The organism is Clostridium sp. Cult1, from assembly GCF_021655095.1.
GTDB lineage: Bacteria > Bacillota > Clostridia > Tissierellales > Tepidimicrobiaceae > Schnuerera.
The window spans coordinates 805333-863003 of the sequence record NZ_PPXW01000001.1 but is presented as its reverse complement, the minus strand read 5'-3'; the positions used below and the strand labels follow the sequence as shown (position 1 = coordinate 863003).

Sequence of the window (57671 nt, the reverse complement as noted above, 5' to 3'; positions counted from 1 at the left end):
ACATTGGATTGTTTTTTTTATAAAGGTTTATTTCATAATGCACCAGAAAGGTTGTCTGGTTTAACTACTATTATCAAGGAAATAGTAAATAGTTTCAATGAAGAATTAGAAGATTTTGACATAAAAATTATAAGCTCTATTCCACCAGAACGAGGAATGGGCTCTAGTGCTGCAGTAGCAGTTGCAACAGTTCGGGCTTTATATGATTTTTTTGATAAGCCATTAATAGACCAGGATTTGCTAAAATGGTCAAATATCTCTGAAAAAATAGTCCATGGAAATCCAAGCGGTATAGACACTGCAATCATTATAGGGGAAACTCCCCTCTATTACATTAAGGGGAAGGCCTTTGTTCCATTTCCCTTTAAATTGGATGCTTATTTAATAGTTGCAGATACTGGAGAACTTGGTCAAACCCAAGCTGCTGTTGCTAGCGTTAAAAAATTAATAGAATTTAATCCTAAAGAAGGAGAAAATATAATAAAACAACTAGGTATTTTAACTGATAATGCAAAAACTTCAATTAAAATAAATGATATAGTATCTCTTGGTAAAACTATGAGTAAAGCCCATACTCTATTGGATAAATTAGATGTCAGTAATGAAACACTAAATTATTTAGTTTCTGTAGCCGTAGAGAATGGGGCTTTAGGCGCTAAATTAACTGGTGGTGGTCGTGGTGGTTGTATGATAGCTTTAGCTGCTACCCAACAGCAGGCTAGATTTATTTCTAGTAAATTACTATGCAACGGGGCTAAAGACACCTGGATATATAATATGGGAGTTGATTTGCTGTGATAGTCAAGGGAAAAGCCAGGGCTCATGCGAATATTGCTTTAATCAAATACTGGGGAAAGAGAGATGATGAGTTGGTACTACCAATGAATAGCAGCCTTTCCCTAACTTTGGATTGTTTTTATACAGAAACAGAGGTAAATTTTAATGATGAAATTGAAAAAGATTATTTTTATTTGAACGATAAGATCCAAGATGAAGCTGGCACCAAAAAAATAAGTGATTTTTTAGATTTGTTCCGTAATTCTACAGGAATTAAGTCGCCAGCAGTGGTGAAAAGTACTAATTATGTACCTACTGCTGCTGGACTGGCTTCATCTGCTTCTGGATTTGCTGCATTAGCAGCTGCTGCAAATGTGGCCAGTGGATTGAATCTAGATAATAAGGAATTGTCAATATATGCAAGACAAGGTTCTGGTAGTGCAACAAGGAGTATTTATGGTGGTCTCGTGGAATGGAGAAGAGGAATATCAGAGAAAGATTCCTATGCTGTTCCTATAGATGATGCTAAATGGGATATTGGAATGGTTGTTGTAATAGTAAATGCAAAGGAAAAATTGATTTCCAGTCGTGAAGGGATGAAACTGACAGTTGAAACTTCACCTTTTTATACTAGTTGGGTGGAAAGCGCAGAAGAAGATTTAAAACAGATTAAAATTGCAATTAGTAAACGAGATTTTGAACAAATGGGGTTGATTGCTGAAAGGAATAGCCTAAAAATGCATGCTACCATGTTAGGGGCCAATCCACCATTATCCTATTGGGAACCAGATAGTGTTACAGTAATGCAAATAGTACGTGAATTAAGAGAAGAAGGTATTCTCTGTTATTTTACTATGGATGCAGGACCTAATGTTAAAATACTTTGTAAGCTATCGGAAAGTCATATAATAAGGGAAAGATTAAAACAAGTATTTGAAAGCGAACAAATAATTGTGACTGGACCAGGCCCAGGAGTTACTATTCTTTAGAAGGAGATGTACAAATATGATTAGAACTTATGCACCAGGCAAATTATTTATTGCTGGCGAATATGCGGTAGTTGAACCAGGTTATCCAGCAATTTTAGTAGCAGTTGATAGGGGAATTGTGGTTTTATTAGAAGAAATGTTGGAACGGGGGAGTATTAGTTCCTATGGCAATTTACCCAGATTCTGGTCAAGGGAAAATGGTAAACTGATCTTAGATAAAACTGATAGCCGTTTCTCTTATATAATATCTGCTATTAATATTGTTGAAACCTATGCCAAAGAGCAAGGTAAAGAATTAGACTATTATCGTTTAGAAGTAGCTAGTCAATTAGAAACTAATGAAGGAAAAAAATATGGATTGGGTTCTAGTGCTGCCATTATTGTGGCTACAATAAGGGCTTTATCTAAGCATTATGAACTTGGAGTATCAGATAAGGAGCTATTTAAACTATCTGCCTTAGCTAATTTAGCTATAAATAGCAATGGTTCCTGTGGTGATATTGCAGCCAGTGTTTACGGGGGCTGGATTGCTTACACTACCTTTGATAGAAATTGGGTATTAGAACAACTTAAGGATAGTACAATTACTCAATTATTAAACAAACCATGGCCAAGCCTTTCCATTGAACCCTTGACACCTCCAGAAGGATTAAAATTAACGATTGGTTGGACAGGTGCTCCAGCTAGTACTTCTAATTTGGTAGCTCAAGCTAATGATAAACGAACTGAAAATAGTATCTCCTATGAAAAATTTCTGCATGAAAGTAAAAAATGTGTAAATGAAATGATTATTGCTTTTAAAGAAAATAATGTTAAGCAAATTCAAAAACAAATACAGGTCAATCGACAACTCCTAGTTAATATGGGTAATAATTTAGGTATCGTTATAGAAACACCTTTATTAACGAAATTATGCAATATAGCATTAAAATTCAAGGGTTATGCAAAATCATCTGGTGCTGGTGGAGGAGATTGTGGTATCGCTGTTTTTCAAAATGATAAGTATTTGCTCCCATTGATAGATGAGTGGAAAAAAGCAGGAATAACTTATTTACCATTGGAGGTATATGATGGAGATAGAAGTTTTAAACCTAGATAGTAGAGAAATTTAATTTTGCAAATATCAACGATGAATTTAGCTCTTGGTAAGGAGGTTCTAATGAGAGAATTAAATGAAAAATTGTTAAAGATAAAATCTGACATGAGAGAAAAAGAAAGACTTCTTAGAATGCTAGATAATGCAGAGGGACAAAGAAGAGTTTTAGAAAGAAAAAAAGCTGAGCTTTATGAACAGTTAAAAAAAGAAGAACTAGACGTTGAAAAGCTTGAAAAAATATCTATTACTAATTTTATTAATACCATTACTGGGAGAAAGCTTGAAAAGCTAGAAAAAGAAAAGAAAGAAGCCGTTGCAGCAAAGCTAAAGCTTGATACTGTAAATGAAGAACTTAAGAATTTAATAAATGATATTGAAAGGATAGAAGGGAATATACGGAGGTTAGGTAATTTAGAAAGTGAATATAGAACTATAATAAATAAAAAAGAGAAACTTCTCATATCAACAGATGCTGAAATAGAAAACAGATTGGACAGAATAATAGAAGAAGAATCTTTTTTTATAGATAAGAAAAAGGAGATTGAAGAAGCAATTGCAGCTGGAAGAAAGCTTTTGATTTCACTTAGGCAAATTAGTAAAAGCCTACAGTCTGCAAGCAACTGGGGAACATGGGATATAATTGGTGGAGGCATAATTGCAACAATGGCTAAGCACTCAAGGATAGATCAGGCTAAAGCAGAAATATCTAGAACTCAGTCATTGCTTTCAAGGTTTCATAGAGAATTAGAAGATGTTGGTGGAAAAGTGGAGGTTAATATTGAAATAGGCTCATTTTTAACTTTTGCAGATTTTTTCTTTGATGGAATATTTGCAGACTTAACAGTTCAGTCTAAAATAAGAGATGCAGAAGATAGGATAATGAATACAACAAATAAAGTCAATAGCATAATGAGAAGATTGGAAGCAGAACTTGATGAGACCATCAGTACAATCGAAGATTTAAATAACGAAAGATTAAATATTATAGAGCAGGCTTAAAGTATGGAGAAATGATGATATATACATGTTTACTTTGAGCAAGGAAGGAAACTAAAAATCTGTAAGCAAAACATCGACTGGTTGGGGCTGTTTCATAACTAATTAATTAGTTATGAAACAGCCCCATTATATTTATGAAGCAAAGACATATGACAATCAAAATTTGTATATTGACATGGTAGGTAAGTTTATCTATACTGTAATTAGTAGTTTACTAAACTACTAATCATATAGATGGAGGTAATAAGATGAAAATACCAACTACTTTAAAACATAAGCCAGTCATTGTTTCTGAGAATTATGAAAATGTCGATGGAAGAAAGTCTTATAATACAGATGCTAAGGGACTATCACTAGGCCTTGCCCAATGGAATGATAGAGGAAAAGTAGATATTTCAGCAAAAGTATGGAGACATACTGGGGATAAATGGTCTCGTCAATCAGAGGAGTTGCCTATGCACCGTGTTCTTGATCTTGCTATTTTGATTTGTAGAACAACTCTATATTTTCAAGAAGCATATCGTTTTCCAAAGTTATACGATCCTGACAATACATTGATCGACCGTATTGGCTTGCAAGGAGATGCCATGAGTGTATCGGTATGTGAAGAAAATGCTATGATTGATGAAGATATCAAGTTGTTTTCTCAGGTTCTTAGCACGGACGGAGAAATTATTGGAGAACGACTTCGTGTATTGTCTCGTTTATTAAAAGAAATGGGGTATTAATTTATGAATAGAAGGAAAGAACTTAAGACTTTATATAAAAATATGAAGTAAGATATGGGAATATTTATAATAAAATCTAATTTTAGCAATAAATGCTACATTAAAGGAACCCAAGATTTGAAGGGTGCCATAAAGAGCACAAAGTTTCAGCTGGATTTTGGAAATTACTCTAACAAAGAGCTTCAGAAAGAATGGAAAAAGCATGGAAGAAAAATTGTCTAAGAAAGATATGGAGTTTTATTAATACCATTTAATTAAAATAGAAGTAGAGGAGTTGCTAGTTTTATAGCGGAGAAGAGACGCATCTTATAAGCAATATAATAAATAGATTAAATAACAAATTTAGTACTAATCTTTCAGAATCTGAAAAATTAGCAGTAGAACAAATTAGAAATAATCTTAGAAAGGATAAAAACCTAAAGTTAAAGGCAAAGGTAAACTCATATGAAATGTTCAAACATGCATTTGAACCAACTTTTGATGATAGGGTCATAGAGGAATATAGCAAAAACAAGGAACTTTATGGTAGAGTATTATAGGATGAAAGCTTTAGAAACAAACAATGGAAATGCTTATATTTGATATATATAATTCATTTAAACAAGAAATGAGGCATGATTATGACAAAGTGGATTAGCGATTAGTGTTTGCTTTTAAGTAGGATTAAGCGAAAAAACAGCCTGAGAATTGGGCTGACATGGAAACCAGATATTAAGATGAATATCAGACAATAACAGTAGGGCCGGTTTTTATGCCGGCCCATATATATGTGCATTCTTTACATAGAATGCATGCAGGGAACAGCCCTGTGTTGTTTTTGAGTTATTATTATAAATTCGTAATAGCTTCCTTCAATGTATGCCAGGCTAATACCGCACATTTTACCCTAGCAGGCATATTGGAAATATTCTGGAGGACAATGGCATCTTCCAATGTCTCTAATTTCGCTTCATCAGTGACTTCTTTTTTTATCATTCCTATGAAGGTTTCTACTAGATTTAATGCTTCTTCTATGGTAATACCCTTTATTAAATCTATCATCATAGAAGTAGATGCTTGTGATATAGCACAGCCTACACCTGTAAAGGAGGCATCTTCTATTATATTTCCATTAAGTTTTAATTCTAAAGTAATATCATCTCCACAACTAGGGTTATGACCTTTTTCTGTAATATCAGGATTTTGGAGATGCTTTTTATTATGCCCACTTCTATTATGTTCCATAATAAGCTGAGTATATATCGAATTAAGATCCATAGCCAAACCACTTCCTTACGTTTTTTATTCCTTCAATAAATTGATCTATATCTTCCTTTGTATTATATATATAAAAGCTAACTCTAGAAGTAGCAGGGATGCCTAAATACCTCATAAGGGGTTGGGCACAGTGATGGCCTGCTCTAATTGCTACTCCATAGGAGTCTAGTATAGTTGCTATATCATGAGGGTGGATGTTATCTATAGTGAAGGATATTATTCCACCTCTCATGTTTAAATCCTTAGGTCCTTGTATATTTATATAGGGAAGTCTTAGCATTTTATCTAGGGCATATTCTGTTAGTATTTTCTCATGTGCTTCAATTTTGTCTATTCCAATTTTTTCTAAATATTCAATAGCTGCCTTAAGGCCTACAGCCCCTTCTACATTTTGGGTTCCAGCTTCAAATTTGTAAGGTAGGGGAGCGAAGGTAGCTTCTTGTTCATAAACGTATTCTATCATATCTCCTCCCATCATAAAAGGAGGCATTTTTTCTAATAATTCTTTTTTCCCATATAATACACCAATTCCCATAGGACCAAGCATTTTATGAGCAGAAAAAACAAAAAAATCTGCATCGATTTTTTGAACATCTACTTTCATATGGGGAGTACTTTGAGCTCCATCTACTACAACTACAGCTCCCATTTTATGGGCATAATTTATTATTTCTTCAATTGGATAGATAGTCCCTAGAGCGTTAGACATATGGGCGATACTTACTATTTTTGTTTTTGTTGTAATTTTATTTTTTATTTCATCTAAAGTAAGTCTACTTTCTTCATTTAAATACATATATTTTAATATGGCTTTTTTCTCTTTTGCTATCCTTTGCCATGGAAGTATATTGCTATGGTGTTCTGATATAGACAATACAACTTCATCTCCCTCATTGATAAATTCCTTTCCATAGGAATAGGCAATCAAATTTAATGATTCAGTAGTATTTTTTGTAAAGATAATTTCATCTATATATTTAGCATTTATAAATTTTTTAACCTTTTTCTTAGCTAAATCATAGGCTTCTGTTGCTGATATGCTTAGCTTATGGGCGCCTCTATGAGGATTACCATGAGATAGATTATTATATTCATCCATAGCTTTAATAACTTGAAGGGGCTTTTGTGTAGTAGCCCCATTATCCAAATATACTAGTCTATTACCATGAATTTTTTGGTTAAATATTGGGAAATCATTTTTGATTTCTTCTGGATTAATTTTCACCATCCATAAGTCTCCTCTCAATTTCATCAACTACTATATTTCGATAATTTTTATAAGGAATTCTATCAATTATTGGTCTAAAGGAGGCCTCAACAATTAATTTTTTTGCTTCTTTTTCTTTTAAGCCTCTACTCATAAGATAAAAAAGTTTATTTTCATTAATTTGTCCAGCACTTGCAGCGTGTTCTCCCTCTACGTCATCTTCATGGCATAATAGAGCTGGAATTGAGTTGGATTTCACAGTCGGGTCCAATAGTATTACATATTCTTCTTCTACCCCTTTAGAGAGTCTAGCTCCTTTTTTAAAATCTAGATTTCCTTTGAAGACCTTTCTAGCATGATCCATAAGGACACCTTTAGTTTCAATATTACTGATACTTCTAGCACCTTTATGGATCATGGAATATTCTAGATCTATTTTTCTCTTTCCATCTCCTAAATATATAGAGTAAAGGTTGGCTTCACTAGCCTCAGCTTCTAAAAAATTTGAATAATTTGAACTGCTAATGCCACTACCCAATTCGATAGAAATCCAATTTACCCGTCCTTGTCCCTTTACAATAGCAATATTTGAATCAAAATTATGGGATATATCATTCATTCTTTGGATTTTTATTATATTGATTATTGAGCTCTCTTTTGCGTAAATTTTAGTAAGGCCATTGTGGAAAGCCTCTACTTTTTCAGAAGAAGTATAATCCATAATAATGGTCCCTTCACTTCCTTTTTCAGCCACTATAATATTTTGATTTATAACAACAGGGTTTTCTTCATCCATATTAAACTCAATTTTAATAGGACTTTCCACTTTAACATTCTTAGGAATATAGAATATAATTCCACTATTATAGGATTCTTCTGTAAGGGATGTAAATTTTTCTCCTACTCCATTAAATTCTTTAGTATTTAGATAGTCAAATATAATTTCATTAATACCTTTGGTGATCTTTTCTAGAACTACTCCTTTAGGGAGTTTAGTTTTCAATTTTAGATAATCTTTTTTATAATCTATTATATTAGGAAATATATAGTTTTCTTTATCTATTATTTTCATTTTATCCCACCTATCCAATAGAGCCTTCTAGCTCGATATTTATTAAGTTATTCAACTCAACAGCATATTCTAATGGAAGTTCTTTGGTTATAGGTTCTACAAAACCTCTAACTATCATAGCTTTTGCTTCTTCTTCATTTATTCCTCTACTCATAAGATAAAATATAGCTTCATCGCTAATTCTGCCTATTTTAGCTTCGTGGCCTATATCTATATTATCATTATCCAATTTTATTACCGGTACTGTATCGGAAGCTGATTCATTATCCAACATCAAGGATTCACAGGAAACTGTAGACTTACAACCATAAGCATCTGGAGTTACTTTAAGTAGACCCCTATAAAAGGCATGCCCACCATTTTTAGAAATGGACTTTGAATTTATGGAGGAAGTAGTATGAGGGGCTGCATGAACAACTTTGGTTCCAGTATCTAGATATTGTCCAGTAGATGCAAAGGTTACTCCAGTAAACTCTGATTTTGCTCCTTCTCCTTTTAATATACTCATAGGGTATAACATGGTAACTTTAGATCCAAAAGAACCGGAAATCCACTCGATAGTTCCGTTTTTATCTACTATAGCTCTTTTAGTGTTTAAATTATACATATTTCTAGACCAGTTTTCTATAGTACTATATCTTAACCTGGCATTTTCCCGTACATATAGCTCTACACAACCGGCATGGAGATTTGTAACTCTGTATTGAGGTGCAGAACATCCTTCTATAAAATGAAGATTTGCTCCTTTTTCTACAATTATTAAAGTATGCTCAAATTGTCCGGCGCCTGGTGCATTTAACCTAAAATAGGATTGAAGGGGAATGTCTACATTTACACCTTCAGGAACATAAACGAAAGAACCTCCAGACCAAACAGCTCCATGTAAAGCAGCAAATTTATGATCATTAGGAGGAATTAATTGCATGAAATGCTCTCTAACTATATCTTCATATTGGTGAAGAGCAGTTTCCATATCTGTATATATAACTCCTTGGTCTACTAACTCCTGTTTAATATTGTGATATACAATCTCTGAATCATATTGAGCACCTACTCCTGCTAAGGATTCCCTTTCTGCTTGAGGAATTCCAAGCAGTTCAAAGGTTTTCTTTATATCTTCTGGCACATCATCCCAGCTATGTCCCATATCTGCATCAGGTCTAACATAGGTAATTATATTATCCATATCTAGGCCAGATAAATCAGCACCCCATGTTGGAACTGGTTTACTACTATATATTTCTAAGGATTTAAGCCTAAAATCGGTCATCCATTTTGGTTCATCTTTTTCTTTAGAAATTTCGATTATTATCTCTGGAGTTAATCCTTTATCCGATTTGTATCTGTAGGTAAATTTATTTTTAATATCATAAATACCTCTATCTACGTCTTCAATATAAGTTTTTCTTCTTTCCAAATTACTCACCTCTATTAATTAGAATGTTTTGTCCTTATATTTTCATATCCTCTTTCATCGATTTCTTTTGCTAGTTCTATTCCACCGGTTTTAACAATTTTTCCATCTAAGAGAATATGAACAAAATCAGGTTTAAGATAATCTAATAACTTGTTATAATGGGTTATTACTAAAATAGATTTTTTATCATCTTGAACTCTATTAACTCCTTCAGCTACTATCCTTATAGCATCAACATCAAGGCCTGAATCTGTTTCGTCTAATATAGCCAGTTTAGGCTCAAGTATTGACATTTGAAGAATTTCATTTTTCTTCTTTTCGCCACCAGAGAATCCCTGATTTAAATATCTAGAAGCATATTCTTCACCCATTTCCAATAGTTCCATTTTTTCTGTTAATAATTTTTTGAAGGCTATAACTCCATGAAACTTTCCAGTTACCGAAGTTTTAGCAGTTCTTAAAAATTCCTCTACGGTAACTCCAGGGATTTCTTCTGGGTATTGGAAAGATAGAAATATTCCTTTTTTAGCTCTTTCATCTGCCCTAAGGTCATTAATCAATTCACCATTGAAGATTATGTCTCCTTCTGCAATTTCATATTTAGGATGTCCCATTAGGGTATAGGCTAAAGTGGATTTTCCACTTCCATTAGGACCCATGATAATATGGATTTCTCCTTCATTAATTTGAAGATTAAGGCCTTTTAGTATTTCCTTGTCTTCTATATTTGTCTTTAAATTCTTTATATTTAATAGATTTTTTGCCATAGATACTCTCCTTTACAAATAATAATCTTTACTAATTGATAACTATTCTCATTACAGTATACCATAATTCTTGGAAAAAACATACCGTTTTACTAGGATATAATAAAAAATTTCCTAATAGGATGAAATCAGAGAATTATAACGAAAGAATAAAATATAGTTTTTTAAAAAAGAATGATATAATATATTTAGAAAGGAAAAAGTATTAGAATAGGAGTTGTTTATGGATTTAAAACGATATATTATAGATAAATCAAAAGAATTAAATATCGATATGATAGGGTTTACAGACTGTGAACTTTTAAACAATAAAAAAGATTATCTTATTGTCAGACAAAAGAAAAATCGACAAACGGAATTTGAGGAAAGGGATATAGATAAAAGAATTAACCCAAGGCTAACTTTTTCCCAATGTAAAACTATAATTGTAATTGGATTATCTTATAATAATAGATTAAATGAAAGGGTAGACTATAAGCTGAAAGGTTTGATTTCAAAATCATCCTGGGGCATAGATTACCATATAGTCCTAAAAAGTAGAATGGAGGATTTGATTAAAGAAATAAGGAAGATAACGAATTTTACCTATAAGTATTTTGTTGATACAGGACCTTTGATAGATAGAGAATTAGCTAATAAGTCGGGTATAGGATATTATGGAAAGAATTGTTCTATTATAAATGATGAATACGGATCATTCATATTTATAGGCTACATACTAACTGATTTAGATATAAATTTTATCCCTGTATCTATTGGCAGTCGATGTAGAGATTGTAATATATGCATTGATCATTGTCCTACTGGAGCTTTGGAAGGACCTTTTAAGTTTAATCCTAAAAAATGTATATCCTATTTAACACAAACTAAGGAAAAAATACCTTATGAACTAAGGGACAAGATGGGAATAAAGATTTATGGTTGTGACACATGTCAACTTGTATGTCCTAAGAATAAGGATATACAAGAATCAAACCATGAAGAGTTTATCCCAAAGGTTACCAAAGGATATATGGATATAGAAGAACTTTTTTCTATATCCAATAGGCAATTTAAGGAGAAATATGGGAAAATGGCTGGTAGCTGGAGGGGGAAAAATATCTTAAAAAGAAATGGAATAATTGCCCTAGGAAATGCAAGAGATAGGGAAAACACTAAATTATTAGAATCCTTATTAAATGATCCTAATCCTATGATTAGAGAGTATGCTGCATGGGCTATTCTAAAAATAGATTTGGAATATGGAAAGGAGATGATAGAGAAAAGGATAGAAACAGAAAAAGATGTAAACACAAGGGAAGAAATGAAAAATCTTATTAAATATTTTATTCACAAAGGTTGCCAACAAGAATAAAATTTATGTTATACTATATTTGTGTTAAAAAACCTAAAATCATAATATAGGAGGGGAACACCTTGGCTAATGTCCATGAGTTAAATTATTTAAAAGAAAAGATTGAAGAACTTAAGAAAGAAGGAGTATATAGAAAGCTACCAATATTAGAAGGAGCAAATGAAGCTGAAATAATTTTAAATGGGAAAAAGGTAATTAATCTATCATCAAACAATTACCTTGGGTTTGCAAATCATCCAAGGTTGAAAAAAGCAGCTATAGAAGCAGTAGAAAAATATGGAGCAGGTGCAGGAGCAGTAAGGACAATTGTTGGTAATATGTCTATTCATGAAGAACTAGAAGAATTATTATCTAAATTTAAACGAGAAGAAGCTGCATTTATCTATCAATCAGGATTTAATTGTAATGCTGGAACAATCCAAGCTATAACAGAAGCTGGAGATTTAATAATATCTGATGAATTAAACCATGCTTCTATAATAGATGGTACTAGATTAAGTAAAGCAGACAGAAAAATATTTAAGCATTCCGATTTAGATAATTTAGAACAAGTACTTAAAGAAAATAGAGATAAATATAGAAATGTTCTAATAATCACTGACGGAGTATTTAGTATGGATGGAGATATTGCTAAATTACCAGAAATAGTTGAATTGGCTGAAAAATATGAAGCTATGACCTATGTAGATGATGCTCACGGTTCAGGAGTTTTAGGAGAAAGTGGTAGGGGAACAGTTGACCACTTTGGATTACATGGTAGAGTAGATTTTTCAATAGGTACTCTTTCAAAAGCTATTGGAGTAGTAGGAGGATATGTGGCAGGATCAAAGACTATGTATGAATGGTTAAATCATAGAGCTAGACCAGTGCTATTTAGTACTTCATTACCACCTGCAGCAGTAGGAGCTATAATGGAAGCAATAAAAATGTTAATGGAGTCTACAGAATATACAGATAAACTATGGGATAATGCTAAATACTTTAAACAAAAACTTGGAACTCTTGGATTCAATACTGGTCATAGCGAAACACCAATTACACCAGTTATAATTGGAGACGAAGCTGAAACTATGGAGTTCAGTAAAAAGTTATTGGAAAATGGTGTATTTGTTTCAGCAATAGTATTCCCAACTGTACCAAGAGGAACAGGAAGGGTTAGATGTATGGTAACAGCAGGACACACTAAGGAACAATTAGATAGAGCTGTAGATATATTTGAAAAGGTTGGAAAAGAGATGAAGGTATTAAAATAAGAAAAGAGGATTTTATCCTCTTTTTTTATAATCATAGAAGCTCTTATTTGTCTTTTAAGGTTGAAATCATTAGTGTATAATTATAAAATATATTCAATGTTATTTTGCATCGAGGTGAATCTATGATAGTTGGAATTTGTTCGATAAAATTAATGTTATATGAATCAAACTCCCTTAAAGACAAAAGACATATAATAAAGAGTGTAATGGGTCGAATCCAATCGAGGTTTAATGTATCTATAGCTGAAGTAGGATTAAATGATAGTTGGAAAACTTCAATAATTGGATTTTCATGTGTTACAAATGATACTGGTCATGCAAATAAAACTATCTCTAAAATACTAAAATTTATTGATGGAGATAGTAGGGTAGAAATAATAGACTATAATATTGAAATTTTGTAGGTGATTATATGAAAAAGGTACTAACTAAAGAGGAGATAAAAAAAGTAATAGATATTTTAATGGAATTATATCCAGATGCAAAGGCAGAGTTAAATTATTCAAACCCATTTGAATTACTGATAGCAACAATTCTTTCTGCCCAATGTACAGATGTACAAGTTAATAAAACAACAGCTAAACTCTTTAAAGAATTAAAAACTCCTGAAGATTATCTTAAATTAACTGAAGAAGAATTGGGGGAAAAGATCCGATCTTGTGGATTTTATAAAACGAAGAGTAAAAATATCTTAGGTACTTGTAAACTGCTAATTGAAGAATTTAATGGAGAGGTACCTAGTTCGTTAGAGGAGTTGATAACCCTACCCGGAGTTGGTAGAAAGACTGCTAATGTAGTTTTAAGCAATGCTTTTTCAACACCTGCTATAGCAGTAGATACCCATGTTTTTAGGGTATCTAATAGGATAGGATTAGCAGATAGCAATAATGTTTTAGACACTGAAAAGGATCTGATGGATAGTATAGATAGGGATATGTGGTCTAAAGCTCATCATTTATTGATATTTCATGGTCGTAGGGTTTGTAAAGCAAGGAGACCCCTATGTGGTAAATGTCCATTAAAAGATTATTGCTTCTATTATAAAGAAGAAATTAATAAAGAATGAAAGGGCTGTTAGCATGAAACAGTGGGAAAATTCAAAAGAAAATTTGATTTTTTCTTTAGATATAGGGACTAGAACTATAATTGGAATTGTAGGAAAGTATACAGAAGACCAGAAATTAAATGTACTAGCATATTCAATCAGGGAACATAGCAAAAGATATATGTATGATGGGCAGATTCATGATATCGATGGAGTTACTGAAATCGTTAAAGAGATAAAAGAAGAATTAGAAGAAAAACTAGGGACAAGCTTAAAGAAGGTTTTTATTGCTGCTGCTGGTAGATCATTACGGACTTGTAGAGTAAAAGTAGATAAAGATATAAGAGATAATTCTGAAATTACAAGAAATATAGTAGAGGTTCTAGAATTAGAAGCTGTACAAAAAGCCCAAGAAATTATTAATAATAATGAAGAGGAAAACAGACTAAAGTATTACAATATTGGGTATACGGTTATTAATTACTATTTGGATGGCAATATAATGAATAAGTTGGAAGGCCATAGAGGATCTAGAATAGGAGTAAACCTGTTAGCCACATTTTTACCCCAGATGGTTATAGAAGGTCTATATTCAGTTATATCAAAGGCAGGTCTTGAAGTTGGTAATATTACTTTAGAACCAATAGCAGCTATAAATGTGGCTATTAAAGAAGAGTTAAGACTATTGAATTTAGCATTAATAGATATAGGAGCGGGCACATCAGATATTGCAATAACTAAAGATGGCAAAATAATGGCTTATGCTATGACATCCCAAGCAGGGGATGAAATAACAGAAGCCCTATCCCAAAAATATCTATTAGATTTTAACGGTGGTGAAAAATTAAAAATACAACTTAGCTCTAAAGAGGTCCATGAATTTATTGACGTTGTTGGTGTACAACATAAATTAACTACAAAAGAAATAATAAAAAGTATCTATGAAACAATAGAGAGTATAGCTAATGAAATAGTAGAGAAGATAATTGAGTTTAATGAAAAAGCCCCAAGTGCCGTTTTTCTAATTGGGGGTAGTAGCCAAATGCCTGGATTGAAAGATTGTATTGCTGAAAAATTGGGTTTGCCTAAAGAAAGAGTCTCTATTCGAGATTCGAGTTTTATCGAAAATTTAGAAGGGTTAAGTTCTAATATTAATGGACCAGATATAATAACTCCAATTGGAATAGCAATAGAAGGAGCTGCCCAAAGATATAGAAACTTTCTGCAAATTAAGTTCAATGATGAAGAGATTCGTATATTCAACACGGAAAAAGTAAAAGTTTCTGATATACTTGTGTTAACTGGCTATAATCCAAGAAATTTGATACCCAAATTGGGCAATGATTTTACTTATTATGTAAATGGTGAAAGAAGAATAATTTTAGGGGAAGAAGGAAAACCTGCTATAATATATGTAAATAATGATATTGGGAACTTAAATACTCATTTAAAAGACGGAGATATATTGAAGGTTATTAAGGCGACTCAAGGGAAGAATAGAAAGCCTTATTTATCCGAGTGCATTTCTAAGGTAAAAATGGTAAGTTATAATAACCGAAAATACAATCTAATAAAGGAAATCAAGATAAATGGAAATAAAGTAGAAGATAATCCTATAATAAATGAAGGGGATAGAATAGATATTGTTCAGATCAATACTCTAGGAGATTTTTTGGAATTTTTAAATGTAGATGTATCTGCTTCTAATATTTTAATAAATGGGAGAGAAGCTAAATACGATACTCCGTTAAAAGAAGAAGACGTTATTACCGTAATTAAAAGGAAAACTTTAGAGTTAATTATTAATGGAGAATATAAAATAATAGAATATAACAAAGATGAATTTGTATTTGTAGATATATTCGACTATATAGATTTCGATTTATCGGAGCTAAGGGGAAATTTGATACTAAAAATAAATGGAAAAGAGGCTGAATACATGGCCCCCTTAAAAAATGGAGATGAATTACAAATATTTTGGAGCAAGTAGTATTCTAATAGAAATAATACATATATTTAATAATATATAAAATTATATAAGTGGAGGCCAAGTATGGAAGGGATTAATAAAAAAGCAAGAATAATATTGATAATAATGTTTGTTTTCCTTGCTATTATTTTAGGGTTAGGTTTTTATGGCTATTTTAAAGTATTAAGTACAGAATTAATATATGAGGGTGTAAAGGTTGAAGAATATGACCTTTCATTTATGACCAAGGAAGAGGCTTTAAAATTAATAAAGGACAAAAAGAGAGAAGAGATAAATAAGAAAATAATGACTCTCATATATGTAGATGAAGAATATAGATATAGATTAGATGAATTAGGATTTAATTTAAATTATGAAAAGGCTGTTGATCAAGCCTATGCAGTGGGAAGAAATGGGAATATATTTAAAAGGATTAAAGAAATAATCCGTACTAAAAGAAATGGGGTAGAGATTTCCCTAGACTCAAATCTGAATATGGAAATGATAGACCATATTGTTGAAACTATTAGCCACGATATAGATAAAGAAGCAAAAAGTGCAGAATTCCATTTTAATAATGGAAATATAAGTATTACAGATGAGATAGTAGGTAAAATTGTAGATAGAGAAAAATTGCGTCAAATAATTCAAAATAATATAGATACATTAGATATTGTTCAGATACCTGTGGAAGATATAATTCCTAAAGTGACAAAAAGCTTATTAAGTAGAATTAATGGAGTTATAGGAGAGTATTCTACTTCTTTTAAAGGAAGTAGTCAAAATAGAATCGAAAACATTAGGTTATCTGCAAATTCAATTAGAGGTAAAATTTTAATGCCAGGTGAGTCCATGTCATTTAATGAAACTACTGGACCAAGGGCCAAAAAGTATGGTTACAAAGAAGCCAGTGTAATAATAGCTGGAGAATATACTCCTGATGTAGGGGGAGGGGTATGTCAAACATCTACGACTCTTTACAATGCTTTGTTATTAGCAGATGTTACAATTTTGGAAAGGTCACCCCATTCAATACCTGCCAAATATGTGAAATTTGGGCAAGATGCAGCAGTTGCCTTTGGATTTTTAGATTTGAAATTTAGAAATGATTTCGACTACCCTATATATTTTGACTCAAAAATAGTGGGAGATCGTATTTATTTCTATGTTTATGGAGATAGACAATCAAAAGATTATACTGTAAAAATTGACTCTGAAATAGTGGAGACTATTCATGCTAAAGAAGAAACTGTATTAGATAAAACCTTGGAGCCGGGTAGCAAGGTTTTAGTACAAGAAGGCAGAACAGGTTATAAGGTAAATACCTATAAGTCTATAATAAAAAATGGCAAGACTGTAAGCAGAGATTTAATTAGCAAGGATTTTTATAGACCAAGAAACTTTATTTATAGGATAGGTGAAGAAATTACTACTACCACATCTACCACTGATAAAGATGGTTGGCTAGATGATTTGGTAGAAGATGGTGAAATAGATGATACAACTGAAGATGAAAATGTGGGAGATTAATGCAAGGAGGAATTTTTTTTGACAGAAATAGATGAATTATATGACAAAACGATAGAATGTCCTATTTGCAATATAGAATTTACGTCTAAAAAAGTAAGAGCTTCAAAATTAAGATTAATTAAAAGGGATGAAGATTTTTTATCATATTATGAAGGAGAAAACCCATTAAAATATAATGTGTTTATTTGCCCTAATTGTGGATATGCAGCAACAGAAGGGAAATTTCTTTCAATTAGCAGAAAGGATAAGGAAATTATTTTAAATGAGATTACTTCTAAGTGGAACAAAAGAAGTTATGGTAATAAAAGAACTATAGATGAAGCAATAATTACCTACAAGTTAGCTCTTTATATTGGTCAATTATTAGACTATAAAAAAATCGATTTAGGTTCCTTATGTTTAAATTTAGCTTGGTTATATAGGCTTAAGGGACAGGAAGATGAAGAAATAAGGTTTTTAGGTTTTACAAAGGATTTTTATAAAGAAGGGTTCTATAAAGAATCTTTAGTAGACACTAATATGGATGAACTGAAACTAGGTTATCTATTGGGAGAAATCAATAGAAGACTTGGGAACAAAGATGAAGCTGTAAAATGGTTTAATGGCATTTTATCAAATCCCAATATAAATTCTAATCCTATGTTAGAGAAAATGGTCAGAGAACAGTGGAGATTAACAAGGGAAGGATAAAGTTATGGATATTAAATATTATGAATTTGATACACCCATAGGACAAATGATTATATTTTTTTCGATTAAAGGTATAGTTTATCTTTATCTATTAGACGATAGCAAGGAAGATATAATAGGGCATGTAAATCGAAAATATGGACAAACTAGAAAGGTCGATAAAAATAACTATGACTATCATATGCAAATAATAGAATATTTAGAAGGAAAGTTAAAGAAATTTTCTCTACCTCTAGATCTAAGAGGAACTGATTTTCAGAAGAAGGTATGGATAGAGCTTCTAAAAATCCCCTATGGAGAAACCATATCCTATAAGGAAATGGCAATAAACATTGGAACACCTAAAGGGTATAGGGCAGTAGGTGGTGCACTAAATAAAAATCCTGTTCTCATAGTAGTACCTTGCCATAGGGTAATTGGTTCCAATGGTAACTTAGTTGGTTTTGGTGGTGGATTAAAATTGAAAGAGAGGTTATTGGCTTTAGAAAGTAATAATCGGATTATTAACTAGAGGATTTATATTGTATTAAAGTCAATAAAAAACTCTTTTTTTGTCAAAAAAAGAGTTTTTTATTGACTATTTATAATTTTATGGTATATTAAATTTGGCAAATGAAGAGGAGGAAAATAGATGAGATACAAACTAATAGCTATAGATATGGATGGAACACTGTTAAACAGCAATAATAAGGTTTCTGATAGAACTAGAGAAGTTTTACTCAGGGCTATTGATGAAGATATATATATTGTTTTATCAACTGGAAGAATATTAAGATCTGCTTTGTACTTTAGCAAAGACATAGGATTAAATTATCCTATTATTGCTTGTAACGGTGCTCTGATTTCTACTAGTAATGGAAAAGATATAATATATGAAAACCCTATGAACTTAGAATCAGCTAAGAAAATAGTTGAATTAGCAGAAGATAATGGTATCTATTACCATTTTTACGATACTAATACCTTTTATGCTAAAGAAACTGGTTATGGAGACTTGGAACACTATGAATCCTACAAAAATAATTTGATAAAACAACAGATAAATCTTAACATATTTCAAAATTCCATGGAGATTCTAAATAATAAGAAGCCAGTGATCTATAAATTTGTTTTTATTGAAGATGATATTGATAAGCTTTTAGATTTTAGAGAAAAGTTGAAAGATATTAAGGGGACAAATGTATCTAGTTCATGGCATAACAATATTGAAGTGATGAATGAAGGAGTATCAAAAGGTACGGGATTAAACTATTTAATCGATAAATTAAATATAGACAAATCAGAAGTAGTGGCAATAGGTGATAATGAAAATGATATATCCATGTTTAAAGTGGCAGGATTAGCGGTTGGCATGAGGAATGGTGATGAAAGTATTAAAAATCATGTACATGTATTTACGGATACTAATGACGAAGATGGAGTAGCCAAGGCAATAGAGAATTATGTACTCAATAAATAAAAAGGAGCGTTGTTAATGGGGCTAAATATCGTACTTGTAGAACCTGAAATACCTCAAAATACTGGTAATATAGCTAGAACATGCTCTCTCACCAATACAAATCTTCATTTAGTTAAACCTCTGGGTTTTTCCGTAGAAGATAAATATTTGAAAAGAGCAGGGTTAGATTATTGGAATTTGGTGAAGATTTATTATTATGAAAATTTTAATGAGTTGATGGAAAAATATAATGACAAAAGTTTTTTCTATGCTACTACTAAGGGGAATCAATATTATACAGATGTAAGATATATGGAAGATTCTTTTATTGTATTTGGAAAAGAAACAAAAGGTCTTCCAGATGAAGTATTAAATAAAAATTGGAGTAAAACAATAAAGATTCCAATGAAACAAGGCATAAAAAGGTCATTGAACCTAGCGAATTCTGTAAATATTATATTATTTGAAGCTTTAAGGCAGTTAAACTTCCCACAATTAGAGTAATGTTTTACAAAACTTTAATAAATCAAACTCCAAAATTGTATTAATATAGAATTAGACTCATGCAAAAGAAAAACCAGAAAAAATTTAATTTTGGTCAGGAGGGTGCAAATGGACATTGCGTTACCAGTATTAGGTGGTCTAGGACTTTTCTTATATGGTATGAATTTAATGGGCACAGGTTTACAAAAAGCTGCAGGAGAAAAGTTAAAGAAATTAATAGAAATATTAACAAACAATAGACTTATGGGAGTGGTAGTTGGGGCTTTGGTTACAATGGTAATACAAAGTAGTAGTGCTACTACAGTTATGGTAATAGGATTTGTAAATGCTGGTCTTATGACTTTATACCAAGCTGTAGGGGTCATAATGGGCGCTAATATAGGAACCACTATAACAGCTCAACTAATTGCATTCAAGTTAACGGATCTTGCTCCATTGGCTGTTGCAATTGGAGTAGGGGTTTGGATTGCCACATCCAGAAAAAGGGCTAAAAATTTAGCGGAAATAATGATAGGTTTTGGTATACTTTTTATTGGTATGGATATGATGGGTAACGGACTAAAACCTTTAGCTGGGAATCCTATTTTTTCGAATATTATGGTGAGCCTAAAGGATCCTTTTCTAGGTATATTAGTTGGACTAGGATTGACTACAATATTACAAAGTAGTAGTGCTTCCATTGGTTTATTACAAGCTTTAGCTTCCCAAGGACTTATTGGTCTAGATATTGCATTCCCAATACTATTTGGTGATAATATTGGTACAACAACAACTGCTTTAATATCCAGTGTGGGTACTAATAAAACAGCAAAAAGAGCTGCAGTTATACACTTTTTATTTAATTTAATAGGTACTATTATCTTTATGACTTTACTTAGGAAGCCAATAGAAAGTATTGTATTAAGGGTATCTCCTAACGACATACAAAGGCAAATAGCTAATGCCCATACATTATTTAACATATTAAATGTGGCTATACAACTTCCTTTTGCTAGACTTTTAGTAAAAGCAGCTATGAAATTAGTTCCTGGTGATGTAGAAGAAGCTACTGAAGCCGGATTAAAATTTCTGGATCTGAGAATTATAGAAACTCCATCCATTGCTTTAGGTCAAGTAACAAAAGAAATACTTAGAATGGGAAAAATTGTAGAGGATAATTTAGTTGTTGCAGCAAAAGCGTTTAAAAATAAAGACGAAAAAATGACTCAAGAAGTATTTTCTCAAGAAAAAGTAATCAATAGATTAGAAAGTGATATTGTAAGGTATTTAGTAGAACTCTCCAACGCACCTTTGACAGATGAACAACATACTCAGGTAAATATTCTAATAAACGTGGTAAATGATATAGAAAGAGTTGGAGATCATGCAGATAATATTGCAGAATTAGCCCAATTAGGAATAGATGAAAGACTCCAATTTAGTGAGGAAGCTATTGAAGAATTCGATAATATATTTTCAAAGAGTTTAGAAGTATTTAAAAAGACCTTAGAGGCTTTAAGGGATGTGGATTTTGACAAGGCAAGAGAAGTACTTAGACTGGAAGAAGAAATAGACTCTTTAGAAAAAGAATACAGAACGACACATATAGAAAGGCTGAACAAACTACTATGTCAACCAAATTCGGGGGCTATATTTCTAGACTTGTTGAGTAATTTAGAGAGGGTTTCTGACCATTCCTCTAATATATCTCTTTATGTGTTGGATCAACTTAAAGATTAAAAATAAAAATATTTTTTAAAAAAAGGGCTTGTTTTAATTAAATTTATATATTATAATGTCAATGAAGTGTGAAAAAAATATCAAACAACTATATAATATCGGATGAAAAGTGCGGGAGAGACCAAATATATTTTGGCGCCGAAGGAATAAGTCATAAAGTTTGCCACTTTATGATGATGATCTCAGGCAAAAGAACCGTACTTTGACGAAACTCTGAAAAGCATAGGCACCGAAGGAGCAATCCATTTACGTGGGGAAACTCTCAGGTTATAGAACAGAGTGGAAGGCAAGTAATAGTTCCTTCTATTCTGTTTTTTTAATGTTTTAAATAAGATATTTTCTGGGTAAACTATTTATGTATGAGTTTTTTATAACGAAACTTGTTTTATTATCAAATTTCTATTATTATAATGGTATAAGATGATTATCTTAATACCATAACCTATCTACAGAATAGAGGAAAACATTACATAAAAATGTGGGAATCTAACTTTCATCAAAACTGTGTTATGCATTACTATTGATAAGAGAATATTATTGAATTGTTTATGGTAAATTAAAGTAATGAAAGCAACACAATAATCTTTTCAAAGGAGGAAAAAATATGGTCTATGATGTTGTCATTATAGGAGCAGGTCCTGCAGGATTAGCAGCTGGACTATACGCTTCAAGAGCTAGACTAAAAACCCTTATATTAGAAAAAGAAAAAGCTGGAGGACAAATAGTTTCAACAGCTGAAGTAGCAAATTATCCTGGTTCTATAGAAAACGCTACTGGTCCAACTTTGGTAGCAAGAATGGTAGAACAGGCAGAGGAATTTGGAGCAGAAAAAGTTCTTGACACAATCAAGGAAGTTGAATTAGATGGCAAAATAAAAGTACTTAAAGGAGAAAAAGACGAGTATCAAGCAAAAACTGTTATTATTGCAACTGGCGCCAATCCAAGACCAATAGGTTGTCCAGGCGAGAAAGAGCTAACTGGAAGAGGAGTTTCCTATTGTGCTACATGTGATGCAGCTTTCTTTGAAGACATGGAAGTATTTGTAGTAGGTGGTGGAGACACTGCTGTAGAAGAAGGTATGTACCTAACTAAGTTTGCTAGAAAGGTTACAATAATCCACAGAAGAGATGAATTAAGAGCTGCTAAATCCATTCAAGAGAAAGCATTTAAGAATGAAAAAATGGATTTCATGTGGGATTCAGTAGTAGAAGAAATAAAAGGCGATGGAATTGTTGAATCCATGGTAGTTAAAAATGTTAAAACAGGAGAATTAACAGAGATATTTGCAGATGAAGATGATGGAACCTTTGGAATCTTCCCATTTATTGGATTTATTCCAGCTACTGAATTGTTTACTGATAAAGTTAACTTGAACAATGGTTATATTGAAACTGATGAAGATATGAAAACTAATATCCCAGGAGTGTTTGCTGCTGGTGATGTTAGGGTAAAATCTTTAAGGCAAGTTGTTACAGCAACTGCTGATGGAGCAATAGCAGCTGTTCAAGCTGAAAAATACATCAATGAAGTATTTGATGTTTAAAAAATAATTATAGGAGGGATACTTATGGTAGAGTTAGATAAAAATAATTTTGAAGAAGAAGTTCAAAAAGCAGAAGGATATGTATTAGTTGATTACTGGGGACCAACTTGTGAACCATGTAAGGCATTAATGCCTCATGTTCATGAATTGGCAGAAAAATATGGTGACAAAGTTAAATTCTGTTCACTAGACATTACTAAAGCTAGAAGATTGGCAATAAAGCAAAAGGTAATGGGATTACCTGCAATTATCATCTATAAAGATGGTGAAGAAGTAGAAAGATTAGCAGAATCCGAAGCAACAGCATCTGCTGTAGAAGAATTAGTTAAAAAGTATGCTTAATTGATTTTAATTCTGGGCTTCGGCCCGGAGTTAAGATATATGTTCCAAAATAAGGGGAGGTGAACTATATGCGTCTTGAATTAGGCCATGTGCTTATTAATGACGTTCAATTTGGTGAAGAAACCAAAATTGATAATGGGGTGCTTTATGTTAACAAAGAAGAATTAATAACTTTAATTAAAGAAGATGAGCACCTAAAAGAAGTAGACGTAGAAATTGCAAAACCTGGTGAAAGCATAAGGATTACTCCTGTTAAAGATGTAATAGAACCTAGAGTTAAGGTAGAGGGACCAGGAGGAATTTTCCCAGGAGTATTGTCAAAGGTTGATGTTGTAGGTAGTGGAAAGACTAATGTACTAAAGGGTTGTGCAGTAGTTACTACAGGTAAAATTGTAGGATTCCAAGAAGGGATCATCGACATGACAGGTCCAGGAGCAGATTATACTCCGTTTTCAAAATTAAACAATATAGTTTTAACTTGTGAACCTGTAGATAATCTAAAACAACACGATCATGAAAGAGCAGTTAGATTTGCAGGGTTTAAGGCTGCTAAATATTTAGCAGAAGCAGCTAAAGAGTTAACACCTGATAAGGTTGAAGTATATGAGACATTACCATTACTTGAAAGTATAGAAAAATATCCAAACTTACCAAAAGTAGCATATGTTCAAATGCTTCAATCACAAGGATTACTTCATGACACCTATGTTTATGGAGTAGACGCAAAACAAATAGTTCCAACTTTAATGTATCCAACAGAGATAATGGATGGAGCTATAATAAGCGGTAACTGTGTATCCGCTTGTGATAAGAATACGACTTATCATCATTTAAATAATCCAGTAGTTCAAGATTTGTATGCAAAACACGGCAAGGAGATAAATTTCCTTGGAGTAATAATAACTAATGAAAACGTGTATTTAGCAGACAAAGAAAGATCTTCAAACTGGACTGCTAAACTTGCAGAATACCTTGGATTAGATGGAGTTGTAATATCACAAGAGGGTTTTGGAAACCCAGATACAGACTTAATTATGAACTGTAAGAAAATAGAACAAAAAGGCATAAAAACAGTTATTATTACTGATGAATATGCTGGTAGGGATGGAGCAAGCCAATCCTTGGCTGATGCAGATCCACTAGCTAATGCAGTTGTAACTGGTGGAAATGCCAATGAGGTTATAGAATTACCTCCAATGGATAAGGTAATAGGCCATACAGAATTTATTGATATTATAGCTGGTGGTTTTGATGGTAGCCTTAAAGAAGATGGCTCTATAGTAGTAGAACTTCAAGCTATAACAGGTGCTACAAATGAATTAGGATTTAATAAAATGTCTGCTAAAGGATTCTAAAGGCAGAGAATATATAGGATTTTAAAACCAATATTAAGAAAGGATGTGTTATGATGTCGTTATTTGATGCTAACAAAAAAGTTATCATAATTGGCGATAGAGATGGTATACCAGGACCAGCCATGGAAGAATGTGTTAAGACAACAGACGCTGAAGTAGTATTTTCATCTACTGAATGTTTTGTCTGAACGGCTGCAGGAGCAATGGACTTAGAAAATCAAAAGAGGGTTAAAGATTTAACTGAAAAATACGGTGCAGAAAACATGATCGTATTAATTGGTGGAGCAGAAGCTGAAGCAGCTGGATTAGCAGCTGAAACAGTAACAGCTGGAGACCCAACTTTTGCAGGTCCATTGGCAGGAGTCCAGTTAGGACTTAGAGTTTATCACGCAGTTGAACCAGAATTCAAAGAATCTGTAGATGCAGACGTTTATGATGAACAAATTGGTATGATGGAAATGGTTCTAGATGTTGATGAAATAATTGAAGAAGTTAAAGGTATAAGAGAAGAATACGGAAAATTTAACGATTAATTCCCAACAAAAAAAGGAGAGGGGGGAAACTAATGGGGAAAATTAAAGTTGTCCATTATATAAATCAATTCTTCGCTGGTATAGGTGGAGAAGAAAAGGCGCATATAAAGCCAGAAGTTAGAGAAGAAATTATAGGACCAGGTATGGCTATAAATGCAGGATTTAAAGGTGAAGCTGAAATAGTTGCTACTATTATCTGTGGTGATAGCTATTTTGGTGAAAATATTGAAGAAGCAAAAGCTGAAATATTAGAAATGGTAAAGAAATACAATCCAGACCTATTCATTGCAGGACCAGCATTTAACGCAGGTAGATATGGAGTTGCTTGCGGTACAATTACAGATGCAGTACAAAATGAATTAGGAATTCCATCCTTAACTGGAATGTATGAAGAAAACCCTGGAGCAGATATGTTTAAGAAAAGCGTATATATAGTATCTACAAAAAATTCTGCTGCAGGTATGAGGGATGCAGTTAAGAAGATGGCACCATTAGCATTGAAAATTGCAAAAGGTGAAGAGATAGGTTCCCCAGAGGAAGAACATTATATACCAAGAGGAGTTAGAAAGAACTTCTTTGCTGATAAGAGAGGTTCAGAAAGAGCAGTGGATATGCTTGTTAAAAAGCTTAATGGTGAAGAATTCGTTACCGAATTCCCAATGCCAGATTTCGACAGAGTAGATCCACAACCAGCAGTTAAAGATCTTTCAAAGGCTACAGTAGCTTTAGTAACTTCAGGTGGTATTGTTCCAAAAGGAAATCCAGACCATATTGAATCTTCATCTGCATCAAAATATGGTAAGTATGATATTGAAGGATTTGAAAACTTAACAAGTGCTGACCATGAAACAGCTCATGGTGGATATGACCCAGTATACGCTAATGAAGATGCAGACAGAGTTTTACCAGTAGATGTATTAAGAGAAATGGAAAAAGAAGGTAAAATAGGCAAACTTCATAGATACTTCTATACTACTGTAGGTAACGGTACAGCAGTAGCTAGTGCTAAGAAATTTGCTGAAGAAATAGGAAAAGAATTAGTGGCTGATGGAGTAGATGCAGTTATATTAACTTCTACCTGAGGCACCTGTACACGTTGCGGTGCAACAATGGTAAAAGAAATAGAACGTGCAGGTTTACCTGTAGTTCATATGTGTACTGTAGTACCAATTTCATTAACTGTAGGAGCAAATAGAATCGTTCCAACAATTGCTATACCACACCCACTAGGAAACCCAAGCTTAGATCCTAAAGATGAAAAGGCTCTAAGAAGAAACTTAGTTGAAAAAGCTTTAAAAGCATTAACAACAGAAGTTGAAGGTCAAACAGTATTTGAAGAATAATATATAAAACTTAAAATGGGTGATTTATATCACCCATTTTAAGACTAAATATGAATTAATAGATATAATCAACGGAGGTGTAATTATGAATTATCCAGTAGTAAAAGGAGCTGGCTATATTTTAGTCCATGCTGAAGATATGGTTATCCACAATGGAACAACCCAGTCAACCGAAAGAGTTATAAATCCTGATTCAGAGTACCTAAAAAAGTTACCAAACCATTTACGTAGCTTTGATGAAGCAGTGAATTATTTACCAAATCAAGTTTATATTGGAAACTATAAGCCAGAAGATTTGAAGAAACAAGAACAGCCTTGGTATAAAAACCCATTGAAAGATGCTAGTAGATTTGGTAAATATGGCGAAATGATGCCAGAAGATGAATTCATTGGACTTATCAAAATTGTAGATGTATTTGATTTAGTAAAATTAACTAAAGAATTTACTGAAGGTGTAAAAACTAAACTAGAAGCTCATCCATTGTTTAAAGAAAGAGAAGATTTAGTTTCAAGGCTTAAATCTGGAGATGATGAATCTGAGATAAAAAGGTTAATAGAGGAACAAGGTGCTGAACCTTTAAATACAGGTGGTAATGTAGTAGGATGTATTAAGAGAGCTCATGATGTTGATGAAAATTTAAGTGCTCATGTAATTATGGAAAACCTTGTATCTAAAGCATCTGGAGTTTTAGCAGGTTTAAATCTTATTGCTAAAAATGACATAAATCCTAATGATGTAGATTATGTAATAGAATGTTCTGAAGAAGCGTGTGGAGATATGAATCAAAGAGGTGGAGGAAACTTTGCTAAAGCTATTGCAGAGATGGTTGGATTTAAAAATGCAACTGGCTCCGATACAAGAGGATTCTGTGCAGCACCAACCCATGCTTTAATAGTAGCTTCTTCATTAGTACAAGCGGGAACCTTCAAAAATGTTGTAGTTATAGCTGGGGGTTCAACAGCTAAATTAGGTATGAATGGTAAAAATCACGTTGAAAAAGATATGCCAATCCTTGAGGATGTAATTGGCGGATTTGCAGTTCTTATATCCGAGAATGATGGTGTTAACCCAGTGTTAAGGACTGATTTAGTAGGTAGACATACAGTTGGAACTGGATCCTCACCACAAGCAGTAATGAGTGCTTTAGTAACAGCACCATTAGATAAAGGAAACTTAAAGATTACAGATATAGATAAATATTCAGTAGAAATGCAAAACCCAGATGTAACAAAACCAGCTGGAGCAGGAGATGTGCCAACAGCAAATTATAAGATGATTGGTGCATTAGGTGTAATGAGAAAAGACCTCGAAAGATCCCAAATCAACGATTTCATTCAAGAACATGGTATGGATGGATGGGCACCAACTCAAGGGCATATCCCATCAGGAGTTCCTTATTTAGGTTTTGCTAGAGATGATATGTTAGAAGGCAAAGTAAATAGAGCCATGATAGTTGGTAAGGGTAGTCTATTCTTAGGAAGAATGACAAACTTATTTGATGGAGTATCTATTGTAGTAGAAAAGAATCCAGGAAAAGCAGATGAGGAAAAAGGTGTATCTGAAGAAGAAGTTAGAAAACTTGTAGCTGAAGCTATGAGAGATTTTGCTTCTCATCTACTTCAGGATTAGAGGTGATAAAATGGCGGAAAATAATATTAAAAATATGATTGGCAAAGTTTTTACAGATATTGCTGATGCAATTGAAACTGGTCAATTTGGAGAAAAGGTAAGAGTTGGTATAACCACTTTAGGTAGTGAACATGGTGTTGAGAATTTGGTTAAAGGAGCTGAAATGGCTCAAGAAAGGGATTCTTCCATAGAAGTAGTATTAATCGGACCAAAGGTTGATTCAAAGCTAACCCAAGTAATAGTTGAATCAGAAGAAGAAGGCTATAAGAAGATGGAAGAAATGCTAGATAATGGAGAAATAGGTGCTTGTGTTACAATGCATTATAGTTTTCCTATAGGAGTATCAACTGTAGGAAGAGTGGTAACACCAGGAAAAGGTAGAGAAATGATTATAGCCACAACTACTGGTACTTCCTCCCCCCATAGAGTAGAAGCCATGGTTAAGAATGGCATAAATGGTATAATAACAGCTAAAGCTATGGGAATTGAGAATCCAACGGTAGGGATATTAAACGTTGATGGAGCAAGACAAGTAGAAAGAGCTTTTAATGAATTGAATAGTAACGGATATAAAATTAACCTTACAGAATCCATGAGGGCAGACGGCGGTAGTGTTATGAGAGGTAATGATTTACTTGCAGGAGTGCCTGATGTAATGGTTACGGATACATTGACAGGAAATATACTAATGAAAGTCTTTTCTTCCTTCACAACAGGGGGAAGTTATGAATCTTTAGGTTATGGATACGGTCCTGGAATTGGTGAAGACTATGAAAGAGTTATATTGATCCTTTCAAGAGCTTCTGGAATGCCAGTGGTTGCAAATGCAATAAGTTATGCTGCAAGTTTAATTAAAGGTAATGTGAAAGAAATAACAAAAAAAGAATTTGATAAGGCAAATAAAGCAGGACTTAAAGATATACTAAAAGGATTAACAAAGGATACTAAAAAAGCTGAAGATGATGAAGAAGAAGTAGTAGCACCACCAGCTGAAACGGTAACTGGAACTATTTCTGGCATAGATATAATGGACTTAGAAGATGCAGTAAAAGTCTTATGGAAAGAAGGTATCTATGCAGAATCTGGAATGGGATGTACAGGACCTATTGTTATGGTAAATGAAGAAAAATTAGCAAAGTCTATAGATATATTATCTAAGGCAGGTTATGTAGCCGGTGGATCAGATCCTTGTTAAAACACTCCAAGACTCCAAGGAAGCTTGGAGTGTTTTTTTATCTTAATCAATTGTATACTTTATACATTGATAAAAGGCTTATTGTATTATATAATATTTATGTTAATACTTACTAAGTCCAAATATATATAGGTTATGTAGAGTAACTTGTATATATGGATATTAAATATTTAGTTATATAAAAAGGGGGAGTTTAAATTGAAGAAAAGATTATTAGCGTTATTGCTAATAGGTATTTTAGTGTTTGCTGTTGTTGGCTGTTCAAAATCTGAAACGCCAGCTGATACAGATGAGCCAACTGAGGTAGACGAGTCAGGTGAAGCTGAAGAGACACCAACAGAAGAACCATTAAAGATTGCAATGGTTACTGATGAAGGTGGAGTACATGACCAATCCTTTAACCAGTCAGCATGGGAAGGTTTACAAGAAGCTGAAAAGGATTTAGGAGTTAAAGTAGACTATGTAGAATCTCAACAAGATGCAGACTTTGCACCAAACTTTGAAACATTATTAGATGCAGAAAATGATCTGATTTGGGGTATAGGATTTAAACTATCTGACGCTGTTAAGGATGCAGCAGAAGCAAATCCAGATCAAAAATATGCAATAATTGACTTCTCATATGGAGACGAAACTCCAGATAATGTAGTAGGGGTTGTATTTAAGGCAGAACAGCCATCTTTCCTAGTAGGTTATATTGCAGGTAAAATGACTGAAACCAATACTGTTGGATTTATTGGTGGTATTGCAGGAGACGTTATATGGGGATTTGACTATGGATTCCAAGCTGGGGTTCAATATGCAGCTAAAGAATTAGGCAAAGAAATTAAAGTTTTAAACCAATATGCTGAGTCTTTCTCCGATGTTGCAAAAGGTAAAGCTATTGCAACCCAAATGTATCAACAGGGAGCAGACATAGTATTCCATGCTGCTGGAGACGTAGGTACAGGAGTTATAGAAGCTGCTAAAGAACAGGACAAATGGGCAATAGGTGTAGATAGGGACCAAAACTATCTGGCTCCAGACCATGTATTAACATCAGCTATGAAACGTGTGGATGTTGGTATCTATAATATAGTAAAGGACTTAACAGATGGTAAATTCCCAGGTGGAGAGACCATCGTTTATGGTCTAGCAGATGGTGGGGCAGTAGATATTGCACCAACATCAGACAAACATGTACCACAAGATATACTAGATGAAGTAGAAAATCTAAAACAAATGATAATAGATGAAGAAATTAATGTACCATTTAATGAAGAAACTTATGGTGAATATCTAAAAACATTAGAATAAAAAAACTAAGCAGCTCAGGCAAAAGTCTGAGCTGCTTAAAACTAGAATAGATAGGAGGGGCCCTGTTGAACAATATTGACTTTGATACCAAAGTTATAGAGATGAAGAATATTACTAAAAAGTTCGGGGATTTTGTGGCAAATGACAACATAGATCTAATAGTCCATAAGGGAGAAATCCATGCGTTATTAGGAGAAAATGGGGCTGGAAAAACAACATTGATGAATGTTTTATATGGATTATATGAACCTACTGCTGGAGAAATTTTCATAAATGGTAAAAGGGTAAAAGTAACAAATCCAAACGTAGCTATTAAAAATGGTATAGGCATGGTACATCAACATTTTATGTTGGTGGACAACTTTACAGTAGTTGAAAATATTGTATTAGGTATGGAAACCACTAAAAAGTTTGGAGTTATAGATATAAAGAAGGCTACAGAAGAAGTAGAAGAATTATCTAAAAAATATGGTCTCTTTGTAGATCCTAATGCTAAAATTGAAGATATTTCAGTAGGAATGCAGCAGAGGGTGGAAATTCTTAAAGCTCTTTATAGGGGAGCAGATATACTTATACTAGATGAACCTACGGCAGTATTAACTCCCCATGAAATAGAAGAGATAATACAGATTATGAAAAATTTAACTGAGCAAGGTAAGACTATAATTATAATTACTCACAAATTAAAAGAAATAAAACAATCAGCAGATTATTGTACCATTATTAGAAGGGGAAAGAAGATTGATACAGTTAAAGTAGATGATGTGACAGAAGAAGAATTAGCATCCATGATGGTAGGAAGGGAAATAAGTTTTAAAGTAGATAAAAAAGATGCAGAAATTGGAGGGGTTATACTAGAAATAGATAACTTAACTGTAAAGGATAATAGGGATTTAAATACGGTGAAAGGGTTTTCTTTAAAGTTACATAAGGGGGAAATATTAGGAATAGCAGGAGTAGATGGTAATGGCCAGTCAGAACTAGTAGAAGCATTAACAGGATTAAGAGATATAGAAAATGGAAAAGTTTTATTAAATGGAAAAGATATTACTAATTTATCGCCAAAAGAGATTATGGAAAGTGGTATGAGTCACATTCCTGAGGACAGACAAAAAAGAGGTTTAGTCTTAGACTTTACAGTAGCCGAAAATATGATATTAGAAAATTACCATAAAGAGCCTTTTTCAAAAAAAGGCAGGTTAAATCATAAAAATATTACTAAATTTGCTGTGGAACTAATAGATAAATTTGACGTGAGACCAAGAAACGATAAACAAATTGCAGGAGCTTTATCCGGTGGAAATCAGCAAAAAGTAATTTTAGCAAGAGAGATTACTAATGATCCAGAGGTATTGTTAGCAGTTCAACCAACAAGAGGATTAGATGTTGGTGCTATAGAATACGTTCATAGATATTTAGTAGATCAAAGAGATAGAGGAAAGGCTGTTCTTTTAGTATCCTTTGAACTAGATGAGATAATGAATCTGTCAGACAGAATAGCAGTAATATATGATGGTAAAATTGTAGACATAATGGATGGAAAAGATGCAGATGAAAAAACTATTGGATACCTAATGGCTGGAGGAGGTGCTAGAGATGAAACAAAATAAATTTATAATAACTATTATATCCATATTGCTAGGTTTAATAGTAGGAGGAATAGCTCTTTTAATTGCAGGATTTGATCCAATAGAAGCCTATGGGATAATGTTTAAGGGAGTATTTAGCAATCCTAAATATATTTCTTGGACCATAATAAGATCTACACCTCTTATATTAACAGGTATATCTGTTGCTTTTGCATTTAAAACCGGTCTTTTTAATATTGGTGCGGAAGGACAATTTATAATTGGTAGTTTAGTGGCTACCTTAGTAGGATATTTCTTCCATCTACCGCCAATTATCCATCCAATAGTAGCAATATTGGCAGGTGCTTTAGCTGCAGCTATTTGGGGTGGAATAGCAGGACTTTTGAAATCCAAATTTGGTATAAATGAAGTAATTACAACAATAATGTTAAATTGGACAGCCTTGTATTTTAGTAATTTTGTAGTATTTTGGGAACCTTTTAAAAGATTAAATCGAGATGCCTCAGAAAGGATATTGGATACAGCTAGTATTCAAATTCTTAATCAATGGAAAACTTCTGAAGCAGGTAAGGCTTTTCTAAAAAGCAATAGTTTTCTTAAAGATCTTTTAAATCCTCCTGTTAATTTTGGATTCATAATTGCCATATTAGTTGCTGTTTTAATCTGGTATGTATTAAAAAATACAACTTTAGGTTATCAGCTAAGGGCAGTAGGCTATAACAGAGATGCAGCAGAATATGGTGGTATAAATATAAATAGAAATATAATTTTATCTATGATGATAGCAGGAGCCATATCAGGTTTAGCAGGAGCTACTCAAGTTTTAGGTGTATCTAAAGAAACGGCAATATTAGCAACAATGGAAGGTTACGGATTTGATGGTATGGCAGTTGCTTTAATAGCATCTAGTAATCCTTTAGCTTGTATTCCTGCAGCTTTATTATTTGGAGGATTAAAATATGGAGGAAGCAAATTACAGCCAACCATAGGAGCGCCAATAGAGGTTATTAATATAACTATCGGGGTTATAATATTATTTGTTGCAATGCCAAAACTAATTGAATTGATTACTTCCATGAAAGGAAGAAAGAGAGGTGTTAAAGTTGAAGATTCTAAGTGATTTAGGAGTGATTGTAGGAATAACTTTAATGTATTCAGCGCCTTTAATCTACACCTCTTTAGGTGGAGTTTTATCTGAGAATGCAGGAGTTGTAAATATAGGCTTAGAGGGTATGATGACTATTGGTGCCTTTGCAGGGGCAACTGTAGCTTATTTTACTCAAAATCCTTGGCTGGGTTTTCTAGCAGCAGGATTAGCTGGTGGATTATTAGCTCTTTTACATGCTATTGCTTGCGTAACTTTTACAGCTGATCATGTGGTTTCAGGAATTGCAATTAACTTTATAGGGCCTGGACTTTCTATATTTTTAACTAAAATATTTTTTGATGGGGCTGCTATGACTTTGCCTTTAGATTTAGATCATAAAATTCCTAGACCACTAAATGGATTATTTTCATCAATTTCAGTTTCAAATCCTATATTAAGAGGGATTGTGGACTTTTTGGATTCCATATTTAATCAATATTCAACTGTATATATAGCCTTTATATTGGTTTTAGCAGTTTGGTTTTTCCTTTATAAGACTAGAATTGGATTAAGAATTCGTTCTGTAGGAGAGCACCCAAGAGCTGCTGAAACACTTGGTGTAAATGTATATAAAATAAAATATTTAGCAGTAATTCTATCAGGTATATTAGCAGGTTTTGGAGGAGCAGCTATGAGTATAGCTGTAATATCCAACTACAGAGCTGCTTTAATTTCAGGACAAGGTTTTATTGCATTAGCAGCAATGATCTTTGGTAAATGGAAGCCTCAAGGTGCCATGTGGGGTTGTCTACTATTTGGTGCTGCTCAAGGCCTTGTAGTATATTTAGGGGGTACTAATATAGAAATATCTTCACAATTATTAGCTATGTTACCATATATAATAACATTAGTAATATTAATGGGATTTGTTGGTGAAGCTAGAGGACCAGCAGCTAATGGTGTACCCTATGAAAAAGATTAGATATATATTTAAAATTAGCCTCATTTGAGGTTAATTTTTTTGTCGAATATCAAATGATTTTGTACTTCATCAAAGATTTTGGTATAATAATATTAATAGAATAATAAGTATTTATTAATATTATTTATAATAGTGGGAGTGAGCTTAATGAAATTGGGTTATAATCTAGCTCTTGAACAAGTCCAAAAATTAATTATGACGCCAGAACTTAGACAAGCCATACAATTACTTCAATTTAACAGTCTAGAACTTAATGAGTACTTAAAACATCAAATTGAAGAAAACCCTTTATTGGACCCTGTTAACACGGTGGAAGAATATGAGAATATTGATGACTATAGCAATGAAAGAGAAGAGATTGATTGGAAGGAATACATTGGAAAATATGATGATGTAAGTTATAAGCCCCAAAGGGATAAAAATCTTAAGGAATATAGCTATGAAAACTTTGTTAGTTATTCACCTACTTTAAAGGATAATCTACTATTCCAATTAAATGTATCTGAGTTAAATGATCGAGATAAAAAAATAGGGGAGATTTTAATAGAAAATATTGATGAAAATGGTTATTTGACTACGGATATAAACCAAATAGCAATGGATATGGGCATTAAGGTTGATCGGATTGAAAACGTTTTATTTACTATACAAACCTTTGATCCTTTAGGAGTAGGAGCTAGAAATTTAAAGGAATGTCTATTAATACAGGTAAGAGGAGACATATTAAAAAACCCATATATAGAATCGATAATAAAAGATTATCTAGAAGATATAGCTCATAACAGATTGTTGAAGATAGCAAAGGATCTGGATTTAGACTTAAAAGAAGTCCAAAGGATATGTGATTATATAAAGACCTTAGAGCCAAAGCCAGGGAGATGTTTTAGCCATAATACTGATCAAGTAAAATATATTATACCTGATGTAACTATTGAATACATTGATGGAGAATATATAATAATTTTAAATGATGTAACTGGACCTAGGTTAAATATCAATAATTTCTATAAGGAAATGATTAGAAAGGGAAATGATCCTAAAGCTACTGAATTTTTATCAGAAAAGTTGAATTCAGCTATGTGGATTATCAGAAGTATTGAGCAGAGACGGGCTACAATTTATAATGTAGTAGAATCTATATTAAAATTCCAAAGGGATTTTTTTGAAAAAGGAGAGAAAGGTTTAAAACCTCTAACTTTAAAAGAAGTAGCCGAGGATATCGATATGCATGAATCTACTGTTAGTAGAGCAACTAATGGTAAGTATGTGCAGACTCCAAGAGGCTTATTTGAACTAAAATATTTTTTCACAAGCGGACTTTCCACTAATAAAGGAGAAGTATCTTCTACCAGCATTAAAGCAATTATTAAAGATATTATAGAAGGAGAAAATCCAAAAAAACCCTATAGTGATCAAAAGATATCCGATATTTTAAAAGATAAAGGTATTAACATTTCAAGAAGAACTGTTGCAAAATATAGAGATGAATTAGAAATTCCTTCGTCATCAATAAGAAAGAGATATTAAAAAATAAAATTTTCTTTGCAAATAAGTATATCTATTATATAATAGATATAAGACAACAGAATATTTAGTAAATTGTCACTTGCTTATTCAGATGTATAACATCGTCATAAACAAGGTCATTGGGAATCATGTATTTGTCTCTGTGGTCTTGTTTTTTGTTTTTAATTTTCTTATATTTTTAATTATATTGAAATTAATATTTAGTTCATTAATAAAATTCTCTAGTTCATATTTTATATAGAGAGTAATTAAAAGTTCATAATAACATTTAATAGAGAATTTGGTATATCTTCTATAAAATGTTATAAAAAATATAAAAGAAGGGGGAGTTTTATGATTACCAGTGGCTTTACTTATTTATCTTTTTTAATTTTCCTTGCAGGTTTTATTGTTTGGGTGGAAAAAAGGTATCAGGATAGCAAATTCTTTAAATATGTACCAGCAGCAGTACTACTTTATTTAACCGCTATGTTATTATCTACATTTGGATTGTGGCAAAAAACAGATGAAGTTAATATGTACTATAGTATGTACAAAAATAACTTATTACCTGCAATGATTTTCCTAATGTTACTGAGGTGTGATATGAGGAAAATTATTAAACTAGGGCCTAAAATGCTAATAGGTTTCTTTTCTGCATCAATAAGTGTGGGAGTAGGGTTTATCATAACATATGCAATATTTAAAAGATTTTACGAACCAGATACATGGCAAGCATTTGCAGCATTATGTGGAAGCTGGATGGGTGGAACAGGCAATATGGTAGCTATTCAAGGAGCATTAGATATACCAGATGCTAAATTAGGATATGCATTATTAATGGATTCTGTAAATTATGCAGTTTGGGTAATGATTTTGTTAGGATTAATTCCATTTGCTAATAAATTTAACAAATGGACAAAGGCAGACACGAGAGCAATTGATGAAGTAGGAGCTGAGCTTGCAAGTGCTCAAGAAAAGTCAAGAACAAATATCGAATTTTCAGATTTGATTATTTTAACAGGTACAAGTTTATTTATTGCAGCAATTTCAATATTTTTAGGTGGCAAGATACCAGAGACAGATTTCTTATCTGCAACAACTTGGACAGTAATAATAGCTACTGTAGCTGGGATTGTAGGAGCAATGACACCTTTAGCAAAACTACCAGGAACTTCTCAATTGTCTAATTTGATGTTATATACAATAATAGGATTAATTGCTTCAAGAGCAAATTTTGCAGAGCTTGCACAAGCACCCCTATATATCCTTTCAGGATTTGTTATTCTAGGTATTCATGCTTTAATATTGGCATTAATAGCTAAACTATTTAAGCTTGATCTTTTTACATGTGGTGTTGCAAGTCTAGCAAATATAGGAGGAACTGCATCGGCACCTATTCTTGCAGGTGCATATAATGAAGCTCTAATACCAGTGGGGATACTTATGGCTTTAATGGGATATGTGGTAGGTACAGGAGGCGGTTTAATAGTTGGCAGGATAATGTCCGTTTTATAAAATTGATATGGGTGATTAAAATGTATGATAAAAATTCTGTATATATAATTGGTCATGGTAAAACTGCTAAAGATAATGCCATTACAGAACAATTTAAAATATTTTTTATAGGCTTTGTAATCAATACGAAAACAGATGAAGTTATTGACCTTTCATGTTCTGCAACAATTCCGACTACGGAGAAATTTATTTCTAGTATATTTATTGGAAGAAAATTTGATAAATATTATAAAGATATAGAGGAAGAAATAATGAAGAGATATTTTGGCTCTTCTCAGAAAGCAATAATAATAGCTTATAAAGATAGTTTAAAGAGATATGTTGAAGTAAAATCAAAGTATTATTATACATTCTAATTTTAAATTTGGTAAAGTTTATAACTATTATTGACATTAATGTGGAGGTGTATATAATAAGATGAAAATTACAGATATAAAACTTGGGCATATATCTGTGCCATTAAAGAAACCATTTAAAACAGCATTGAGAACTGTTGAAAGTGTAGAAGATATTATAGTAAGAATTGAAACAGATACTGGACATATTGGATATGGGGAAGCACCGCCTACGGGAGTAATAACAGGGGATACAACCGGTGCAATAATAGGTGCTATAGAAGATCACATAAGGAAATATTTAATTGGAATGAATATAGAAAATATGGAAGAAATAATGTTAAAATTAGAAAAATCTATTGTAAATAATACAAGTGCTAAAGCTGCAGTTGATATAGCAATTTATGATTTATATGGTCAATTATATAATGCCCCGGTCTATAAATTATTAGGTGGTTATAGAAAAGAAATAATTACTGATATTACTATAAGTGTTAATGATCCAGATGAAATGGCTCAAGATAGTATTGAAGCAGTAAAACAAGGGTATAAGACTTTAAAAATAAAAGTAGGTAAAAATGCACAATTAGATATTAAACGTATGCAAGCTATTAGAGATGCTGTAGGATATGATGTAGATTTAAGAATAGATGCAAACCAAGGATGGACTGCTAAGGAAGCGATATATACCCTAGGAAAGATGGAAGATGCAGGTTTGGATATAGAACTTGTTGAGCAACCTGTACCTGCTCATGATTTAAAGAGTTTAAAATTAGTAACAAACAATGTTAATATTCCTGTATTAGCTGACGAAAGTGTATTTTCACCAAGGGATGCAATAACCATTATGGAAATGGGTGCTGCAGATTTAATAAATATAAAACTAATGAAAACTGGTGGCATACATAATGCACTAAAGATATGCTCTATGGCTGAAGTATATGGAGTAGAATGTATGTTAGGATGTATGCTTGAAGCTAAAATAAGTGTTACAGCTGCTGTTCATTTGGCTGCTGCAAAGAGTATAATAACTAAAATAGATCTGGATGGGCCTGTATTGTGTAGCGAAGATCCTGTTGATGGTGGAGCTATATTTGAGGATTATAAAATTACATTAACTGATGATCCTGGATTTGGTTTCAAAGATATTCAGGACGTAGCCTACTTATAAAACTAATATAGTAATAAAAAACCTCTTATTTAAATGGAAATAAATAAGAGGTATTTTTTTATTTTTCCTTGAAAATTAAAGACAGTTGAACTATAATAATATTGTATAGGGTAGTTCTATATTTTTTTAAAGATGGCGGGACAAAAATTACATATGAGGGACGAAAAATGACCCTATTGGTTAAATATAATCGTTTTTCACATACTAATTAATGATTAGCTTACAAGAGGTGTTTACATGGATTTAATTAAATTACAAAAAAAAATAGTCCCAGAAATATTTGATATATTAGAGATTAGGTATAATATATTACGAAATATCTATTACAATCAACCTATTGGTAGAAGAGGACTTTCACAAAAACTAAATATGGGAGAAAGAACTATTAGAACTGAGGTAAATATTCTTAAAGAGCAAGGATTATTGAATATTGAAAGTATGGGTATGTATATAACAGAAGATGGAAAAAAGATAATTGGAAACCTGAAGGATGTAATGAGGGAGCTTAAAGGAATCTCCAATTTAGAAGAAAGGTTACAACAGGTATTGAAGGTGGAAAATATTATTATAGTTCCAGGGGATTCTGATGACAATAATCTAGTTTTAAAAGATATGGGAAAAACCACCTCTATTTATTTGAAAAAACTAATTAAAAACGGTTCTATAATTGGAATTACTGGTGGAACAACTATGGCACAGATTGCGGAAGAAATTCCTTCAGGAAAAGTGGCAGACAATATCCTAGTAACTCCCGCAAGAGGAGGCTTAGGGAAAGATGTAGAAACTCAATCTAATAGCATTGCAGCTAAGTTGGCAAAAAAACTAGAAGCTAGTTATAGACTTCTCCATATACCTGATAATATTGATAAAACAACTTTAGAGGCTGTAATAAAAATTCCAGAAGTAAAGGAAGTTATAGAATTAATAGATAATATGAACATATTAATTTTCGGTATAGGTAGAGCGGATACCATGGCCAGAAGAAGGCAATTGCCTGCAGCTCAAATTGAAAACTTAATAGAAAATGGAGCTGTAGGAGAAGCTTTTGGTCATTATTTCGATATCGAGGGTAATGATATATGGGAATCCTTAACTGTAGGTTTATCTTTAGAAGGATTCCAGAAGATTGACAAGGTAATAGGTGTAGCTGGTGGAGAAGATAAGGCAGAGGCCATTATTTCAGTTGCTTCATTAAGAAGGAATATGACAATAATAACCGATGAAGGAGCAGCTAAAAAAATATTAAAAATAGCTAATAAAGCTACAATGTAGCTAAAAATATAAAATATTAAATTTAAGGAGGAATACTTATGACAATGAAAGTTGGACTAAGTGGATTTGGTAGAATAGGAAGAGATTTTTTAAGAATCTATGCAGAAGAAAAAGTAAATGACTTTGAAATAGTAGCATTAAATGCATCAGGAGACTTAAATACTTTAGCTCATCTATTTAAATACGATTCCCTTTATGGTAAATTTAATGGGACAATAGAAGTAGTAGAAGATGGGTTTATTATCAATGGTAAAAAGATAAAAGTGGTAGCCCATAGAGATCCTGCAGAAATCCCATGGAAAGATCTAGGAGTAGAATTAGTGGTAGACTCTACTGGAGCATTTAGAGATAGAGAAGGGTTGCAAAAGCATATTGATGCAGGAGCTAAAAAAGTAATTGTTACTGCTCCAGCTAAGAATGAAGACGTTACTATAGTAATGGGGGTTAATGAGAAGGATTATGATCCAGAAAATCACCATATTATTTCAAATGCATCCTGTACAACTAACTGCCTTGCACCTGCTGCAAAAGTTATACTAGATAATTTTGGAGTTAAAAAAGGTTTAATGACTACAATTCATGCTTATACTAATGACCAACAAATATTAGATAAAAGACATAAAGACTTAAGAAGAGCAAGAGCAGCAGCAGAATCTATGATCCCAACAACAACTGGTGCGGCAAAAGCCGTAGCTTTAGTATTACCAGAATTAAAGGGCAAATTAAATGGATTTGCAATAAGAGTACCTGTACCTACAGTTTCAATAGTAGATGTAACATTTGAAGTAGAAAAAGCTACAACTGTCGAAGAAGTAAATGCTGCATTAAAGAAAGCAGCTGAAGGAGAAATGAAAGGAGTACTTGGGTATTCGGAAGAGCCTTTAGTATCTAGAGATTATCAAGGAGATCCACATTCATCAACAATTGACGCACTTTCAACTATGGTAATAGATAATATGGTTAAAGTAGTTGCATGGTATGATAATGAATGGGGATATTCAGCAAGAGTTGTTGATCTTGTTAAGTTAGTAGCAAATAAATAATATAATTTATATAGGCGTTCAGAGTGATAGTTTCCTTAAGCTTTTATCATTCTGAACGCAAATAAATATATGACAGTTGTTAATATATGAATATAATAAACTTTTCCATGAGGTGATACTATGTTAGATAAAAAAACTTTGGAAGATCTACAAGTACAAGGAAAACGAGTTTTAGTTAGGTGTGATTTCAATGTTCCTATGGATGATAATAGGAATATTACAGATGATAGAAGAATAAGGAGTTCTTTACCAACCATTAAATATTTAATCGAAAACAAGGCCAAAGTTATACTAATGTCCCATTTGGGTAGGCCAAAAGGGGAGCCTAATCCCAAGTTTAGCTTAGAACCAGTGTCCAAAAGATTATCAGAATTACTAAATACAGATGTGGTATTTGCACAAGATGATAAAGTAGTAAGTGAAAACGTACAAGAAATTGTATCAAAAATGGCAGATGGAGATGTAGTTCTTCTAGAAAACACAAGATTTAGAAGAGAAGAAGAAAAGAATGAAGAAAATTTTGCTAAAGAATTAGCTTCTCTTGGAGACCTATATATAAATGATGCTTTTGGCACATCTCATAGAGCTCATACTTCAAATGTAGGGCTTTCAAATCAATTACCCTCAGCAGTAGGATATCTAGTAGAAAAAGAGATATCTGTAATGGGTAAAGCATTGGAGAATCCTGAGAGACCTTTCGTAGCTATTTTAGGAGGGGCCAAAGTATCAGATAAAATTGGAGTAATAGAAAATTTACTTAATAAAGTAGATTCAATATTGATTGGTGGAGGTATGGCTTATACTTTCTTAAAGGCTCAAGGTTATGAAATAGGAAACTCTATATTAGAAGAAGATAAAGTTGATTTGGCCAATGATTTGTTAAAAAAAGCAGAGGATAAAAATGTTAAACTATTGTTGCCAGTAGATGTAATAGTAGCAAAAGAATTCAATAATGATACAGAATTTAAAACTGTAAATATAGAAAGTATTCCAGAAGATATGATGGGAATGGATATAGGAGAAGAAACTATAAATCTATTCTCAAAAGAAATTAAGGATGCTAAGACAGTAATTTGGAATGGACCTATGGGAGTATTTGAAATGGAAAACTTTAAAAAAGGTACCGATGCTATAGCAAAGGCGATGGCAGAATCCAATGGCATTACAATAGTAGGCGGTGGAGATAGTGCTTCAGCTGTTGAAAAAGCTGGATATGCAGATAAGATGACCCATATTTCAACTGGTGGAGGAGCTTCTTTAGAATTTTTAGAAGGAAAGACATTACCAGGAATAGGGGCTATTGACGATAAATAAGGAGGTAAAACAATGCGGATACCAATAATTGCAGGGAATTGGAAGATGAACAATACCATTTCAGAAGCCCTTGCATTAATTGATGGTATAAAAAAAAATAAGTTAAATAAAGAAGTTGAGAAGGTAGTCGCAGTTCCTTTTACTAGTTTAAGCGAAGTAAAAAAAGCTTTAGAAGGAACGGATATTAAGCTAGCAGCCCAAAATATGCACTGGGAAGATAATGGAGCATATACAGGAGAAGTCTCACCTTTGATGTTAAAAGAGATTGGCATAGATTATTGTATAATTGGCCACTCAGAGAGAAGACAATATTTTAACGAATTAGATGAAACTGTAAATAAAAAAATCAAATCAGCTTTAAAATATGATATTAAACCTATAGTCTGTGTTGGAGAAACTTTGGAAGAAAGGGAAAGTGGTAAGGAAGAAATAGTTGTTAAAGAACAAGTACTGAAGGCCTTAGAAGGTATCAATAAGGAAAATATAGAAGATATTGTTATTGCTTATGAACCAATTTGGGCTATAGGAACTGGCAAAACAGCTTCTTCTGACGATGCCAATAATATGTGTAGATTTATTAGAAAAATTATTGGAGATAAATACGGAGAAGATAGCAAAAAAAGTATAAGGATTCAATATGGAGGAAGCGTTAAGCCAAATACAATAAAAGAACTAATGTCAAAAAAAGAAATAGATGGAGTATTAGTGGGTGGAGCTAGTTTAGTAGCAGAAGATTTTGTGAAATTGGTAAACTATTAAATGGAGGATATAATTATGACTAAAAAGCCAGTAATGTTAATTGTATTAGATGGCTGGGGTATAGGAAAAGAGTATGAAGGAAACGCTATACATTTAGCAAATACACCGAACTTTGATAGACTGTTGAAGGAATACCCTAATACAAGATTAGAGGCTAGTGGATTGGCTGTAGGATTACCTGAAGGACAGATGGGTAACTCAGAGGTAGGACATTTAAATATTGGTTCTGGTAGAATAGTATATCAAGAACTAACTAAGATTACTAAATCTATTGAAGATGGAGATTTTTATAAGAAAGAAGAATTTTTAAAGGCTATAGAAAACGCAAAGAAAACCAAATCGAAACTTCATATTATGGGGCTAGTATCCGATGGAGGAGTTCATAGTCATAATACTCATCTATATGCACTATTAGAATTATGTGCCAAAGAAGATTTTCATAATGTATACATTCATGCCTTTTTAGATGGCAGAGATGTACCTCCTACAATCGGAAAACAACATTTATTAGAGCTTCAAGATAAAATAGAAGAAATAGGGATAGGGAAAATTGCCACTGTTTCTGGAAGATATTATGCTATGGATAGAGATAAAAGATGGGAAAGAACTAAATTAGCCTATGATGCTATGGTATTAGGAGAAGGTAAAAAGGATATTTGTCCAATAGATGCAGTAACAAAATCCTATAAGGAAGGTATAAATGATGAATTTGTAGTGCCTACGGTAATTACAGAAAATGGAATGCCCATCGCTACTATTGATAACGGAGACTCAATTATCTTTTTCAACTTTAGGCCAGATAGAGCAAGACAGATAACTAGAGCTATTGTTGATGAAGATTTTGATGGATTCCAGAGAGGTAAGAAAGTCTATACTTTCTTTGTGACTATGACTGAATATGATAAAACCATAAGAAATGTAAATGTTGCTTATAAAACCGAAAAACCAAAAAATACTTTAGGTGAATATGTAAGTAGTCTAGGTCTTAATCAATTAAGGATTGCTGAAACAGAAAAATATGCACATGTAACCTTTTTCTTTAATGGTGGTAGGGAAGAGCCTTATGAAAATGAGGATAGGGTTTTAATTCCTTCACCAAAGGTGGCAACATATGATTTAAAACCAGAAATGAGCGCCTTAGAAGTAAAAGATGAAGTATTAAATAGATTAAATATGGCTAAATATGATTTAATCATATTGAACTTTGCTAACCCTGATATGGTAGGACATACTGGAGTAGTAGAAGCAGCAGTTAAAGCAGTAGAGACTGTAGATAGTTGTTTAGGAGAGATAGTAGATTTATTAGTAGAAAAAGGCGGTAAAGCTTTAATTACAGCAGATCATGGTAACGCTGAGTTGCTAATAGATAAAGAAGATAATAGTCCGATCACTGCCCATACTACTAATAAGGTTCCATTAATATTAGTAGGTAATAAGGATGTTAAACTAAGAGAGGGAATATTAGCTGATTTAGCACCTACTCTATTGGATTTAATGGGTATAGAAAAGCCAAAAGAAATGACAGGCAAAAGTCTTATGGAGGTCTAAAAAACTTTGATATTGTGAGATGACATTGTCTTTATCATTCTAAAGCGTAGCTGAAGAATCTTGGACTTAAAAGTTTGACCTAAATAATTGTGAACTGTGAGTTGAATAAGGGAGGATGAATATAATGAGTTTAATTACAGATGTATATGCAAGAGAAGTGCTTGATTCTAGAGGAAATCCAACGGTTGAAGTAGAGGTTTGGACAGAACTAGATGCTCATGGTAGAGCTTTAGTTCCATCTGGAGCAAGTACAGGAGCTTTTGAAGCTATAGAGTTAAGAGATGGAGATAAGGAAAGATATTTAGGCAAAGGTGTTATGAAAGCCGTAGATAATGTTAATAATATAATTGCAGATGAAATTATTGGAATGGACGTATATGATCAATTAGGAATAGATAACCTATTAATTGAGCTAGATGGAACAGAAAACAAAGGGAAATTAGGAGCTAATGCTATATTAGGCGTTTCTTTAGCCGTAGCAAGGGCAGCAGCAGATGAATTAGGTATGCCTCTTTATCAATACATTGGTGGAGTAAATGCAAAAGTACTACCTGTACCAATGATGAATATATTAAACGGTGGAGAGCATGCTGATAATAACGTAGATATTCAAGAGTTTATGGTTATGCCAGTGGGAGCTTCAAACTTTAGAGAAGCATTAAGAATGGGGGCAGAAATATTCCACAATTTACGATCTGTATTAAAGGCGAAGGGACTAAATACTGCTGTAGGTGATGAAGGCGGATTTGCTCCAAACTTATCTAGCAATGAAGAAGCTCTAAAAACTATAGTAGAAGCCATTGAAAAAGCTGGATATAAGCCTGGAGAAGATGTTTATTTAGCTTTAGACGTAGCAGCTACAGAGATGTATGATGAGGAGAAAAAAGTTTATAAGCTTGAAGGAGAAGGTAGAGAATTAACTGTAGATGAGATGATAGAGTACTATGAAGATTTAGTTAGGAAATATCCAATTATATCCATAGAAGATGGATTAGCAGAAGACGATTGGGATGGGTGGAAAAAATTAACGGAGCGATTGGGGAATGAAATCCAATTAGTTGGTGATGATCTATTTGTAACTAATACTAAACGTTTAGAAAAAGGAATAGATATGGGAGTTTCTAACTCAGTTTTAGTTAAATTAAATCAAATAGGAACCTTAACTGAAACATTAAATACCATTGAAATGGCAAAGGTTCATGGATATACTGCTGTAGTATCCCATAGATCAGGAGAAACAGAAGATACTACTATAGCAGATCTTGTAGTTGCAACTAATGCAGGACAAATCAAAACTGGTGCTCCTTCAAGAACTGATAGGGTAGCTAAATATAATCAATTATTAAGAATTGAAGATTTTCTTGGATTAGCAAGTGAATATAGAGGAAAAAAGGCATTTTATAATATAAAGAAATAGTAAGGCTAGCCTTACTATTTCTTTTTAAACATGTGAAATTATTAACGCTATTGATTTTATAGGGGCTCTGTGTTAAAATATTCTTGTTTACGGCTATGATAAAATAAATTTTTCTAATTTCATTATAGGAGGTGCAAACATGACAATTTTTTTCTCGATAATATTCTTAATATCCAGTATATCATTAATCGTATCCGTCTTACTACAGGAAAGTAAATCAGAAGGATTAGGAGCTCTTACTGGTGGTGGACAAAATCTTTTTGGAAAATCAAGACTTAGAACTTTTGAAGCTATGCTTAGTAGAATAACCACAGTTTCAGCAGTTGTATTTATGATATCAGCATTAGTTTTAGCTGTAATTTAATAATATTAAGGAGGTATGTTTAAATGGACTTTGCAGTAATTGCTGCACCAATAGTTGGCATAGTAGCCTTGCTGTTCGCATTTTATAAAGCTAGTTCCATAGAAAAAGTAAGTCCTGGAAATGACAGGATGAAGGAAATAGCTTCTTATATAGAAGAAGGAGCTATGGCTTTCTTAAAGAGAGAATATAATGCATTATCAATTTTTGTAATTGCCCTTTTCATCATATTAGCATTGGCTATTAACTGGAAAACAGCAGTATCTTTCCTATTAGGGGCAATTTTTTCAGTCCTTGCAGGATATTTTGGCATGAAAGTAGCAACTAAAGCTAATGTAAGAACAGCTAACTCAGCAATGGAAAATGGTATGAATAAAGCCTTAACTGTTGCTTTTTCAGGTGGAGCAGTAATGGGAATGAGTGTTGTAGGTTTGGGTATATTAGGAGTAGGTGTTTTATACATACTATTTCCTGACCCATCGATTATAACAGGATTTGGTTTAGGTGCTTCATCTATAGCATTATTTGCTCGTGTTGGTGGAGGTATTTATACTAAGGCGGCAGACGTAGGAGCTGACTTAGTAGGTAAAGTAGAAGCAGGAATACCAGAAGACGACCCAAGAAATCCTGCTGTAATAGCCGACAATGTTGGAGATAATGTTGGGGACGTTGCAGGTATGGGAGCAGATTTATTCGAATCCTATGTAGGAGCTATTATATCTGCAATTACATTAGGATTAGTAGCTTATGGTGATGGTGGAGTAAAATTTGCTTTGGCTTTATCAGCAGTAGGAATAATTGCATCTATAATCGGTGTGTATTTCGTAAGGGGAGATAAAGATCCTCAAAAGGCATTAAATAATGGAACTTTAGTAAGTTCAATAATAACCGTAGTTATTGCATTTTTATTAAGTAAGAGCATATTAGATTCATATAAACCTTTTGTTGCTATTTTAGCAGGTTTAGCAGTAGGATTGATAATTGCAAGAATTACAGAATACTATACTTCAGCAGATTATAATCCTGTAAAGAGAATAGCATCTGAATCAGAAACAGGAGCTAGTACTAATATTATTGGTGGTTTATCTGTAGGGATGATGTCTACAGGTGGACCAATAATCATTATAGCAATTGGTATTTTAATTGCATTCTATGTTTCTGGCGGATTAAATGATACAGCTACAGGACTATATGGTATTGCGTTGGCAGCTGTTGGGATGTTGTCTACAGCAGGAATGACTATTGCAGTAGATGCTTATGGTCCAATAGCAGACAATGCTGGTGGAATTGCAGAGATGTGTGAATTACCAGAAGAAGTAAGAGAAATCACAGATAAACTAGATGCTGTTGGAAATACAACGGCAGCAGTAGGTAAAGGATTTGCTATAGGTTCAGCAGCTTTAACATCCTTAGCGTTATTTGCATCCTATACACAAGCAGTAGAATTAAGTGGTATCAATTTAACAGAACCAGCAGTTATTGCAGGAATGTTTATCGGCGGAATGTTACCATTTTTATTTGCAGCAATGACAATGGATGCAGTTGGAAAAGCTGCATTTAGCATGATAGAAGAAGTAAGAAGACAATTTAAAGAAATACCTGGAATAATGGAAGGTAAAGCAACACCTGAATACAGCACTTGTGTTGACATAAGTACAAAGGCAGCATTAAGGGAAATGGTAATCCCTGGAATCATGGCAGTAGTTGTTCCAGTATTAGTTGGATTATTATTAGGTGCTGAAGCGTTAGGAGGCCTATTAGCAGGAGCATTAATTACTGGGGTATTAATGGCTATATTTATGGCCAATGCTGGAGGCGCTTGGGATAATGCTAAGAAATACGTAGAGGATGGACATCATGGTGGAAAGGGTAGTGAAGCTCACCATGCAGCAGTAGTTGGGGATACAGTAGGAGACCCATTTAAAGACACTTCTGGTCCTTCGCTAAATATATTGATCAAGCTTATGACCATAGTATCTCTAGTATTTGCTCAACTTTTCTTAAACTACGGCGGAATACTGTTTAACTTATTTAAATAAGATAATTAAGACGGTTCTTATTATTTGTCAAGACAAACAATAAGAACCGTCAAATTATTTTAATGGCTTAGGTATGATGGAAAACATCCAAAACCTGTTATTATTTTGTTTATATGATATAATTTGATATTAGCAAGAAAATATTAATATTATCTGGTTATATTCATATAGAGATAGTTAATAATATTTATTATAAGGGTATATAAGGAAGGTAAATATGAAGATAAATATTGAAAATATAGAATTAAATTATATATGTGAAGGAGAAGGAAAAGATGTATTGGTACTCCATGGTTGGGGTGCTAATATAAATACAGTTTTATCCATAGTAAACCTGTTAAAACCTGATTTTAAGGTTTATGCAATAGATCTGCCTGGTTTTGGAGAAAGCGAAGCACCTAAAGAAATTTTCAATTCTTGGGATTATGCAAAGATTGTAAAAAAGTTTTTAGATATAATGCAAATAAAAAAAGTAGTATTAATAGGGCATTCCTTCGGAGGTAAATTATCCATAATACTAGGAAGTGAATACCCTGAAGTTGTGGAAAAAATAGTATTAATCAATAGTGCTGGATTAATACCAAAAAGAGGATTGAAATATTATTCAAAGGTTTATGCCTTTAAGACATTAAAGTTTTTATATAAAGCTTTCTTCTTTTGGACAGATGAAAAAAAAGGGATGGAAAAATTTTACAGAAAGTTTGGATCTTCAGACTATAAAAATGCAGAAGGTATAATGAGAAAAATACTGGTTAAAGTTGTAAATGAAGATTTAAAACCAATACTAAATAATATACGATGTTCTACATTATTGATATGGGGAAATAAGGATACAGCTACTCCATTATATATGGGAGAAATAATGGAAAAAGAAATATCAGATAGTGGATTGGTTGTATTAGAAGGTGCAGGTCATTACTCTTATTTAGATGATTTTAATCGATTTGCAATAATTTTAAGAACTTTTTTATTAAATTAACTCCATAGTATAATTATGTATATAAGAATAAAAACAATGGAATTATGGGGGTGAGTAATAATGAATATACTAATAATTCTTTTTTTAGTACTAATATGGATATATTTAATTATTGAAAGATCAAAATTCTTTTTACATATGATTCAATTAGAAGGCTATAAAGAAGAACAATATAGAAAATGGTTACAAGAAAGTAATAAAGTATATAGTGAAACGTTAATCAAAAATTCAATTTTTATTTTTATAATGACTATATTATTTTTTGTTGTATCCATATTCTTTAATAATAAAGATAAATTGAAATTGTTTCTTTGGATTCTTTATAATTTACTTTGGATAATTTGTATGATACCAACTTTGAACCCTAAAGATAAAGATATAAAAAAACCTTTGGTGTTTACAAATAGAGCTAAACGTCTTTATACGACTAATTTAATATTAAATTTCTTTATTATATTAATAGTCTATATACTTTATACAAAACTAATAAGTGATGTATTATTCAATTTTCCTTTAATCTTATTTTTAGGGACTGCTTTATATTATTTTCAATCTGAAACAATGTTTTTATCAAATGTAATAATAAAACCATTAGAAAACAACATAAACATGCGATTCTTCCAACAAGCTCAGGAAAAGATTAAGTCTATGGAGGATCTTTACGTAGTAGGTATAACTGGAAGTTTCGGGAAAACTAGTACTAAATTTGTAACTGGAACAATATTAAGTGAAAGATATAGAGTATTAAATACTCCAGAAAGCTATAATACTCCCATGGGATTAAGTATGGTAATAAACAACCAATTAAATGATAAATATCAGGTATTTATTGCAGAAATGGGTGCTAGAAATATAGGAGATATTAAGGAATTGGCAAAATTAACTAGACCTAGAATAGGGGTTATTACCTCTGTTGGTCCAACCCATTTGGAAACCTTTAAAAACTTAGACAATATAATGAAAACTAAATATGAATTGATAGAGGAATTACCTACTGATGGTATTGCAATATTTAACTATGACAATGAGCATATAAAAAAATTAGCCGATAAAACTTTTAAAGAAAAGATTCTTTATGGAATAGGTAATAATGAACAGTTAGATATATACGCTGAAGAGGTAGAAGTTTCGGAAATGGGTTCTACTTTTACCATAAAAGATAAAAAGGGAAATAGTATTAGGTGTACAACAAAATTATTAGGTAAACATAATATATATAATATATTGGCAGGAGTATCTGTAGCTATAGCTATGGGTTTGAATTTTCAAGAAATTAAAAAAGGAATTGAAAAGATTAAACCTATACCTCATCGATTAAATATAATAAATCCTGGAACAGGAGTTATAATAATTGATGATGCATTTAATTCTAACCCTATAGGAGCCAAGGCTGCCCTAGAAGTTCTATCCCAGTTTAAAGAGGGAAGAAAAATAATAGTAACACCAGGTATGGTAGAGTTAGGTACAAGGGAAGAAGAGGCCAATAGGGAATTAGGAGTTAATATAGGTAAAGTATGTGATTTTGCTATTTTAATTGGGGAAAAGAGAACCGTTCCTATATATGAGGGATTGATGGAAACGGGATATAATGAGGATAATATATTTATGGTTAATGATTTAGAAGAAGCAACAAAAATCATACAGAGAATTGCTAGACCAAAGGATGTTATATTATTTGAAAATGATTTACCCGATAATTATAATGAATAGCTAGGAGGGACTTTAGGTGAAAAAGAAAGTAGCTATTATTTTTGGAGGACGTAGTGTAGAACATGAGGTTTCTGTAATTACAGGGCTGCAAGTAATAGAAAATATAGATAAGAATAAGTATGATGTAATTCCTATCTATATTGACAAGGAAGGTAAATGGTTTACTGGAAATAGTTTATTGGATTTTGAGAATTTCAAAGATGATAATTTGAAAGATCTACAAGAGATAGTATTATCATTAGATGCCAATGATCATAAATTATACCTCCATCCTAATAGTATTGGATTGTTTAGAAAGAAAGTAATAGATAAGATAGATATCGTATTTCCAACTATCCATGGTACCAATGGTGAAGATGGGACTATACAAGGATTATTTGAGTTAATCAATATACCTTATGTAGGTGGTGGAGTTTTAGCATCTTCTGTAGGGATGGATAAAATACTTATGAAAGAAGTATTTAAGGCTCGTGGACTTCCTATAGTGGATTATGTATGGTTTTATAGAACTAAATGGTTAGAAAATCAAGAAGAAATAATTGATGATATTGAAGAAAAGTTGAATTATCCTCTATTTGTTAAACCAGCTAATTTAGGTTCAAGTATTGGTATTTCAAAAGCAAAAGATAGGGAAACTTTGATCAGTGCTATTGAAATAGCTATAAGATACGATAGAAAGATAATAGTTGAAAAAGCTGTTGAAAATCCTAGGGAAATCAATTGTGCAGTAATGGGATATAATGATAATCTTATAGCTTCCTTATGTGAAGAACCTTTAGGATGGGAAGAAATACTGACCTTTGAAGACAAATATATAAAAAGTAATACTAAAGGAATGGGTAAAGAAGGCAGTAGAAGAGTAATTCCAGCAGATATTGAAGATCATATTAGGGAAAAAGTAGAGGAACTGGCTAAAGAATCTTTTATGGCAATTGATTGTAGCGGAAATTCAAGAATAGATTTTTTACTAGATGAGAATGGAAATATATTTATAAATGAAATTAATACCCTACCAGGATCAATAGCGTTTTATCTTTGGGAAAAGAAAGGATTTCCATTTAATAAGCTAATAGATGAAATGATAAACATAGCGTTAAAAATACATGAAGATAAAAATGAAAATATGTATATTTATGAAGCTGATTTGTTTAAAAAAGTTCATCTAGGTGGTACCAAAGTTAGTAGTATGAAGGGGATTTAAAAACTTACGAATAGATAATAAAGAACAAAAGATTGGAGGATAGAGATGGGGATTAAAAGAAATATAATTAACTTTATGGAAGAAAAACTATATAAACCAATGCTTAAGGAAGAATTGGCTATAAAATTTGGATTAGAAGGAAAAGAAATAAATGCCTTTTTTAGAGTATTAGAAGAAATGGAAAAGGAAGGCATAGTAATAAAGACCAGGAATGAACGCTATGGTCTCGTTCATAGGATGAATTTAATAGTTGGAAAGTTAGAAGGCAATGAAAAAGGGTTTGGTTTTTTAGTACCTGATGACAAGGAAAAAGAAGATATATTCATTCCAGCTGAAGAGATGAATGGAGCTATCCATGGGGATAGAGTGGTTGTACGAATAATTAGCAAAGGCATAGTGGATAAAAGAGATGAAGGAGAAGTCATTAGAATATTAGAAAGAACAAATAAAACCATAGTTGGGACCTATGAAAGTAGCAAGAATTTTGGCTTTGTAATTCCAGATGACTCAAGGATTGCTTATGATATATTTATACCAAAGAATCATGCAAATGGGGCTAAAACCAATCAAAAGGTAGTAGTGGAAATTACTAGATGGCCTGAAAAAAGAAGAAATCCTGAAGGGAAAATAGTAGATATATTGGGATATGTAGGCGAAAAAGGGGTAGATATACTCTCAATAATAAAACAGTATAAATTACCTGAAGAATTTCCCGAAAAAGTACAGGACCAGGCCAAGAGGATAGGTCAAAGGGTAAATGAAGAAGATATAAAAAATAGGGTTGATTTAAGGGACTTAAATACCTTCACTATAGATGGAGCAGATGCAAAGGATTTGGACGATGCAGTTTCTATAGAAAAGGTAGGAGAAAATTATCGTTTAGGTGTTCATATAGCAGATGTTTCTCATTATGTTCCAGAAAGGTCTCCTTTAGATAAGGAAGCTTATAAAAGAGGCAATAGTGTATATCTAGTAGATAGGGTAATTCCTATGCTACCTAAAGAATTATCCAATGGAATATGCAGTTTAAATCCAAATGTAGATAGACTTACTTTGTCTGTGTTTATGGAAATCGACAGCAATGGAAATGTAGTGGATCATGAATTAGTAGAGGGAGTAATAAGAAGTAAAGCAAGACTTGTTTATGATGATGTTTCCGATTTACTAGAGAACGATAACTACGAGGCCTTCGATAAGTTGGATAAAGTTGTGGAAGATTTAAAATTAATGGAAGAACTCTGTCATATACTATCTGAAAAAAGAGAAAGAAGAGGAAGCATAGACTTTGATTTTCCAGAAGCTAGAATTATATTAGATGAAGATGGGATACCAGTAGATATTGTTAAAGAAGATAGAAGGATAGCTAATAAGATGATAGAGGAGTTTATGCTGGTATGTAATGAAACTGTTGCTGAGTATATGTATTGGTCAGAGATGCCTTTCTTATATAGAATTCACGAAGAACCAGATATGGAGAAAATAAATAGTTTTAATAAATTCGTTCACAATTTTGGATATATGATTAAAGGCACTCAAGAGGTCCATCCAAAAGAATTGCAGAGGTTGACTAAAGAGGTGAAAGGGAAGAAAGAGGAAACTCTAATAAATACTTTATTACTTAGGTCCTTAAAAAAAGCCAAATATAGTAGTGAACCTGATATTCATTTTGGTTTAGCAGCTAAATACTATTCCCACTATACTGCCCCTATTAGGAGATATCCAGATTTGCAGATTCATAGGATATTAAAATCCTTTTATAAAGGAAAGTTAAATTCCCAAGAACAAGCTAAATTGGAGGCTATATTACCAAAAGTAGCAGAACATACATCTATAACCGAACGAACAGCTGAAGAGGCAGAAAGAGCAGTAGATGATTTAAAAGTGGCAGAGTTTATGTCTAAGAGGATTGGAAATATCTACGAGGGAATAGTGTCATCTTTAACCCATTTCGGTATGTATGTTCAGTTAGAAAATACGGTGGAAGGATTAGTCCATTTTAGTAATATGCTAGATGATTATTATGAATTTGATGAAGATAATTATCATATTATTGGTGAATTTACTAGAAAGCAATATAAACTAGGGGATATAGTAAAAATTAAAGTAGTAAAGGCAGATTTAGTAAAACGGACAGTAGATTTTATGTTATTATCTTAAATGATTGACAATAGATAATTTTATACAATTGATAAAGACTAATGAACAGTGGTAGGGGCAGACTTATGTGTCTGCCTAATCTCATTATCTATGGCAAGTATTAAATAATATTGACAGCTCTGTAAAAGCTTGATAAACTATAGTCTAGACTAAGACGAGTGTGGTGATTTATATGAAAAAGGAAAATATAAAAATTGTTGCAACTAATAGAAAGGCTAGGCATGAATATTTTATTGAAGATACAATAGAAGCAGGAATAGCATTAAAGGGAACGGAAGTCAAATCCATTAGACAGGGGAGAATAAATGTAAAGGAAAGTTATGCTGTTATAGAAAATGGAGAAGTTTTTGTATATGGTATGCACATAAGTCCTTATGAGCAAGGTAATATTTATAATGTAGATCCAGTTAGAAAGAGAAAACTATTACTCCATAAGAAGGAGATTAGAAGATTAGCTGCAGAAGTCATGCAAAAGGGCTATACTTTAGTACCACTTACCGTATATATTAGAGATGGACTAGTTAAAGTAGAATTGGCAGTAGCTAAAGGTAAAAAGTTATACGATAAGAGAGAGGATATAGCAAGAAGAGATGCGGAAAGAAGAATGCAACAACATGCTTCAGAAAAATATAGATAAATGCTAATTTTATAATTTACATTTCACAATGCACAATTAAAGGATGATTTACTACTTTTCAATGTTTTATATTCGATAGATTGACATAATATCAATATTTTGCTATAATTGATAGTGCACCAAAAAATGTGGATTAAATTATATGGGGGCGAAAAGGTTTCGACGGGGATATGGAAGCAGGAGTAGCGAGTCGTTGTCGCCAAACAACGTTAAAAGTGGCAACTTAAATTAAACGCAAACGAAGATTACGCATTTGCTGCTTAATTAAAGCAGCACGTCCTACCCGAGAATCCCACGCCTTGGGATAGGGCGCCAACCTAGTGGGGAACCGAGCCTTACAAAGCTTTGAGTAGGGAACGGAATCTATGAAGCTACTAAAGCTAGGATCCTGTCAGTAGGGGTCTAGTGGAGGGAATGTCAAATTACTGACTGCACTCGGAGAAACTCTTGTGGAAGTGTTTTCGGACGTGGGTTCGATTCCCACCGCCTCCACCATAAAAGAACTTAAATATTGATACAATAGAAACTCCTTGATTTCAAGGGGTTTTCGTTGTTTTTGGATAATGCATTGGGGACGGTTCTTTTTGCATCAGTTACAATAAAATGAAAGTAAAAGCGTATAATTTTCCACGGAGTAGTTATAAAAGTTATATAGTACAGTGACTATGCTAACTATCCCCGATTCTTTTGCCCAAGAAGAAAGCCGTTCTGTTAGTGAAAATTACAAGTGACGAATTAGGAAAGGTTTCTTAGAGGGAGAACTTGTAAACTTAAGATTTATATATGGCTATAACATTGATGATGAAGAAATTACTATAAATGTTATCCTTTTACCAGCAAATTAATTTGTGAAAACTGTGGAAAGAAATATAGAAGAAAGCTAAGTCATGGTAGAGCATTTTGGGTTTGTAGTACCTATACAAGGTATGGAAAAGATTGCCGGAACTCAAGGCAAATACCAGAGGAGATTTTACTTGAGATTACAAGTGAAGTATTAGAAGTAGATAATTATAATGAAACCCTATTCAATGAAAAAATTGAATATATAGAGATTTGTGATTCAAATATATTGAAATTTGTATTTAGAGATGGGGAAGTTATTCAGAGGACATGGGAGCATAAACCACGAAGTAAAAGCTGGGGCGAAGAAGCTCGTCAAGGGGCAAGAGAAAGGGCATTAAAACAATCCAAGAATAATAGCTATGGAAGTTTCAAGGAGGCATTTATCAAAGCTTTCAATAGTTTAATAGAAAATAAAGAAAAAATTATAACGGGCTATGAAGTTATATTGAAAGAACTTCTAGACACAACAAAGCTTGAAAAAAAGGCAGCTACTATTCAAAATGAGATTGAAGTTTTAGAAGAATTATTTAGAAAGATAGTTGATGAGAATCCTAGAAAGGCTATGGACCAAAAGGAATATACAAAAAAGTATAATGAATTAGTTGAAAGATACAAAAAGGGCCAAGATGAATTAAATGAAGTAGAAGAAAAGCAACAAGAAAACAAAGTTAGAAAAGATAGCATAGATACCTTTATAGATAGACTTAAAAGCCAAGATATAATTTTAACAGACTTTGATGGGGCTTTATGGACATCTACCATAAATAAGGTAGTTATTGAAAATGATATTATATTTTACTTTAAGGATGGAACTAAAATTAAACAGGAAATATTATAAAAATCAGAACTCGCTGGTTCAAAGAGCAGAAGCCCTTAGACTAGCGGATTATTTTTTATTTTAAATAAAATATGGTAGAAATTAGTTAATATATATGGTAGAGTAAAAGAAATCCAGGATATGTGATTTAAATAATTGATGTATATCAGTAGATTTATATTCATTATAAAGGAGGTAAACCTATGCAACAAAACAAGTATAGATATTTAATTTTTGAACTTCTTATTTTAGGAATAGTACTTTTAATCTCATTTACTGTTTTAAATTCAGAATATCTATTTGGTTGGATTTCACATAATTGGAAATTCTATTTAGTT

General features: G+C 32.5%; 50 protein-coding genes, 1 other RNA gene, 1 pseudogene and 1 riboswitch (1 of these 53 running past the window's edge). Of the genes and pseudogenes, 47 read left to right on the top strand and 5 right to left on the bottom strand.

Translation table 11 applies throughout. The features are described 5' to 3' along the window. The 5 genes from mvk to C3E89_RS04075 all read left to right on the top strand — a co-directional run. Positions 1-798: the 3' portion of a mevalonate kinase gene (mvk, locus tag C3E89_RS04095; RefSeq protein WP_236911214.1), read on the top strand. Its footprint begins 147 nt before the window's first position; 798 of the gene's 945 nt are visible here — the last part of the coding sequence; its start codon lies beyond the left edge, outside the window; it ends in the stop codon at positions 796-798. Beyond that, on the top strand, positions 795-1766 hold the full coding sequence (gene mvaD, locus C3E89_RS04090) for a diphosphomevalonate decarboxylase (protein WP_236911213.1): 972 nt from the start codon (positions 795-797) through the stop codon (positions 1764-1766). The genes mvk and mvaD overlap by 4 nt, the downstream gene beginning before the upstream one ends. Before the next feature lie 16 nt (positions 1767-1782). Beyond that, a complete protein-coding gene (locus tag C3E89_RS04085; protein ID WP_236911212.1) occupies positions 1783-2865 on the top strand; it encodes a phosphomevalonate kinase in 1083 nt (360 codons plus the stop codon). Positions 2866-2925: 60 nt separating this feature from the next. Continuing rightward, positions 2926-3861: a hypothetical protein gene (locus C3E89_RS04080; RefSeq protein ID WP_236911211.1), complete on the top strand. Its 936-nt coding sequence runs from the start codon at positions 2926-2928 to the stop codon at positions 3859-3861. 248 nt (positions 3862-4109) lie between these two features. After that, positions 4110-4589, top strand: a complete 480-nt coding sequence (locus C3E89_RS04075; protein ID WP_236911210.1) for a DUF6530 family protein — start codon at positions 4110-4112, stop codon at positions 4587-4589. A gap of 828 nt (positions 4590-5417) precedes the next feature. Here the strand turns inward: C3E89_RS04075 and sufU are convergent. Genes sufU through sufC form a run of 5 tightly spaced genes read right to left on the bottom strand, consistent with a single transcriptional unit; the run spans position 5418 to position 10309 of the window. Next, a complete protein-coding gene (gene sufU, locus C3E89_RS04070; RefSeq protein ID WP_236911209.1) occupies positions 5418-5846 on the bottom strand; it encodes a Fe-S cluster assembly sulfur transfer protein SufU in 429 nt (142 codons plus the stop codon). Further along, positions 5836-7065 carry a cysteine desulfurase gene (locus C3E89_RS04065; protein WP_236913437.1) on the bottom strand — a complete coding sequence of 410 codons (1230 nt, stop codon included), beginning with the start codon at positions 7063-7065 and terminating at the stop codon, positions 5836-5838. The genes sufU and C3E89_RS04065 overlap by 11 nt, the downstream gene beginning before the upstream one ends. After that, positions 7061-8125, bottom strand: coding sequence for a Fe-S cluster assembly protein SufD (gene sufD, locus C3E89_RS04060; protein WP_236911208.1), 1065 nt, complete (start codon positions 8123-8125; stop codon positions 7061-7063). Before sufD ends, C3E89_RS04065 begins: the two co-directional genes overlap by 5 nt. Positions 8126-8135: 10 nt before the next feature. Next, positions 8136-9542: a Fe-S cluster assembly protein SufB gene (sufB, locus tag C3E89_RS04055; RefSeq protein ID WP_236911207.1), complete on the bottom strand. Its 1407-nt coding sequence runs from the start codon at positions 9540-9542 to the stop codon at positions 8136-8138. 14 nt (positions 9543-9556) lie between these two features. Next, positions 9557-10309, bottom strand: a complete 753-nt coding sequence (sufC, locus tag C3E89_RS04050; RefSeq protein WP_236911206.1) for a Fe-S cluster assembly ATPase SufC — start codon at positions 10307-10309, stop codon at positions 9557-9559. 223 nt (positions 10310-10532) lie between these two features. On the opposite strand from sufC, the gene queG reads away from it, so the two are divergent. From queG to C3E89_RS03845, 42 genes and pseudogenes are all read left to right on the top strand, one after another. Further along, complete coding sequence (gene queG, locus C3E89_RS04045) at positions 10533-11663, top strand: tRNA epoxyqueuosine(34) reductase QueG (RefSeq protein WP_236911205.1); 1131 nt, start codon at positions 10533-10535, stop codon at positions 11661-11663. A gap of 62 nt (positions 11664-11725) precedes the next feature. Continuing rightward, positions 11726-12916: a glycine C-acetyltransferase gene (locus C3E89_RS04040; RefSeq protein ID WP_236911204.1), complete on the top strand. Its 1191-nt coding sequence runs from the start codon at positions 11726-11728 to the stop codon at positions 12914-12916. Positions 12917-13038: 122 nt separating this feature from the next. Beyond that, positions 13039-13320 (top strand): DUF503 domain-containing protein, encoded by a 282-nt coding sequence (locus C3E89_RS04035; protein ID WP_236911203.1) that lies wholly within the window; start codon positions 13039-13041, stop codon positions 13318-13320. Positions 13321-13328: 8 nt separating this feature from the next. After that, the gene (gene nth / locus C3E89_RS04030) at positions 13329-13982 is read left to right on the top strand and encodes an endonuclease III (protein WP_236911202.1); all 654 of its coding nucleotides are present in this window, start codon (positions 13329-13331) and stop codon (positions 13980-13982) included. A 13-nt stretch (positions 13983-13995) separates the two neighbouring features. Next, positions 13996-15951, top strand: coding sequence for a cell division FtsA domain-containing protein (locus C3E89_RS04025; RefSeq protein ID WP_236911201.1), 1956 nt, complete (start codon positions 13996-13998; stop codon positions 15949-15951). Positions 15952-16014: 63 nt separating this feature from the next. Continuing rightward, the gene (locus C3E89_RS04020; protein WP_236911200.1) at positions 16015-17460 is read left to right on the top strand and encodes a VanW family protein; all 1446 of its coding nucleotides are present in this window, start codon (positions 16015-16017) and stop codon (positions 17458-17460) included. 18 nt (positions 17461-17478) lie between these two features. Next, positions 17479-18150, top strand: coding sequence for a DUF2225 domain-containing protein (locus tag C3E89_RS04015; protein ID WP_236911199.1), 672 nt, complete (start codon positions 17479-17481; stop codon positions 18148-18150). Between the two features lie 4 nt (positions 18151-18154). Further along, entirely contained in the window at positions 18155-18661 is a 507-nt protein-coding gene (locus tag C3E89_RS04010) for a methylated-DNA--[protein]-cysteine S-methyltransferase (RefSeq protein WP_236911198.1), read from the top strand. A gap of 120 nt (positions 18662-18781) precedes the next feature. Next, the gene (locus C3E89_RS04005; protein ID WP_236911197.1) at positions 18782-19609 is read left to right on the top strand and encodes a Cof-type HAD-IIB family hydrolase; all 828 of its coding nucleotides are present in this window, start codon (positions 18782-18784) and stop codon (positions 19607-19609) included. 15 nt (positions 19610-19624) lie between these two features. After that, entirely contained in the window at positions 19625-20092 is a 468-nt protein-coding gene (gene trmL / locus C3E89_RS04000) for a tRNA (uridine(34)/cytosine(34)/5-carboxymethylaminomethyluridine(34)-2'-O)-methyltransferase TrmL (RefSeq protein ID WP_236911196.1), read from the top strand. A gap of 108 nt (positions 20093-20200) precedes the next feature. Beyond that, complete coding sequence (locus C3E89_RS03995) at positions 20201-21811, top strand: Na/Pi cotransporter family protein (protein ID WP_236911195.1); 1611 nt, start codon at positions 20201-20203, stop codon at positions 21809-21811. 102 nt (positions 21812-21913) lie between these two features. After that, a riboswitch (glycine riboswitch) is annotated at positions 21914-22019 on the top strand. Positions 22020-22415: 396 nt separating this feature from the next. After that, entirely contained in the window at positions 22416-23354 is a 939-nt protein-coding gene (gene trxB, locus C3E89_RS03990; RefSeq protein ID WP_236911194.1) for a thioredoxin-disulfide reductase, read from the top strand. Between the two features lie 24 nt (positions 23355-23378). Next, positions 23379-23696, top strand: a complete 318-nt coding sequence (gene trxA / locus C3E89_RS03985) for a thioredoxin TrxA (protein WP_236911193.1) — start codon at positions 23379-23381, stop codon at positions 23694-23696. Positions 23697-23764: 68 nt separating this feature from the next. Next, positions 23765-25051: a glycine/sarcosine/betaine reductase component B subunit gene (locus C3E89_RS03980; protein ID WP_236911192.1), complete on the top strand. Its 1287-nt coding sequence runs from the start codon at positions 23765-23767 to the stop codon at positions 25049-25051. 53 nt (positions 25052-25104) lie between these two features. After that, on the top strand, positions 25105-25584 hold the full coding sequence (gene grdA / locus C3E89_RS03975) for a glycine/sarcosine/betaine reductase complex selenoprotein A (RefSeq protein WP_236911191.1): 480 nt from the start codon (positions 25105-25107) through the stop codon (positions 25582-25584). A gap of 32 nt (positions 25585-25616) precedes the next feature. Further along, on the top strand, positions 25617-26927 hold the full coding sequence (gene grdB, locus C3E89_RS03970; protein ID WP_236911190.1) for a glycine reductase complex selenoprotein B: 1311 nt from the start codon (positions 25617-25619) through the stop codon (positions 26925-26927). Between the two features lie 85 nt (positions 26928-27012). Beyond that, a complete protein-coding gene (gene grdC, locus C3E89_RS03965) occupies positions 27013-28557 on the top strand; it encodes a glycine/sarcosine/betaine reductase complex component C subunit beta (protein ID WP_236911189.1) in 1545 nt (514 codons plus the stop codon). Between the two features lie 10 nt (positions 28558-28567). Then, entirely contained in the window at positions 28568-29752 is a 1185-nt protein-coding gene (grdD, locus tag C3E89_RS03960) for a glycine/sarcosine/betaine reductase complex component C subunit alpha (RefSeq protein WP_236911188.1), read from the top strand. A gap of 198 nt (positions 29753-29950) precedes the next feature. Then, complete coding sequence (locus C3E89_RS03955) at positions 29951-31048, top strand: BMP family lipoprotein (RefSeq protein WP_236911187.1); 1098 nt, start codon at positions 29951-29953, stop codon at positions 31046-31048. Positions 31049-31149: 101 nt separating this feature from the next. After that, the gene (locus C3E89_RS03950; protein WP_236913436.1) at positions 31150-32658 is read left to right on the top strand and encodes an ABC transporter ATP-binding protein; all 1509 of its coding nucleotides are present in this window, start codon (positions 31150-31152) and stop codon (positions 32656-32658) included. Continuing rightward, entirely contained in the window at positions 32645-33757 is a 1113-nt protein-coding gene (locus C3E89_RS03945; protein WP_236911186.1) for an ABC transporter permease, read from the top strand. Before C3E89_RS03950 ends, C3E89_RS03945 begins: the two co-directional genes overlap by 14 nt. Beyond that, a complete protein-coding gene (locus C3E89_RS03940) occupies positions 33747-34706 on the top strand; it encodes an ABC transporter permease (protein ID WP_336512956.1) in 960 nt (319 codons plus the stop codon). Before C3E89_RS03945 ends, C3E89_RS03940 begins: the two co-directional genes overlap by 11 nt. 147 nt (positions 34707-34853) lie before the next feature. Beyond that, positions 34854-36233, top strand: a complete 1380-nt coding sequence (gene rpoN / locus C3E89_RS03935) for an RNA polymerase factor sigma-54 (protein ID WP_236911184.1) — start codon at positions 34854-34856, stop codon at positions 36231-36233. A gap of 333 nt (positions 36234-36566) precedes the next feature. Beyond that, positions 36567-37730, top strand: coding sequence for a DUF819 family protein (locus C3E89_RS03930; RefSeq protein ID WP_236911183.1), 1164 nt, complete (start codon positions 36567-36569; stop codon positions 37728-37730). A gap of 20 nt (positions 37731-37750) precedes the next feature. Next, complete coding sequence (locus C3E89_RS03925) at positions 37751-38086, top strand: DUF3870 domain-containing protein (RefSeq protein WP_236911182.1); 336 nt, start codon at positions 37751-37753, stop codon at positions 38084-38086. A 61-nt stretch (positions 38087-38147) separates the two neighbouring features. After that, positions 38148-39236: a dipeptide epimerase gene (locus C3E89_RS03920; RefSeq protein ID WP_236911181.1), complete on the top strand. Its 1089-nt coding sequence runs from the start codon at positions 38148-38150 to the stop codon at positions 39234-39236. Positions 39237-39473: 237 nt separating this feature from the next. Further along, positions 39474-40508 (top strand): sugar-binding transcriptional regulator, encoded by a 1035-nt coding sequence (locus tag C3E89_RS03915; RefSeq protein ID WP_236911180.1) that lies wholly within the window; start codon positions 39474-39476, stop codon positions 40506-40508. A gap of 38 nt (positions 40509-40546) precedes the next feature. After that, on the top strand, positions 40547-41551 hold the full coding sequence (gap, locus tag C3E89_RS03910) for a type I glyceraldehyde-3-phosphate dehydrogenase (RefSeq protein WP_236911179.1): 1005 nt from the start codon (positions 40547-40549) through the stop codon (positions 41549-41551). 120 nt (positions 41552-41671) lie between these two features. After that, positions 41672-42865, top strand: coding sequence for a phosphoglycerate kinase (locus C3E89_RS03905; protein ID WP_236911178.1), 1194 nt, complete (start codon positions 41672-41674; stop codon positions 42863-42865). Between the two features lie 12 nt (positions 42866-42877). Then, complete coding sequence (gene tpiA / locus C3E89_RS03900; protein ID WP_236911177.1) at positions 42878-43624, top strand: triose-phosphate isomerase; 747 nt, start codon at positions 42878-42880, stop codon at positions 43622-43624. A 15-nt stretch (positions 43625-43639) separates the two neighbouring features. After that, positions 43640-45172, top strand: a complete 1533-nt coding sequence (gene gpmI, locus C3E89_RS03895; protein ID WP_236911176.1) for a 2,3-bisphosphoglycerate-independent phosphoglycerate mutase — start codon at positions 43640-43642, stop codon at positions 45170-45172. A 124-nt stretch (positions 45173-45296) separates the two neighbouring features. Further along, positions 45297-46589, top strand: a complete 1293-nt coding sequence (gene eno / locus C3E89_RS03890) for a phosphopyruvate hydratase (protein ID WP_236911175.1) — start codon at positions 45297-45299, stop codon at positions 46587-46589. A 139-nt stretch (positions 46590-46728) separates the two neighbouring features. Next, the gene (gene secG / locus C3E89_RS03885) at positions 46729-46953 is read left to right on the top strand and encodes a preprotein translocase subunit SecG (RefSeq protein WP_236911174.1); all 225 of its coding nucleotides are present in this window, start codon (positions 46729-46731) and stop codon (positions 46951-46953) included. 23 nt (positions 46954-46976) lie between these two features. Further along, the gene (locus C3E89_RS03880; RefSeq protein WP_236911173.1) at positions 46977-48989 is read left to right on the top strand and encodes a sodium-translocating pyrophosphatase; all 2013 of its coding nucleotides are present in this window, start codon (positions 46977-46979) and stop codon (positions 48987-48989) included. Between the two features lie 217 nt (positions 48990-49206). Continuing rightward, complete coding sequence (locus C3E89_RS03875) at positions 49207-49968, top strand: alpha/beta fold hydrolase (protein WP_236911172.1); 762 nt, start codon at positions 49207-49209, stop codon at positions 49966-49968. Between the two features lie 60 nt (positions 49969-50028). Then, complete coding sequence (locus C3E89_RS03870; protein WP_236911171.1) at positions 50029-51678, top strand: UDP-N-acetylmuramoyl-tripeptide--D-alanyl-D-alanine ligase; 1650 nt, start codon at positions 50029-50031, stop codon at positions 51676-51678. A gap of 16 nt (positions 51679-51694) precedes the next feature. After that, on the top strand, positions 51695-52879 hold the full coding sequence (locus C3E89_RS03865) for a D-alanine--D-alanine ligase family protein (RefSeq protein WP_236911170.1): 1185 nt from the start codon (positions 51695-51697) through the stop codon (positions 52877-52879). A 45-nt stretch (positions 52880-52924) separates the two neighbouring features. After that, positions 52925-55036 (top strand): ribonuclease R, encoded by a 2112-nt coding sequence (gene rnr / locus C3E89_RS03860; RefSeq protein ID WP_236911169.1) that lies wholly within the window; start codon positions 52925-52927, stop codon positions 55034-55036. Positions 55037-55208: 172 nt separating this feature from the next. Next, positions 55209-55673, top strand: a complete 465-nt coding sequence (gene smpB / locus C3E89_RS03855) for an SsrA-binding protein SmpB (RefSeq protein ID WP_236911168.1) — start codon at positions 55209-55211, stop codon at positions 55671-55673. 144 nt (positions 55674-55817) lie between these two features. Then, positions 55818-56168: a transfer-messenger RNA gene (gene ssrA, locus C3E89_RS03850) on the top strand. Positions 56169-56517: 349 nt separating this feature from the next. Further along, positions 56518-56607 (top strand): annotated as a pseudogene (locus C3E89_RS13495) (recombinase family protein); the annotation flags it as partial. Between the two features lie 135 nt (positions 56608-56742). Next, positions 56743-57354, top strand: coding sequence for a hypothetical protein (locus tag C3E89_RS03845; protein WP_236911167.1), 612 nt, complete (start codon positions 56743-56745; stop codon positions 57352-57354). Positions 57355-57671 lie beyond the last annotated feature (317 nt).

Coding starts and splice junctions, on each gene's coding strand:
- C3E89_RS04085 (WP_236911212.1), top strand. CDS start 1,783: ATGATTAGAACTTATGCACCAGGCAAATTATTTATTGCTGGCGAATAT.
- C3E89_RS04080 (WP_236911211.1), top strand. CDS start 2,926: ATGAGAGAATTAAATGAAAAATTGTTAAAGATAAAATCTGACATGAGA.
- C3E89_RS04075 (WP_236911210.1), top strand. CDS start 4,110: ATGAAAATACCAACTACTTTAAAACATAAGCCAGTCATTGTTTCTGAG.
- sufU (WP_236911209.1), bottom strand. CDS start 5,846: ATGGATCTTAATTCGATATATACTCAGCTTATTATGGAACATAATAGA.
- sufD (WP_236911208.1), bottom strand. CDS start 8,125: ATGAAAATAATAGATAAAGAAAACTATATATTTCCTAATATAATAGAT.
- sufC (WP_236911206.1), bottom strand. CDS start 10,309: ATGGCAAAAAATCTATTAAATATAAAGAATTTAAAGACAAATATAGAA.
- queG (WP_236911205.1), top strand. CDS start 10,533: ATGGATTTAAAACGATATATTATAGATAAATCAAAAGAATTAAATATC.
- C3E89_RS04035 (WP_236911203.1), top strand. CDS start 13,039: ATGATAGTTGGAATTTGTTCGATAAAATTAATGTTATATGAATCAAAC.
- nth (WP_236911202.1), top strand. CDS start 13,329: ATGAAAAAGGTACTAACTAAAGAGGAGATAAAAAAAGTAATAGATATT.
- C3E89_RS04025 (WP_236911201.1), top strand. CDS start 13,996: ATGAAACAGTGGGAAAATTCAAAAGAAAATTTGATTTTTTCTTTAGAT.
- C3E89_RS04020 (WP_236911200.1), top strand. CDS start 16,015: ATGGAAGGGATTAATAAAAAAGCAAGAATAATATTGATAATAATGTTT.
- C3E89_RS04010 (WP_236911198.1), top strand. CDS start 18,155: ATGGATATTAAATATTATGAATTTGATACACCCATAGGACAAATGATT.
- C3E89_RS04005 (WP_236911197.1), top strand. CDS start 18,782: ATGAGATACAAACTAATAGCTATAGATATGGATGGAACACTGTTAAAC.
- trmL (WP_236911196.1), top strand. CDS start 19,625: ATGGGGCTAAATATCGTACTTGTAGAACCTGAAATACCTCAAAATACT.
- C3E89_RS03995 (WP_236911195.1), top strand. CDS start 20,201: ATGGACATTGCGTTACCAGTATTAGGTGGTCTAGGACTTTTCTTATAT.
- trxB (WP_236911194.1), top strand. CDS start 22,416: ATGGTCTATGATGTTGTCATTATAGGAGCAGGTCCTGCAGGATTAGCA.
- trxA (WP_236911193.1), top strand. CDS start 23,379: ATGGTAGAGTTAGATAAAAATAATTTTGAAGAAGAAGTTCAAAAAGCA.
- C3E89_RS03980 (WP_236911192.1), top strand. CDS start 23,765: ATGCGTCTTGAATTAGGCCATGTGCTTATTAATGACGTTCAATTTGGT.
- grdC (WP_236911189.1), top strand. CDS start 27,013: ATGAATTATCCAGTAGTAAAAGGAGCTGGCTATATTTTAGTCCATGCT.
- grdD (WP_236911188.1), top strand. CDS start 28,568: ATGGCGGAAAATAATATTAAAAATATGATTGGCAAAGTTTTTACAGAT.
- C3E89_RS03950 (WP_236913436.1), top strand. CDS start 31,150: ATGAAGAATATTACTAAAAAGTTCGGGGATTTTGTGGCAAATGACAAC.
- C3E89_RS03945 (WP_236911186.1), top strand. CDS start 32,645: ATGAAACAAAATAAATTTATAATAACTATTATATCCATATTGCTAGGT.
- rpoN (WP_236911184.1), top strand. CDS start 34,854: ATGAAATTGGGTTATAATCTAGCTCTTGAACAAGTCCAAAAATTAATT.
- C3E89_RS03930 (WP_236911183.1), top strand. CDS start 36,567: ATGATTACCAGTGGCTTTACTTATTTATCTTTTTTAATTTTCCTTGCA.
- C3E89_RS03925 (WP_236911182.1), top strand. CDS start 37,751: ATGTATGATAAAAATTCTGTATATATAATTGGTCATGGTAAAACTGCT.
- C3E89_RS03920 (WP_236911181.1), top strand. CDS start 38,148: ATGAAAATTACAGATATAAAACTTGGGCATATATCTGTGCCATTAAAG.
- C3E89_RS03915 (WP_236911180.1), top strand. CDS start 39,474: ATGGATTTAATTAAATTACAAAAAAAAATAGTCCCAGAAATATTTGAT.
- gap (WP_236911179.1), top strand. CDS start 40,547: ATGACAATGAAAGTTGGACTAAGTGGATTTGGTAGAATAGGAAGAGAT.
- C3E89_RS03905 (WP_236911178.1), top strand. CDS start 41,672: ATGTTAGATAAAAAAACTTTGGAAGATCTACAAGTACAAGGAAAACGA.
- tpiA (WP_236911177.1), top strand. CDS start 42,878: ATGCGGATACCAATAATTGCAGGGAATTGGAAGATGAACAATACCATT.
- gpmI (WP_236911176.1), top strand. CDS start 43,640: ATGACTAAAAAGCCAGTAATGTTAATTGTATTAGATGGCTGGGGTATA.
- eno (WP_236911175.1), top strand. CDS start 45,297: ATGAGTTTAATTACAGATGTATATGCAAGAGAAGTGCTTGATTCTAGA.
- secG (WP_236911174.1), top strand. CDS start 46,729: ATGACAATTTTTTTCTCGATAATATTCTTAATATCCAGTATATCATTA.
- C3E89_RS03880 (WP_236911173.1), top strand. CDS start 46,977: ATGGACTTTGCAGTAATTGCTGCACCAATAGTTGGCATAGTAGCCTTG.
- C3E89_RS03875 (WP_236911172.1), top strand. CDS start 49,207: ATGAAGATAAATATTGAAAATATAGAATTAAATTATATATGTGAAGGA.
- C3E89_RS03870 (WP_236911171.1), top strand. CDS start 50,029: ATGAATATACTAATAATTCTTTTTTTAGTACTAATATGGATATATTTA.
- rnr (WP_236911169.1), top strand. CDS start 52,925: ATGGGGATTAAAAGAAATATAATTAACTTTATGGAAGAAAAACTATAT.
- smpB (WP_236911168.1), top strand. CDS start 55,209: ATGAAAAAGGAAAATATAAAAATTGTTGCAACTAATAGAAAGGCTAGG.